Source organism: Streptomyces sp. NPDC048295 (assembly GCF_040652135.1).
Lineage (GTDB): Bacteria > Actinomycetota > Actinomycetes > Streptomycetales > Streptomycetaceae > Streptomyces.
The window spans coordinates 113962-171245 of record NZ_JBEZLL010000002.1 but is presented as its reverse complement, the minus strand read 5'-3'; the positions used below and the strand labels follow the sequence as shown (position 1 = coordinate 171245).

The 57284-nt window shown below is 70.3% G+C and carries 45 protein-coding genes, 1 pseudogene and 1 riboswitch (2 of these 47 only partly in view); of the genes and pseudogenes, 13 read left to right on the top strand and 33 right to left on the bottom strand.

The window, feature by feature from the left end; genetic code table 11:
* Window positions 1-712, top strand: partial view of an MDR family MFS transporter gene (locus tag AB0D53_RS03150; RefSeq protein WP_362439254.1) — the 3' portion only. The gene continues 896 nt to the left of window position 1, outside the view; the window shows 712 of its 1608 coding nt (coding positions 897-1608); its start codon lies off the left edge, out of view; it ends in the stop codon at window positions 710-712.
* Window positions 713-832: 120 nt separating this feature from the next.
* Here AB0D53_RS03150 and AB0D53_RS03145 read toward each other — a convergent pair whose 3' ends face one another.
* Window positions 833-1609, bottom strand: a complete 777-nt coding sequence (locus tag AB0D53_RS03145; RefSeq protein WP_362439251.1) for a hypothetical protein — start codon at window positions 1607-1609, stop codon at window positions 833-835.
* 150 nt (window positions 1610-1759) lie between these two features.
* Complete coding sequence (locus tag AB0D53_RS03140; RefSeq protein ID WP_362439248.1) at window positions 1760-2596, bottom strand: alpha/beta hydrolase; 837 nt, start codon at window positions 2594-2596, stop codon at window positions 1760-1762.
* A 58-nt stretch (window positions 2597-2654) separates the two neighbouring features.
* On the opposite strand from AB0D53_RS03140, the gene AB0D53_RS03135 reads away from it, so the two are divergent.
* On the top strand, window positions 2655-3242 hold the full coding sequence (locus AB0D53_RS03135; protein WP_362439245.1) for a TetR/AcrR family transcriptional regulator: 588 nt from the start codon (window positions 2655-2657) through the stop codon (window positions 3240-3242).
* 34 nt (window positions 3243-3276) lie between these two features.
* On the opposite strand, the gene AB0D53_RS03130 is transcribed toward AB0D53_RS03135, so the two are convergent.
* Both AB0D53_RS03130 and AB0D53_RS03125 read right to left on the bottom strand, forming a co-directional pair.
* Window positions 3277-4143, bottom strand: coding sequence for a bifunctional 5,10-methylenetetrahydrofolate dehydrogenase/5,10-methenyltetrahydrofolate cyclohydrolase (locus AB0D53_RS03130; protein ID WP_362439242.1), 867 nt, complete (start codon window positions 4141-4143; stop codon window positions 3277-3279).
* 21 nt (window positions 4144-4164) lie between these two features.
* Window positions 4165-4250: riboswitch (ZMP/ZTP riboswitch) on the bottom strand.
* Window positions 4251-4452: 202 nt separating this feature from the next.
* Complete coding sequence (locus AB0D53_RS03125) at window positions 4453-5310, bottom strand: class I SAM-dependent methyltransferase (protein ID WP_362439239.1); 858 nt, start codon at window positions 5308-5310, stop codon at window positions 4453-4455.
* Window positions 5311-5680: 370 nt separating this feature from the next.
* Here AB0D53_RS03125 and AB0D53_RS03120 point away from each other — a divergent pair, with 370 nt between their 5' ends.
* Window positions 5681-6181, top strand: a complete 501-nt coding sequence (locus AB0D53_RS03120; RefSeq protein WP_362439236.1) for a DUF1203 domain-containing protein — start codon at window positions 5681-5683, stop codon at window positions 6179-6181.
* 414 nt (window positions 6182-6595) lie between these two features.
* On the opposite strand, the gene AB0D53_RS03115 is transcribed toward AB0D53_RS03120, so the two are convergent.
* From AB0D53_RS03115 to AB0D53_RS03100, 4 genes are all read right to left on the bottom strand, one after another.
* A complete protein-coding gene (locus tag AB0D53_RS03115; RefSeq protein ID WP_362439233.1) occupies window positions 6596-8917 on the bottom strand; it encodes a LuxR C-terminal-related transcriptional regulator in 2322 nt (773 codons plus the stop codon).
* A 295-nt stretch (window positions 8918-9212) separates the two neighbouring features.
* Window positions 9213-9989 carry a VOC family protein gene (locus tag AB0D53_RS03110; RefSeq protein WP_362439230.1) on the bottom strand — a complete coding sequence of 259 codons (777 nt, stop codon included), beginning with the start codon at window positions 9987-9989 and terminating at the stop codon, window positions 9213-9215.
* 426 nt (window positions 9990-10415) lie between these two features.
* Window positions 10416-11225 carry an AAC(3) family N-acetyltransferase gene (locus tag AB0D53_RS03105; protein ID WP_362439227.1) on the bottom strand — a complete coding sequence of 270 codons (810 nt, stop codon included), beginning with the start codon at window positions 11223-11225 and terminating at the stop codon, window positions 10416-10418.
* Window positions 11226-11599: 374 nt separating this feature from the next.
* Window positions 11600-12121, bottom strand: a complete 522-nt coding sequence (locus AB0D53_RS03100) for a CGNR zinc finger domain-containing protein (RefSeq protein WP_362439224.1) — start codon at window positions 12119-12121, stop codon at window positions 11600-11602.
* Window positions 12122-12147: 26 nt separating this feature from the next.
* On the opposite strand from AB0D53_RS03100, the gene AB0D53_RS03095 reads away from it, so the two are divergent.
* From AB0D53_RS03095 to AB0D53_RS03085, 3 genes are read left to right on the top strand one after another with little or no spacing between them, the layout of a single operon-like run.
* Window positions 12148-12639: a GNAT family N-acetyltransferase gene (locus AB0D53_RS03095; RefSeq protein WP_362439221.1), complete on the top strand. Its 492-nt coding sequence runs from the start codon at window positions 12148-12150 to the stop codon at window positions 12637-12639.
* Between the two features lie 52 nt (window positions 12640-12691).
* Entirely contained in the window at window positions 12692-13129 is a 438-nt protein-coding gene (locus AB0D53_RS03090) for a GNAT family N-acetyltransferase (RefSeq protein ID WP_362439218.1), read from the top strand.
* 49 nt (window positions 13130-13178) lie between these two features.
* The gene (locus AB0D53_RS03085) at window positions 13179-13925 is read left to right on the top strand and encodes a hypothetical protein (protein WP_362439215.1); all 747 of its coding nucleotides are present in this window, start codon (window positions 13179-13181) and stop codon (window positions 13923-13925) included.
* A gap of 102 nt (window positions 13926-14027) precedes the next feature.
* On the opposite strand, the gene AB0D53_RS03080 is transcribed toward AB0D53_RS03085, so the two are convergent.
* The 9 genes from AB0D53_RS03080 to AB0D53_RS03040 all read right to left on the bottom strand — a co-directional run bounded on the left by AB0D53_RS03080 (window position 14028) and on the right by AB0D53_RS03040 (window position 25646).
* A complete protein-coding gene (locus AB0D53_RS03080) occupies window positions 14028-16832 on the bottom strand; it encodes a hypothetical protein (RefSeq protein ID WP_362439212.1) in 2805 nt (934 codons plus the stop codon).
* Window positions 16829-17941, bottom strand: coding sequence for an AAA family ATPase (locus AB0D53_RS03075; RefSeq protein WP_362439209.1), 1113 nt, complete (start codon window positions 17939-17941; stop codon window positions 16829-16831). The genes AB0D53_RS03080 and AB0D53_RS03075 overlap by 4 nt, the downstream gene beginning before the upstream one ends.
* Window positions 17942-17976: 35 nt before the next feature.
* Window positions 17977-19422 (bottom strand): VWA domain-containing protein, encoded by a 1446-nt coding sequence (locus tag AB0D53_RS03070; protein WP_362439952.1) that lies wholly within the window; start codon window positions 19420-19422, stop codon window positions 17977-17979.
* A gap of 98 nt (window positions 19423-19520) precedes the next feature.
* Entirely contained in the window at window positions 19521-20939 is a 1419-nt protein-coding gene (locus AB0D53_RS03065) for a hypothetical protein (RefSeq protein ID WP_362439206.1), read from the bottom strand.
* Window positions 20909-21412 carry a hypothetical protein gene (locus tag AB0D53_RS03060; RefSeq protein ID WP_362439203.1) on the bottom strand — a complete coding sequence of 168 codons (504 nt, stop codon included), beginning with the start codon at window positions 21410-21412 and terminating at the stop codon, window positions 20909-20911. Before AB0D53_RS03060 ends, AB0D53_RS03065 begins: the two co-directional genes overlap by 31 nt.
* 184 nt (window positions 21413-21596) lie before the next feature.
* Window positions 21597-21872 carry a hypothetical protein gene (locus AB0D53_RS03055; RefSeq protein WP_362439200.1) on the bottom strand — a complete coding sequence of 92 codons (276 nt, stop codon included), beginning with the start codon at window positions 21870-21872 and terminating at the stop codon, window positions 21597-21599.
* Between the two features lie 75 nt (window positions 21873-21947).
* Window positions 21948-22220 (bottom strand): hypothetical protein, encoded by a 273-nt coding sequence (locus AB0D53_RS03050; RefSeq protein WP_362439197.1) that lies wholly within the window; start codon window positions 22218-22220, stop codon window positions 21948-21950.
* 7 nt (window positions 22221-22227) lie between these two features.
* A complete protein-coding gene (locus tag AB0D53_RS03045) occupies window positions 22228-22905 on the bottom strand; it encodes a TNT domain-containing protein (protein ID WP_362439194.1) in 678 nt (225 codons plus the stop codon).
* 206 nt (window positions 22906-23111) lie between these two features.
* Window positions 23112-25646, bottom strand: a complete 2535-nt coding sequence (locus AB0D53_RS03040; protein ID WP_362439191.1) for an ATP-dependent Clp protease ATP-binding subunit — start codon at window positions 25644-25646, stop codon at window positions 23112-23114.
* Between the two features lie 671 nt (window positions 25647-26317).
* Here AB0D53_RS03040 and AB0D53_RS03035 point away from each other — a divergent pair.
* Window positions 26318-26506, top strand: coding sequence for a hypothetical protein (locus tag AB0D53_RS03035; protein ID WP_362439188.1), 189 nt, complete (start codon window positions 26318-26320; stop codon window positions 26504-26506).
* 57 nt (window positions 26507-26563) lie between these two features.
* Here the strand turns inward: AB0D53_RS03035 and AB0D53_RS03030 are convergent, their stop codons facing one another.
* Window positions 26564-27223, bottom strand: coding sequence for an HAD family hydrolase (locus AB0D53_RS03030; protein WP_362439185.1), 660 nt, complete (start codon window positions 27221-27223; stop codon window positions 26564-26566).
* A 294-nt stretch (window positions 27224-27517) separates the two neighbouring features.
* On the opposite strand from AB0D53_RS03030, the gene AB0D53_RS03025 reads away from it, so the two are divergent.
* Window positions 27518-28231, top strand: a complete 714-nt coding sequence (locus AB0D53_RS03025) for a hypothetical protein (protein WP_362439182.1) — start codon at window positions 27518-27520, stop codon at window positions 28229-28231.
* Window positions 28232-28282: 51 nt separating this feature from the next.
* Here AB0D53_RS03025 and AB0D53_RS03020 read toward each other — a convergent pair whose 3' ends face one another.
* From AB0D53_RS03020 to AB0D53_RS03005, 4 genes are all read right to left on the bottom strand, one after another.
* Window positions 28283-32482 (bottom strand): alpha-L-fucosidase, encoded by a 4200-nt coding sequence (locus AB0D53_RS03020; protein ID WP_362439179.1) that lies wholly within the window; start codon window positions 32480-32482, stop codon window positions 28283-28285.
* Window positions 32483-32961: 479 nt separating this feature from the next.
* Entirely contained in the window at window positions 32962-33477 is a 516-nt protein-coding gene (locus tag AB0D53_RS03015) for a lytic polysaccharide monooxygenase auxiliary activity family 9 protein (RefSeq protein ID WP_362439176.1), read from the bottom strand.
* A gap of 304 nt (window positions 33478-33781) precedes the next feature.
* Entirely contained in the window at window positions 33782-34297 is a 516-nt protein-coding gene (locus tag AB0D53_RS03010) for a DinB family protein (RefSeq protein ID WP_362439173.1), read from the bottom strand.
* Between the two features lie 43 nt (window positions 34298-34340).
* The gene (locus tag AB0D53_RS03005) at window positions 34341-34691 is read right to left on the bottom strand and encodes a hypothetical protein (protein WP_362439170.1); all 351 of its coding nucleotides are present in this window, start codon (window positions 34689-34691) and stop codon (window positions 34341-34343) included.
* Between AB0D53_RS03005 and AB0D53_RS03000 the strand changes: the two are divergent.
* A pseudogene (locus AB0D53_RS03000) lies at window positions 34684-35355 on the top strand (YoaK family protein); the annotation flags it as partial. The gene AB0D53_RS03005 and the pseudogene AB0D53_RS03000 overlap by 8 nt on opposite strands.
* Before the next feature lie 196 nt (window positions 35356-35551).
* Here the strand turns inward: AB0D53_RS03000 and rpmG are convergent.
* Window positions 35552-35716: a 50S ribosomal protein L33 gene (gene rpmG / locus AB0D53_RS02995; protein ID WP_329815137.1), complete on the bottom strand. Its 165-nt coding sequence runs from the start codon at window positions 35714-35716 to the stop codon at window positions 35552-35554.
* A gap of 387 nt (window positions 35717-36103) precedes the next feature.
* On the opposite strand from rpmG, the gene AB0D53_RS02990 reads away from it, so the two are divergent.
* Window positions 36104-37570: a SpoIIE family protein phosphatase gene (locus tag AB0D53_RS02990; protein ID WP_362439165.1), complete on the top strand. Its 1467-nt coding sequence runs from the start codon at window positions 36104-36106 to the stop codon at window positions 37568-37570.
* Between the two features lie 144 nt (window positions 37571-37714).
* Here the strand turns inward: AB0D53_RS02990 and AB0D53_RS02985 are convergent, their stop codons facing one another.
* A complete protein-coding gene (locus tag AB0D53_RS02985; protein WP_362439162.1) occupies window positions 37715-39214 on the bottom strand; it encodes a hypothetical protein in 1500 nt (499 codons plus the stop codon).
* 231 nt (window positions 39215-39445) lie between these two features.
* On the opposite strand from AB0D53_RS02985, the gene AB0D53_RS02980 reads away from it, so the two are divergent.
* Window positions 39446-40582: an aminoglycoside phosphotransferase family protein gene (locus tag AB0D53_RS02980; RefSeq protein WP_362439159.1), complete on the top strand. Its 1137-nt coding sequence runs from the start codon at window positions 39446-39448 to the stop codon at window positions 40580-40582.
* Window positions 40583-40651: 69 nt separating this feature from the next.
* Here the strand turns inward: AB0D53_RS02980 and AB0D53_RS02975 are convergent, their stop codons facing one another.
* The 6 genes from AB0D53_RS02975 to AB0D53_RS02950 form a co-directional block, all read right to left on the bottom strand.
* Complete coding sequence (locus AB0D53_RS02975) at window positions 40652-43747, bottom strand: ThuA domain-containing protein (protein WP_362439156.1); 3096 nt, start codon at window positions 43745-43747, stop codon at window positions 40652-40654.
* Between the two features lie 72 nt (window positions 43748-43819).
* On the bottom strand, window positions 43820-44692 hold the full coding sequence (locus AB0D53_RS02970) for a sugar phosphate isomerase/epimerase (protein ID WP_362439153.1): 873 nt from the start codon (window positions 44690-44692) through the stop codon (window positions 43820-43822).
* Window positions 44689-45903 carry an ABC transporter substrate-binding protein gene (locus AB0D53_RS02965; RefSeq protein ID WP_362439150.1) on the bottom strand — a complete coding sequence of 405 codons (1215 nt, stop codon included), beginning with the start codon at window positions 45901-45903 and terminating at the stop codon, window positions 44689-44691. Before AB0D53_RS02965 ends, AB0D53_RS02970 begins: the two co-directional genes overlap by 4 nt.
* Window positions 45900-46907, bottom strand: coding sequence for an ABC transporter permease (locus AB0D53_RS02960; protein WP_362439147.1), 1008 nt, complete (start codon window positions 46905-46907; stop codon window positions 45900-45902). Before AB0D53_RS02960 ends, AB0D53_RS02965 begins: the two co-directional genes overlap by 4 nt.
* Window positions 46904-47920, bottom strand: coding sequence for an ABC transporter permease (locus AB0D53_RS02955; protein ID WP_362439144.1), 1017 nt, complete (start codon window positions 47918-47920; stop codon window positions 46904-46906). The genes AB0D53_RS02960 and AB0D53_RS02955 overlap by 4 nt, the downstream gene beginning before the upstream one ends.
* The gene (locus tag AB0D53_RS02950) at window positions 47917-49404 is read right to left on the bottom strand and encodes a sugar ABC transporter ATP-binding protein (protein ID WP_362439141.1); all 1488 of its coding nucleotides are present in this window, start codon (window positions 49402-49404) and stop codon (window positions 47917-47919) included. Before AB0D53_RS02950 ends, AB0D53_RS02955 begins: the two co-directional genes overlap by 4 nt.
* Before the next feature lie 165 nt (window positions 49405-49569).
* Here AB0D53_RS02950 and AB0D53_RS02945 point away from each other — a divergent pair, with 165 nt between their 5' ends.
* Window positions 49570-50757, top strand: a complete 1188-nt coding sequence (locus AB0D53_RS02945; protein ID WP_362439138.1) for an ROK family transcriptional regulator — start codon at window positions 49570-49572, stop codon at window positions 50755-50757.
* Window positions 50758-50827: 70 nt separating this feature from the next.
* Here the strand turns inward: AB0D53_RS02945 and AB0D53_RS02940 are convergent, their stop codons facing one another.
* Both AB0D53_RS02940 and AB0D53_RS02935 read right to left on the bottom strand, forming a co-directional pair.
* Complete coding sequence (locus AB0D53_RS02940) at window positions 50828-51097, bottom strand: hypothetical protein (RefSeq protein WP_362439135.1); 270 nt, start codon at window positions 51095-51097, stop codon at window positions 50828-50830.
* Between the two features lie 65 nt (window positions 51098-51162).
* A complete protein-coding gene (locus tag AB0D53_RS02935) occupies window positions 51163-52494 on the bottom strand; it encodes an N-acetylmuramoyl-L-alanine amidase (RefSeq protein WP_362439132.1) in 1332 nt (443 codons plus the stop codon).
* 385 nt (window positions 52495-52879) lie between these two features.
* On the opposite strand from AB0D53_RS02935, the gene AB0D53_RS02930 reads away from it, so the two are divergent.
* A complete protein-coding gene (locus tag AB0D53_RS02930; protein ID WP_362439129.1) occupies window positions 52880-55093 on the top strand; it encodes a terpene synthase family protein in 2214 nt (737 codons plus the stop codon).
* On the opposite strand, the gene AB0D53_RS02925 is transcribed toward AB0D53_RS02930, so the two are convergent.
* Window positions 55069-57284: the 3' portion of a glycoside hydrolase family 95 protein gene (locus AB0D53_RS02925; RefSeq protein WP_362439126.1), read on the bottom strand. Its footprint extends 178 nt past the window's final position; only the last 2216 of its 2394 coding nucleotides appear in the window; the start codon falls outside the window, past its right edge — the gene reads right to left on this strand; its stop codon occupies window positions 55069-55071. The genes AB0D53_RS02930 and AB0D53_RS02925 overlap by 25 nt on opposite strands.

Genomic DNA, 57284 nt, shown 5'->3' with positions numbered 1-57284 from the left:
CATGTTCGGCGGCACGGTGTTCCTCTCCCAGTACTTCCAGATCTCGCTCGGCAAGACGCCGACCGTCGCGGGCCTGATGAGCCTCCCGATGATCCTCGGTCTGATGGTCTCCACGACCGTCGCCGGGCAGATCATCTCCGCCCGGGGCAAGTGGAAGGGCTTCCTGATCGCGGGCGGCATCATCATGACCGCAGGCATGGGCCTGCTGTCCACGATCAGCGCGGACTCCTCGTTCGGCCTGCTCAGCGTCTACATGGTGGTGCTCGGCGTCGGCGTCGGCATGCTGATGCAGAACCTGGTGCTGGCGGCCCAGAACGACGTACCCGCCTCGGAGCTCGGCGCGGCGACCTCGGTGCTGTCGTTCTTCCGCAGCCTCGGCGGCGCGATCGGCACGAGCGCGCTCGGCGCGGTGCTCAGCCACCGGGTGGCGAGCGAGATGGCGAAGGGCTTCGGCGGGGCGGCGGACAACGGAGGCGCCGGCCACGGTGTCCCCGACCTGTCCACCCTGCCCGAACCGGCCCGCCAGGTGGTCGAGCACGCGTACGGGGTCGCGACCGCGGATGTCTTCCTGATCGGAGCCCCCTTCGCGCTGCTCGCCCTGGTCGCGGTGCTGTTCATCAAGGAGAAGCCGCTGAAGACGCAGAGCGGTATGGAACGGCTCGCCCAGGAGAACGCCGCCGCGGCGAAGACTCCGGCCACCCCGGCTCACTGAGCCCGGAGGGGACGAGGAGAAGGACGCAGTCCGCCGTGACCGGCCGGACTCCGCGGACGCGCAGGACCAGGCGTACGCGTGAGGACGTGCCGCGCACGGTGGCCTGCGTCCTTCTTCGGTTCAGCCGACGGGAGAAACCGGCCAGGAGCCCGGCTGCGCCCCGCGCCTGGGTTTCCTCCCGGCGGAACGGTTGCCGATGAGCGCCTGCCGGATCTGCGCGGCGGTCGCTCGTGCGTGCTCCGAGGTGGCGACCGCGTCGGCGGTGGCGGGTACGAAGCGGTGGGCCGGCTGCCGGCAGTACGGGCAGGGCGCGCCGTCGGCGAGGAGGTAGCCGTCCTCGCACGCCCGGTTCGAGCAGGCGCCGGGGCTCACCAGGGCCTCGGCGATCTCCTGGGGTGCCCAGCGGCGGCGGTTCTCCTCGTCGCGTTCGTGGATCGCGTGGGACCAGCGGTTGCTCCAGCGCCTTTCGATTCGGTCGAGGAGCTGGGCGGCCGTCCGGTGCGTGAGCTCCTCGAACAGGATGTCGGGCAGGGTGCGGGGTACCCGGTGTCCCAGGGCCTGGAGCAGTGGCTGCGGGAAGCCCTGCATGATGAAGCGCATCGGGTCGCCGCCCGGACTCTGTTTCCACTGCTGGCAGTGGCAGACGACTCCGTCGGGCAGCGGGTTGTGGCAGCGGGTGCACAGTCCCCGGCAGTCCACACAGATCCCGTCGTTGAGCCCGTCCAGGTGGGGTGCCGGCGCCCTGCCGCATTCACGGCAGCAGGCCGCGCACAGGCCGCAGAGCCGCTCGTTTCCCTGCTGGGTCGTCCAGTTCCGCTGTTGGCAGCGGCAGCACAGACTGGTGTTGCAGTAGTCGCTGTGCTCGCCGTTGTGCCGGCCGAGGGGAGCGAAGGACACGGTGCTGACTCCTTTCGGTCTGGGGCGTACCGGCGAAGCGTTGCGGGGCGGCGGCTCCTCCCCCTCGCGGTGCTCCGTACAGCCTAGTGAATCGGCGCCGGACCGGACGGCACGAGGAGACGGCACCGGCAGGGCCCCGGCCTCCCGCCCTCAGCCGCTCTCCGCGATGAACCTGCGCAGTTCGCGGGCGAGTGCGGCCGGGTTGTCCAGGGGTACCAGCGTTCCGGCCCCGGGGATCTCGGTGTATCGCCCCTGCGGCAGCAGTTCGGCGAGGCGTCGGCCGGTCTCGGGCGGCATCATCCGGTCCTCCGCCCCCCAGGCCACCAGCGCGGGCCGGTCGAAGTGCCGCAGCCGTTCCGCGGCCCGCAGATAGGTGTCCTTCCGCGTGGAGCGCAGGAAGCGGGCGAGGTCCCGGCGGATCGCCCGGTCGGTGAGCAGCGGCCGGTACCAGCGGCGCACCCGCTCGTACGGGATCCCGCACGCCGTCATGCCGCCCAGCGAGCTGCCCATCGCAGCCAGGAAGGGCACCCGGAAGGACTGGAGGAGCAGGAACAGGCCGCCCGGCACTCGGCTCGCGGCCACCAGGGCGCGGCCCTGGACTCCCGGCGGGTAGTTGTCGAGCGCCTCGCAGGAGGTGAGCACCAGGCGGGCGATGCGTTCGTCACGTACGCCGGGCAGGAGCTGGGCCGTGCCCGCGTCGTTCTGCACCAGTGTGACCTCGCGCAGGTCCAGCCGTTCCAGGAACTCGGCCAGCAGGTCCGCCACGCCCTGGGCCGACAGGTCCGCGGACGGCCGCATCGGGCGGCGGTGACTGCCGAGCGGCAGTACGGGGACCACCACGCGGAAGTCCTCGCGCAGTTCCGCCACGAGGGCGTCCCAGACCGATTCGTCGAAGGCGAGCCCGTGGACGAGCACCACGGTCCCGCCCACGCCGTTCCCGGTGTCGGTGTACTCGATGGTTCCGGCGCCCAGTCCGATCTCCGGCATCGCGTGCCCTCCCCGTGACCGCTACTTGATAGACCGATCTAGTGAGAGACTATCCGGTATGAGGACCACCGGCGACACCAGGCAGCGGATCGTCACCGCCGCCACCGAACTCTTCCGGCGCCAGGGTTACGCGGCGACCGGCATGAAGCAGATCGTCTCGGAGGCCGGGGCTCCCTACGGCTCGGCGTACCACTTCTTTCCCGGCGGCAAGGCCCAGCTCGGCGAGGAGGTGATCCGCACCTCCGGGGCCGCCTACCTGGAGCTGATCGGCAGCCTCTTCGACGACCCGGAGGCCGATCCGGCCACCGCGACCGCCGCCGCATTCACGGGCGCCGCGGAGACTCTCCGGGAGCTGGACTTCACCGACCCGTGCCCGATCGCCACCGTGGCCCTGGAGGTCGCCAGTACGCACGAGGGCCTGCGCGGCGCGACGGCGGAGGTCTTCGCCTCGTGGATCGAGGCCCTCACCGGCTTCTACGCCGGTGCGGGCATGGAGGCGGACACCGCCCGGGACACCGCGGGCTCGGTGATCGCCCTGTTGGAAGGGGCCTTCATGCTCGCCCGTGCCGCCCACGACACGGCCCCGGTCCACACCGCCGCCCGCGCCTCCGCCGCCATCGTCCGTGACGCCCTGGGACCCGGCTGAGCGTTGCCGCCGGGGCGGCGGGAACGATCGGTCCCTACGGTCGGCCCGTGCCGAGCCGGCGTGCTGCTGCCTCGACCGTCTGAGCGAGGAGCACAGCGATGGTCATGGGCCCCACACCGCCGGGGACAGGGGTGATCAGGCCGGCCCGCTCCCTGGCGGACTCGAAATCCACGTCGCCGACGTTGCCCGGGTTGTATCCCGCGTCGATCACCACCGCGCCGGGCTTGATGTCCGCCCCCTTGATGAATCGCGGTCGCCCGACGGCTGCGACCAGGACGTCCGCCTGCCGGACGAGGGTGGACAGGCCGACAGTGCGTGAATGGCAGTAGGTCACCGTGGCACTCCGCCCGAGGAGGAGCATGCCCACGGGCTTGCCCAGAATGGGACTGCGTCCCACCACCACCGCGTGCTTGCCGGCGAGTTCCACTCCGTACTCCTCCAGCAGACGCATGATTCCTCCCGGGGTGCAGGAGACGAAGCCCGGAAGGCCGAAGCTCATCGCTGCGAAGGAGTGCATGGTCACCCCGTCGACGTCCTTGTCCGGAGCGATTGCCTCGAAGGCGGCACGTTCATCGATGTGCGGGCCGACGGGATGCTGCAGCAGGATTCCGTGCACACCGGGATCGTCCGAGAGTTCGGTGATCCTCTCGATCAGACCACTGGTGCTGACCGAAGCGGGCAGGGCCACATGCCGTGACCGGATACCCGCCTTCTCGCACCGGGCACGCTTCATCCGGACGTACGTGACCGAGGCCGGGTCCTCTCCGACCAGCACGGTGGCCAGGCACGGGGCTGTCCCGGTGCGGTCCTGGATCTCCGCAGCGGTCGCGGAACTGGATTCGATGATGCGCCGGGCAAGTCCGGTGCCACACATCGGTCGAGCTGCCTGTGTCGGGGCCACGTGCTTCTCCTGAGCCTCGCAGTGAGCTGCCCAGGCGCACGGCATCGACGGAGTGCCGGGCCGCTCCCCGGTGGTACTCCACCTCAGCGCCAGTCACGGCCCAGCCGTCACCTTAGCGGAGCGGGCGCCGGTAGGCGCGCGGCCTCTGCGCCATCCTTGTGCCGCCCGGTGCCGTCGCTCTCTTCAGCCGGGTCGGCCTGTTGTGGTCTTGACGAGGTGTCACGTGAATCTCCCTGACGGCGTTCCCCTGGTGCACGTCGTCCGGCAAGTCGGCTCGTCCCGGGACGGCATGCCGGACCGGAGGGGGTGTCAGGTGGTGGCCATGAGCAGGTCTTCCCCGCTCGACGGGCGGAGTCCGTCGGTCCGGTCGGCGAAGTAGCGCTCTGCCAGCAGCACACCGGGCACGTGCCCGACATCCGCGAACCCGGCTCCGCGGGCCAGCGCCAGTATTTCCTGCGGGGTGTAGAAGCTGACGAACGGTGTTCCGGATGCCCGGGCGCCCTTTGCCGAGGTCTGGAGCCCGGAGCGGTCGGCGTCGGCCAGGAGTTCGGCCGGCAGCAGGAACGTCATGGCGAGTGTCGAGCCGGGGGCGAACGACGCGACCTTGCGCAGGGTGGCGGCGGTGGTGTCCTTGGTGAGGTACATCGTCACACCGGTGGAGACGATGACGGCCGGCCGGCCCGGGTCGAAACCGGCCGCGGTCAGCTGCTCCGTCCAGGACTCGCTCGCCTCGAAATCGACCGGCACCAGGCGCAGCCCGTCGGGGATGCCGCAGCCGAGTTCGATCAGGCGGCGGCGCTTCCAGGCCTGGGGGCCCGGCTGGTCGACCTCGAAGATCCTTAGCCGGGAGGCGAGTTCAGGCCTGCGCTGGGCGAAGGTGTCCAGACCGGCACCCAGGATCACGTACTGGTCCACGCCGTGGCCGGCCTGTTCCGTGACCAGGTCCTCGATGAACCGGGCACGGGCCACGACGGCCGCCCGGAATCCGCTGGTGGCGCGCGGGTCCATGTCCGGGCGGCGGCGCCAGTCGTCGTCGGGGGCCGCCAGCCGCAGGCCGGTCTCGTCCTCGAACACATGGGGCGGCGGATCGGCCTGGACGTGCATGGCCCGCCACAGTGCGACCCGTACGGCGGTGCTGTCCGGCACCTCGGTTCTCCGGTCTGCCACGGCGCGCTCTCCCTGCTTTCCTCGTGGTCGGTTCTCGGTAGCGGCCCGGGTTCCGGAACCGCTGGTCGCCGGTGACGCTCCGCGGCCCCGACCGGCTCCCCACCCTCTTCACCGTCCGGCCACAGGCAGGCTGGGGCCAGGACCACCGGCTCCGGCTCGTCCGAATCTCGCAGATCCGACAGATACCGAATCTCGCAGATCCGGCAGATCCGGCCAAGCGTGGCCCGTCCAGACCACTCCGATGATCCACGAGTGGAGCCCGGACCGCAGGAGCCGATCGCTTGCGGCATGCCACAACAGGCGCCTGCACCCTCAGGGCGATGTCCGATTTCCGCCAGCCCCGGAGCGCGCGCCCGCGGATGCTGGAGCCATGACCACGACATACGAGGCTCGGGCCATCGACCGGGCCGTGCTGAAACAACTGCGGGAACAGGACGACGCCGGCCGCACCCGGACACCCTTCACCGATCCGGAGGGCGGTGCCCCGCTGCGCTGCTGTCTGCGGCACAGCGAGGCAGGTGAGCGGATTGCCCTCGTCTCCTACGCGCCGTTGCGCCGCTGGGCATTGGAGACCGGTGCCGAGCCGGGCCCGTACGACGAGTGCGGTCCGGTGTTCGTTCATGCCGAGGAGTGCGGCGGGCCGGCTTCCGGCCCCGGCTATCCGGTCGAACTGCACGGCGCCCGCCGGGTGCTGCGCGCCTACAACGCTCAGGGGCACATCCTCGGTGGGCGGCTGATCGAGATCCCCAGGGAACGGGCCACCGAGGTGGACCACGCGTTGCACGAGGTATTCGCCGATCCGGCAGTGGCCCTGGTGCACGTCCGCGCAGTGGAATTCGGCTGCTTCATGGTCGAGATCCGCCGCCAGTAGGTGCGGCGCGAGGCCGGTCCGCCGGGTTGCCGCCCGAAGGCGAACGGCCGGCCCTCACGCCTCCGTCGGGCCCCTGCGGCCCTCCCGCCCGGGCACAGGTCGCAGTGGCCGGAATCATGCGCCTGCACTGCCGACAGCGCGGGCACATGGTTCCGGCGCCGCTGGGGTCGGGAGCACTCGGGCCTGCGACAGCCGCACCCACCCGTGCTGTGCAGATACTCCATGCCCCCAGCGGCACGTCCAGCCTGCCGCACGGCGAGGTCCCCCGACGGGCGTTGAATCGCAGGTCGGTACACGTATCTGTGCGATCGGCCCCCGTCACCCGCCCGGCGTCGGCATACGTACCGGAGGCCCGACCGGCATACGTACGGCCGTGCCGGCGTCTCGTGCTCCGGGCGGCTCCGAAGCGGGGAGTCACTCGCCGCGGCGCGGCTGAGGCGAAGCCGTGGCCCAGGCTTTCAGCACCGGTGAGATCTCCGTGCGCGAATCGATGTCGAGCTTGGTGAGAATGCGTTCGACGTGTGTGTCCGCGGTCCGCTTGGAGATCACGAGATGCTCGGCGACCTCCCGGTTGGACAGTCCTTGCGCGACCAGTGTGGCGACCTCCCGTTCTCGCGGGGTGAGCGTCTCGGTCGCCATGGGCTCCTGAGGGCTGCGGGGCAGGCGCGGCGCGGCCGGCGGTCTGTCGCTGTCCGCCCGCACCGCCTCCAGGATCTCGGTCCCCGACAACCGCGCCCCCACACCGTGCCAGCGTTCGTACTCCACGTTTCCCAGTGCCTCCCGCACGGCGTCACGGGTTGCCTCCTGCTGTTCCAGCACGGACGTCAGCATGGCCACCGGGTCGCCGCTCAACCGCCGCGCGCCTTCCGCGTACCCCAGCAGCCACGCCGCCCTCGCGTGGCGTTCCTGCTGTGCGGCATGCCAGGCCAGGCCAAGGCAGCAGAGCGCCGCGACGAGCACGTCACCGATCTCGCTCATGGCGTCCAGGGCCTGCCGCAGCGCGTCGGCACCCTCCTCATGGCGTCCGGCGAGCCAGAGAATGAGGCCTTGCGCCATGAGCGTGGATCCGTAGAACTGACGGTCACCCGTGCCGTTCAGATGGGCCAGCCCCAACTCGCACAGTTCCAGGGCCCCGTCGGTGTCCCCGAGCACCGCCCTCAGCAGCGCGCCTTCGTAATGGACCATGCTGATGCCCAGCAAGTCGCCCACGGCCACGATCCGGCGACGCCCCTGTTCCAGCTCGGCCAGTCCCTCGTCGATCTCGCCGCACAGCGCCCGCATCGCACCGATGTACGGTTCCGTGAACAGCGCCACTCGCTGTTCGTCGCAGTTCAGCGCCGACTCCCGCGCCCGTTGGAAGAAGGTCGGCGCCTCTGCGAGATCGGCGGTCCAGGTCGCGAAAACTCCGGTCATGAACAGGCCCCAGGCCCGCTCCGGGCAGTCCTCGGGCACCAGACGGAGCCCTTTGCCGATCCAGTACCGCCCCTCCGACAGGGTGCCGGTCGCCCTCCAGTGCGGGGCGAGCCGCACGGCGAGGCTCAGCCCCTCCGCAGCACTGCCCCCAGCAGTGAAGGCGTACTTCATCGCAGCCCGGATGTCGGCGATCTGACTGCGCACCACCTGGTGCAGCTCGGCCTGGGCGGGGGTGATCAGCTGGTTCCACAGGCGCCCGGCCGTGTCGCGATGGTGTTCGAAGTGCCGTCCGCGTACGCAGGCCGCGCTGCTGTCCTCGTCGAGGCGCTCGGCACCGTATTCACGGATCGTGTCCAGGAGCCGGTAACGCGCTCCGTCCTCGCCGACGCGCTGCACGACCGACTTGTCCACCAGGCCGAACAGCGCCTCCAGGACCGCGTCCGACGGGAGTCCGTCGCCCCCGCCGACCCGTTCCGCGGCCGACAGCTCGAAGGGCCCGGCGAAGACGGACAGGCGCGCCCACAGCAGTCGCTCCGCCGGGGTGCAGAGCTCGTAGGACCAGCCGATGGTGGTGCGCAGTGTCTGATGCCGGGCGCAGGCGGCACGCTGCCCGCCGGTGAACACCTCGAACCGACGGTCCAGCCGGGCCACCAACTCGCCCAGCGGTGCGACGCGCAGACGCACGGCGGCCAGTTCGAGCGCGAGCGGAATCCTGTCGAGCCGTTCCACCAGCGCCAGCGTCTGCGCCCGGTTGGACTCGGTCACGGTCCAGCCCGGCAGTACGCGGGCGGCCCGCTGTGCGAACAGCTCCAGGGCGTCACCCACCCCGAGGGGGGTGATCGGCATCGTCTGCTCGTCGGCCAGATCGAGCGGCTGCCGGCTGGTGGCCAGGACACATACCTCGGCGGCCTCGCGCAGGAGGACGTCGCAGAGTACGGCGCATGCGTCGACCATGTGCTCGCAGGTGTCGAGCACGATGAGCAGCTGCTGCCCCTGGAGGTGGGCGACGACCGCGTCCAGGGGTTCCATCCCGGCGTGTTCCGGGACCCCCAGCACGGCGGCCAGGGTCGCGGGGACCAGCTCCGGGTCGGACAGGGCCGACAGCTCCGCCAGCCACACCCCGTCCGGAAAACGATCCCGCAGACCCTCCGCCGCGCGCAGCGCGGTGCGGCTCTTGCCGACGCCGCCGGGGCCCACCAGGGTGACGAGCCGCGCCTCGCGGAAAGCCGCCCGAATCAGCGCGATCTCCTCGGCACGTCCGACGAAACTGGTCCGCTCGGCAGGGGGTTGCCCACTGCGCCGCTGCCCGAAGCCGAATCCCATGGGGCCCCCGTGATGCTCAAGCACCTCGCCGCTCCGCGAGGTGTCAGCCGAGATTTCAGCACAGTGTAGATGTGCAGCTCCGGAGCGTGGTCACGATATAGGTGGTTATGTAGACATTGTGAGGATTCGGGACGGGAGACGTGTGCAGGGGCTGATGGGAAGGACCGCCGGCGCCCCGTAGCAGCCCACCCGCGTCCGCGTACTCGATCGGCGACCTCGGGCGACCTCGGGTTCGACGACCGGGACCCCCTCCCCGGCCTCATGCCGTACGGGATCAGTCGCATGACAGTCGGTGTCATGGGCCGGATACGGTGAAGAGCGCGCCGTCCGGGTCACGGATGATGAAGGCGTCCTTCGAAGGACCGTCGCGTGCGGGAACCAATGACGATTCGCCCCCGGCGTCGACGGCGGCGGCCGCGGCGCGTCCGCTGTCCTCGACGCGGAAGTCGACGACCCAACGGGGCCGGATTCTGGGGTCCGCGGCGGTTTCGATGCCTCCGCCGCGCAGGGTGGCGACGGTGCGTCCTTCGGCCTGCACGCGTACGTGGTCCTGTGCGTAGTCGACCGTACAGATGCCGGGAGGTTCGGCCCAGCCGAAGATCTCCGCGTAGAAGATAGCGGCCTCGAAGGCATGCCGGGTCTGGAGGTCCAGCCGCGCGGGGGCGCTGCCCTGCCCCACCGACCAGGCAAGGGTCGTGCCTTCCCAGAAGCCGAAGACGGCCCCGTCACGGTCGGCGGCGATCGCCGCACGGCCCACGCCCAATTTCACGGGCCCGACGGCGAGCGTGGCACCGCGCTCCCTGATCCGGTCCGCGGTCTCATCGGCGTCGTCCACCGCGAAGTACGGCGTCCAGACCGCGGGCGGGCTGGCGTCGGGAGAGCAGCAGCCGATCCCGGCGACGGGCCGGCCGTGCTCCATGGCCACGCAGAAATTGCTGCCGAGGGCACTGGCGACGAACTCCCAGCCCATGACGTCGGCATAGAAGGTCCGGGCGGCACGCAGATCGCCCGTCGGCAGGCTGACCCAGCAGGGAGCTCCGCTTACGGGCCTGATCCTTCCGAGGGCCGCCATTCGATGCTCCTTCGGGTTTCCCGCCGCCGACGGCTCACGCGCTCCGCCTCCACCTGCGCGAACAGTCCCCCACGTCGCCACGGTCCGCCGTGAGTTCCGCGATCCCCTGATCCTCGGGCCGAGTATCGCCTCCGGTTCTTCGGGCTCGGCCCGCTCCGTGAAGAGCAGCACATCGGGGTCGGAACGGGCCGGACCAATGGACTCGCCTCTGTGTCCGTGACCGAGCGTCGTACGGTGTCCCCGGTCGGTGACCCGCATGCACGGCGCTCGGCAGGGTCGAGTTCGTGATCCAACGGTGTACCCCGGGCTGCTCCCCCGCATCTCAGCACCCGATCCCCCGCGCCCGATCCCGCGCCACGACCGGCCGCAGCCCTCCTCACCAGCGACGGAAGGACTTGCGGACGTCCGGAAACGGCACCGTTGTGATCAGGGCGTGGCGGTGTGCGGCCGGTGCTCGGGCAGCCAGCCCTCGGCGTGGGCGACGGCGTCCGCCAGGTCGAACAGCCGGGCCTCCGCACCGCCCACCGCGCCGCGTACCACCGGATGTTCCTTCTCGAAGGCCGCACCCAGCTCGTCGAAACGGTCCGAAGAGATCGAGACATCGCGTACGGTCGCCCATTCGCGGCCCTGCGGGGTCATGACGGCGAAGGAGTTGTCCTCCTGCGGCGACGAGATGCGGTATTCGGCCAGGTGGAACGCCGTACAGGAGTCGAAGCCCGCGCCCAGCAGAAGCACCCGCGCCCCGGCTGCCTCCAGCCGGGCGAGCGGACTGTGCTCGCCGAGCCGGCAGTCGAGTGCGTGTCCGTCGACGATCGCGGCGGCCCGTGGGCCCACGGCCGCGAAGGAAGTCTGCGGATGGCAACTGCGGACGGCGCCCGGCCAGTTGCGGACGGTCTCCGGGATCACGCCGACGCCGAGGGTGGGAGTGATCCGGACGTCGAAGGGAGGCATCGAGGCCCGGATGTCCGCCCACCACGCCTCGGGCACGGGTGGATTCCCCCAGTCCGCCGGATCGGAATTGCCACCGGAGTGGGTCGGTACCACGAGCGTCCCGGCGTCGCCGAGAACGTCGAGCAGCGCCGAGACGACGACGGCGGGACCGCCGCAGACCCAGCCGAGCGAGCTGAGCGAGGAGTGAACCAGGAGGGTCTCACCGGGGCGCAGGCCCAGCGCGCGGAGGTCGGAGGCGAGCGAATCACCGGTACACATTGGGCCGGCTGCGGGCATGGTGGGCATGACCAGTCAGTGTCCGTGCGCCGACGCACCCGCGCCACCGGATTTCGGCAGCCCGTACAGCGGGCGGCAGTGGCCCGGTATGACGAGTGGTAGGTGAGCGGACCGGCCGTGGTCGGCAGGGAAGGCGCCCGGAACAGCTCCTCGTCGCCCGGGTGGACATCGGGGCGGTCCCGGGGCGGCCCCACGATTCCGTGCGGGCCGAACAGCAGGGCGACCAGGTGGCCGGTCGCCACCGCGGCGCCTCCCATGGCGCTGAACCGCCGCGTTTTCGGCAGGGCAGGCTGGAATGCACGAGGTGCGGCAGGCTCCGCTTCTCGAACCGGGCCCGTCACCCGACGGGGTCGGGGGTGCCCCGTCGCTCGGCCCGGATACGGTCAGGGGGCGGCTCGCGCGCGGTGTCGACGTACCGCGTCACGGTTGGCACACCGCTGGGAGCAGTAGCGCTGCCGCCCGGTGCGCGAGGTGTCGGCGAAAATCGTGGTGCACTCGGTCACGGCGCACCGCCGCAGCCGGTGCATGCCCCGCCCCGCCAGGTGCAGTGCGGTGCCGACGGAGATCAGCGAGAACAGCAGGGAGCCGAGCGGCTGCCGGTCGTCGCGGAAGTGCAGGTGCCAGCCGTCTCCGGCGTGGTCGGTCAGCCGCGGGTACGCGGCGGCCGCCGCCAGCATCCGGTTGAGCAGTTCGGCGCGCTCGTGCTCGTCGTCGGCGTCGACGGCCTTCTCCCACGCGTCCAGCACTTCCCGGGTGCGCGCGAGGTCCTGCGGCGTGACCGGGAGTTCCACCACCAGGCCTGCCGCGCGGCAGCGGTCCGCGAGTTCCCCGGCGTCGGCCGGGCGCCGGTTGGCCAGGTCCGCGGCAAGGTTCACCACATCCTCGCCGTAAGGGTTGAGGTGCATAAGATCATTACATCAGTGTGGTCGGCATGAGACAACGCACTGGAGATCACACCGCTGTACGGCAGGCGGTGGAGAGTGACATTCCGGAGCTCGTTCGGCTGCGGGCGATGCTCTTCGAGAACCTCGGCGGCGAGTTCTTCAGCCCCGCGTCGGGCGACGACGACTGGCTGGACGCCCTGGCCGTGGTGCTGAAGGAGCAGCTGACCGCGGACGCCGTACACATCCTGGTCGTGGACAGTGAGAGCGGCCTCGCCGCCTGTGGCATCGGCACGATCGAGCAACGGCTGCCCGGCCCCCATCTGCGCAATGGCCGGATCGGGCAGGTGATCGGTGTGATCACCGATCCGGAGTACCGGCGGCTCGGTCACAGCCGCTCCGTCATGCGGGGCCTGCTCGGCTGGTTCCGGGAGAGCGATGTCGCCCGGGTCGACCTCTACGCCTCCTCCGAAGGGGAACCGCTCTACCGCGAGCTCGGCTTCACCGACCACCCCGACCCGTCGCTGTACTGGCGCCCGTGACCGATGGGCCGCCGTCCCTCGCCCTGCGGGGCTCGTCGGTAGGGTCACGTCCATGAGTGTCGAAGTGGAGGTCGTCCGCGAGGCGACCGACGAAGTGGTCGAAGCAGTCTCCATGCTCCTGCCCCAGCTCTCGGGGTCGGCCTGCGCGCCCGACCGGGAGTCGGTGACCCGGTTGTTGCGCAGCGACGCCAACACACTGCTCCTGGCCAGGGTCGATGGCCGAGCGGTCGGCATGCTGACTCTGATCGTGTTTCCGTTGCCGTCCGGACTGCGGGGCCGCATCGAGGATGTCGTGGTCGACGAGACGGCCCGGGGACACGGCGTGGGAGCGGTGTTGACGGAGGAGGCACTGCGCCTGGCCGAGGCGGCCGGGGTCCGGACCGTCGACCTCACCTCGCGTCCTTCCCGGCAGGCGGCGAATCGACTGTACGAGCGGCTGGGATTCCGGGCCCGCGAATCCACGGGCCACCGGTTCGTGGTACGGCCGTAGGAGGAGGCCACTACCGGCACCGAGGGCGCGTGGGTGCGACCATGTGGGCATGCTCCTCGACGAGTTGGATTCGGTGGACTGGCGCTCGATCCCGACACCGGGATTGCGCATGACGCGGGCGGACCGGGGTCGTTCCGAGTGGCGTGACCTTCCGAGCCCGCGCGACGGGCTCTTCGCCCTGGCCGCTGCCGGAAGTCTGCCGCAGGTCGCGGCCGCCACATCTTCCCTGGCCAACAGCGCTGTGCTGTGGGGCCATATGGGAGCCGTGTTTCCGGCAGCCGTGGTGGCGGCGCCGTTCCTGCTCGACATTGCCGAGCGACACGACTTCGCCCCGGCACGTGGGGCGGCGCTGACCCTGCTCGGCGACATGATGGAATCGCTGCCGATCGCGGGCTTCGACCGCACCACCGCTGTCGACGGTCGTCCCACCCCACTGTGCTGTGCCGTCGCCGTACTCGTTCGACAGCGGCGTGAACCTGTCTCGGAGTTGGGCAGGCCCGGACTGTCCCTGATCGGGAACAGCGACGAGCACTGGCGCTTCGAGGTCCGCGAAGCAGTCGCGGCCGGGAACGACACGCTCGCTCTCGGCGTACTCGGCGGCCGGATCCCCACGCCCCCGCCAGGTGGAGAGATCCATCGTTCGGGTGGAACGGCACGGTTGGCGTCGGTCGCTCTCGAATACCCCGTGGACCACGAGACCGGCGAAGCATGTCTGCGGCTGGCGGGAACGTCCCCCTCGGGTCCCTGTGCGGCGGGTGCCGTCATCCACCCGGCTCGGTGCGGCGAGGTGCACTGAGCCGGCCCGAGGGCAGCCGTCCGCCGTACAGCCGGCTGTCCTTGGGCGTCGCGGACCGATGCCACCGTCGGCGGGGCCGTCGCGTGGGCTCGGTGCCCCGGGTCATATACCGGCCAGCAGCGCCTCCAGCGCGGCCGCCGTCTCCGGATGGCGGCCGGTCAGTGCCACACCTGCCGGGCCGGAATCCGCCGCCTCCCACTTCCCTTCGCAACCCAGCAGACTCGCCGCCGCATCGCACGTCGCAGGATGTGCGGCAAGCAGCGCGCAACCGTGGCCGCCTTCCACCCGGCGTGCCGAACCCACCGTCTCCGAGTCCGGCTGTGCCCGCCACGGTGGCACCCATGAGTCCAGCGCCGCGAGCCGGCCGGGAAAGGTCCGCCCGGCCTCTCGGATCAGCAGCGGGGCCAGCTCCGAACCGCTCGATCGCAGAGTGGTGATCAGGGTCGGCAGCCACGGCAGGAGCACCGGATCCGGCAGCCGTCCGAACGCGTTCGACACCGTCTCCACCACGAAGTCGGTGAGGCCCGGGACGGGATCCAGCGCTTGTACGAATCCGCTGAGGTAGCGCGGATAGGCGGGCACCACCAAGGGGTTGCCCAGCAGTTCGTCGCACCTCGCGCGGAGGTCCGCACGGGAGAGGTGCCCGAGCTGCACCTGGGCCGCCCACAGCAGAGCCGTCTTCGCCGGCTCCTGAGGATGCGACTGGCCCACCGCCAGTTCCAGTTGGGTCCGGTCGCATCCCAGCGACAGCGCGAGGCTCTCCATGCTGAACAGGAAGCCCAGCATGGCCGCCACTTGGCGGACGGTGGCGTCCTCGTCGGTGAACGCCTTCGGCAGCAGGGTGCAGTAGTGGGCGTACCCGGCCTTGACGAAGGACTCGATCCATGGCGGCAGCACCGGCTCACCGGTGCGGTAGTACGCCAGCAGCCTCCGCACACGGCGCAACACCTCCGGCGCGCCGTCGACGCTGCGCTCGGCCGACAGCACCTCCAGGGCGTGGGTGCCCAGTTCGTCGGCGAGACGGCGGCTGCGCAGGTACAGCGTCGCGTCCTCGACGGTCTCCAGGACGGTCGCCGCGGTGGCGCGCCGGTCGTACGCCGTACGGCGCAGGCGCTGCTCCAGCACCTGCTCGATGCTCACGCCCTCGTAACCGAGCTCGATGAGCGCCCGCTGGTGGGTGCCGAGCGCGAGGTCCCACGACTCCTGGATCGGCCGCTCCCCCAGCTTCCGCTCGCCCATGATCGGGCGTGCGGCGCCTTGCGGCATCAGCTGGCGCAGCATCCACAACACGTCGGAGCAGCGCTGCAGTTCCGGTTGGGAGGCGATGTCCAGCAGTGCTCGCTTGACGCCGCTCTGCTGGAGCTTCAGACCGAGCGGCGCGAGGCGGTCGTGCACATCGCGGGCCAGGGGCGGCAGCGCGTCGTAGCCGACCTGGCCGACCCGGTCGCCGCCCATCATGATCTCCACGAGGCGCCGCACATCGCGCCACCCGGGCACGGTGTCCTTCTCGATGCAGGTGACGGCGGCGTCCTGGAAGTCGTACGGCGTGGGCCTGGCCCGGTCGCGCATTCCGGCCAGCAGGATCGACGTCTCGAACACCGCGATGGCGTCGGCGGTGGAGGCGAGGTAGCCGTTGCGGCGCGCGGCGCGCACGATCTCCACCGACCAGCCGAGCAGTTCGGCCTCGTCCAGCCGGTCCAGGGCGGGTGGTTGCTGCAGGAAGCCGGTCAGCTTGTCCGAGGGCGGGAGATCCGGCACGGGATCCACCGCGGCCACGGCCTTCCTGGCCCTCGATTTCTTCGCGCCCGTCTGTCCCACCAGACGGTACGGCTTCACCCGTGTGCGTCTGACGTTCTTCGCCCACACGGTCGCGGCGATCGAGACCGAACCCGCGGCGAGGCCGAATTGCGCCTCGATCGCCGCGTGGCTGGACGGAATCAGACCGTGCTGCCAGGTGGTGGCGGAGGGCGGGCTGATCTCGAAGGTGTCGGTGCCGTGGACGCCGAACTCGGCGACGCGGCTGGCCGCGTGGAACGCGCCGCAGATGTAGAGGCAGTCCGCGGGGTCGGCTCCGGTGGCGGCCAGGTGTTCGCGCATCCTGGTCCACATGTAGCGTTCGCGGTCCTCGTCCACGCGGACCCGCTGGGGGTCGCCGGGCGCCAGTCGCCGGAAGAGGCTTCCGATCAGGAGCATGACCTGGCGGTAGGTGTCGTGGTCACTGTCGCCGAGCGGCAGCTCGACGTACTGGTGCCACCATTCCGACCAGTGCCGCACCTTGCCGTGGCGCAGCAGGTGCTCCTCCAGTTCGGCGAAGCGCGGTCTCAGGTCGCCGATCTCCACGCCGACGGCATCGCCGTGCAGCGCGGCCTCCTCCTCGACGGGCGAGGCGTCCGGGTCGGCCGGCTCGGCCGTCGCCGTTCCTCGCGTGTCCCACTGGAAGACGTGGTCCGAGGAGCGGTCGACAAGGACCAGTTCGACGCCCGGTGTGTCCAGTGCGTAGGCGATCGCCTGGTATTCGGCGGAGGCTTCGGTGATCGGTGCGACCACCGACAGCGGGGACCACTCGGCCGGGAAGCCGTCGACGTCGGTCGCGAACGACTGGACCGCCACCGGGAGCTTGCAGTTGCGCAGTTCGGTCAGCAGCGGTGCCATGTCCTCGCACAGCTCCAGGTACACGACCTTGGGCTGTTTCTCCCGCAGCCGGCGGGCCATGGCGATCGCCGATGCGGGCGAGTGATGGCAGACCGGGAAGATTTCGAGCGGCTCGCGGACCGCGTGGTCCACGTCGTCGACGATGCCGAGGAGGATGCCCTCCAGGGCGTCGGGCCCGTCGGCGAATGTCGCGGCGGCCTCCTGGAGCTGGGCACGCAGTCCCTCGAAGGTTCCCTCGTGGGCGCCGCCGCTCATGACAGGGTGGCGATCGCGTCGCGGCCGCCCTCCAGGAACTCCGGCCAGGACCCGCCCTCTTCCTTGCTGCGCGGCTCGACGACGCCGTGCAGGTACTTGTTGAGGATGGCCAGGTCCTCGGGCTCGCGCCGGGCCAGCGACCCGACGAGCGAAGAGGCCAGTGTGCGGGCGGTCAGGGCGCGCTCGCCGAAGAAGTTGCTGTGCAGCACCGCGTCCTCGAGCACACCGATCTGTTCCGCGGTGGACAGCGCGGACTCCAGCTTCTCGTCGTCGCTGCCGGCTGCGGCGGCCGAGGCCCGCAGGTCGGCGAAGCTCTGCAGCAGTACGTCGAGGAGTGTCGGCGGCACTTCCAGTTCGATCTGGTGACGGCGCAGCAGTTCCTCGGTGCGGAAGCGGACGATCTCCACCTCGCTCTTCTTGTTCGTCACTACCGGGATCCGGACGAAGTTGAAGCGGCGCTTGAGCGCCGAGGACAGGTCGTTGACGCCGCGGTCGCGGCTGTTCGCGGTGGCGATGATCGAGAAGCCGGGCTTGGCGAAGACGATGCTGTCGCTGTCCAGCTCGGGAACCGAGATGTACTTCTCGGACAGGATCGAGATCAGCGCGTCCTGCACGTCGCTGGTGGAACGGGTGAGTTCCTCGAAGCGGCCGACGGCACCGGACTCCATCGCGGTCATGATCGGCGAGGGAATCATCGATTCCCTCGACTGGCCCTTGGCGATGACCATCGACACGTTCCACGAGTACTTGATGTGGTCCTCGGTGGTGCCGGCCGTGCCCTGCACGACCAGCGTGGAGTTCCGGCAGATCGCGGCGGACAGCAGCTCGGCCAGCCAGCTCTTGCCCGTGCCGGGGTCACCTATGAGCAGCAGACCGCGGTCCGAGGCGAGCGTGACGATGGAGCGCTCGACGAAGCTGCGGTCGCCGTACCACTTCTGCGAGATCTCCCGGTCCAGGCCGTCGGAGCGCTCGGAGCCCAGGATGAACAGACGGACCATCTTCGGGGACAGCCGCCAGGAGAAGGGCTTGGGGTTGTCGTCGATGGACTCGAGCCACTCCAGTTCCTCGGCGTACTTGATCTCGGCGGGGGCGCGCAACAGGTCGGACATGACAGGGCCTTTCAGAGCGTATGAGCGTGGAACGTCTAAGCGAGGAAGGTCTTGAGCTCGTGGACGAGCTTGCGGATGTGACCGGAGAGCACCGGCGTACCGAGGTCCTTGAAGCGTTCGCGGAACCACGGATTGACACTGCCGCGGCCGGAGCTGGTGACGGAGCCGACCGGGATGAACTTGGCTCCCGAGCGGTGGATGGCGGCCATGCTCTCGAACAGCGGCTCGGTCTGCCATTCGTAGAAGTCTGAGATCCACACCACGACGGTGTTGCGGGGCTCGGCGATCTTCGGCTGGGCCAGTGCCATGGCCACCGTGCCGTCGGTGCCTCCTCCGAGGTTGGTGCGCAACAGGGTCTCGAAGGGGTCGTGCACCCACGGTGTGAGGTCGAGGGCCTGCGTGTCGTAGGCGATGAGGTGGACATCCACCTTCGGCAGCCCGGCGAAGATCGACGCCAGGATGGTGCAGTTCACCATCGAGTCGACCATCGAGCCCGACTGGTCCACGACGACGATCAGCCGCTGGGGTGTCGTCTTGCGGGCCGTGTGCCGGTAGTAGAGGCGGTCGACATACAGCCGCTCCTCCTCCGGGCTCCAGTTGGTGAGGTTCTTCCAGATCGTGCGGTCGAGGTCGAGGTTCCGGAAGACCCGCTTGGGCGGGACGGAGCGGTCCAGGGCGCCCACCGTGGCCTTCTCCACCTGCGTGCGCAGTACTTCGGCGACCTCGTCGACGAAGCGGCGGATGAGGTCCTTGGCGTTGGCGAGGGCCACGCCCGAGAGGTTGTTCTTGTCGCGCAGCAGCTGCTCGATCAGTGACATGCTCGGGGTCAGCTGCGCGGCGAGTGCGGGGTCGGCCAGCACTTCGCGCAGGCGCATCCGCTTGACGAGCTCGGCCTCGATGCTGCCGAGTTCCGGGCCGATCGCCGGAATCAGCCGGCTCAGGTCGGGGTTCGTGCGGGCACCGCCGGTCCCCGTCGGGCTGGCACCCGGCCCTGCGGCCCTTCCCCCGGCACGGCCGCCGCGCAGCTCGCCGGGCTTGCAGCCCAGCGCGCGTTCCAGCCAGCCCGCGTCGGACTGCCAGCGTGCCAGCTGTCCGGCGGTGACCGTGCCCGGACCGGAGGCGAAGACATTGAGCAGCACCTTCGACACCAGCGCCGCCCGTCGTACCTCGGCGGCCCGGTCGCGTGTTCCGTCCCCGTCGGGATCCGGGGCGGCTGTCATCAGACCGTCGAACTCGGCTGCCAGCTCCGGGTGGCGCTGAACGACCGAGTCGACGGAGGCCTGTGGGTCCAGCAGCGCGGAGGGCAGGCCGATGTCCTCGACGACGGCGAGGCTCGCGGATTCCAGCGTGCCCTGTTCCTCCTGGTCGAAGAGGCGGGCGAGGAGCCGCCAGTACAGGACCTGACGGCGGTTCTCGTCGGGATCCGGCTCCGGGGCCCGGGGAGTCTCCCGGTTCAGCGTGAGCTCCGGGCTCTGCGGCATCACCTGGCTCTGCTGGATCTCCGGGTTCTGCGGGATCTCCTGGATGTCCGGGTTCTGTGGGCCGGTGTTCCCGCCGGTTCGTTCCGTCGTGTGCTCCGTCATTTACGCAGCAGCCTTCCCGCACGCTCCCGGAGCACGGCCACGGCGTCGGTGGCGGCCTTCTCTGCCTTCGCACCGGCCTTGTCGGTCGTGCCCCCGGCCCATCCTCCGGCGTGGATCGCGACGGCCTTCTTCCGTACGGTCGTCTCGACGGCCAGGGGCTGGAGGAGATACGTCCCGGCGTCCCAGCGGAGCAGTCCGATGCACGCGCCGGATGCCGCGACGGCCTCGGGAGTGAGGGGTCCGGCGGTCGGTATGCGGTCGGTGTCGACGACGAGCGGGCCTCCGGCGAGGGTGAACGTCAGTGCGTCGTCCTCCTTGTGGGAGGTGTAGCCCTCCAGGAACACAGGGACGGCGATGCGTGCCGGATGCCGGTCCAGCGGTGCGGTCGCCGCGGCGGCGGCGGTGGGCAGGGCGACGCGGGCCGTGACGAAGGCGTCGGCAGGCTCGCCCCGGCGTGCGTGCTCGTCGTCCCAGACGAGGTCGCCCTCGGCGGTGACCGGCATGTCGGTGAGGTCCATCGAGCGGCCTTCGCCGACAGCGGCCAGCAGCGACAAGTGTGGGCGGAGCAGCTGCCACAGCCCCGCTCCGACGACCGTGTCCGGCTTCGGTACCGCGGCCCCGGCCCGCACCAGGCGGGGCGTGCCGCCGTCCGCGGGTTCGAGAACGGCGTGGACCTGGGCCTGTACGGCCGTCGCGTGTTCTTGGACATCGACGCCGAGGGGCAGGAGGCGGCCGCTGACCGTACCCACCACGGGCACATCGGCCGCGCCGGGCAGGGTGAGCAGCAGCGCACGGGACCACAGGTCGGCCCAGCGGCGTACCGGGATTCTCTCCAGTGAAGCGCCGGGGCAGGACGCGGCCAGTTCGGCGGCGAAGCCGTCGAGGAGCGTCGCCAGGCGGCGCAGCGCGGGGTCGGGGAGCATCGCGGAGACGACCGACGACGCCCCCGAGACCACATCGTGGTCGATGCCCCGCCATCCGGAGCGCGCCAGGTCGGACAGCCAGGAGCGGGCGGCGACGAGCAGGTTCACCGCTTCTTGTCCGCCGGGCCGCGGGACGGTCTCCTCGTCGCGGGGCCGGCCGGTCGCCTCCTCGATCCGGACCATCAGCGCGTCGTGGGCGGAGCCGAGGAGTGCGGCGCGGGCCGCCGCGAGCGCGACGAAGTGGTCCTCGCTCGCGGCTCCGCCCGCCGCCTTCTCCGCCGCCTCGGCGACCCTGGCGGCGAGCGGTGTCCCGGCGACCGCGTCGGCGAGTCCCGTCAGCCCGGTGGTCCGGGCGGGTTGTGGACGGAGCAGACCGGCGACGAGAACCTGGTCGAAGGCGTCGACGGCCGTCAGGGCCTCGTCGAGCCCGGCGATGGTCTCCGAGAGCAGGCCGGCGCGCATCAGGCCACCGCCCTGGTCGTCGGGAACCACTGCATCTCCGGCAGCGGCGAGGTGGTCGGGGTGAGTTCCAGGTAGGCGAGGTGGCGCAGGAACCGGCTGAAGACGGGCGCGGCGGCCTTGGTGTCGCCCTGCGGCGGACGTGTGTCGCTCATGCCCGCGGTGATGCCGTGCGCGTTCGCCTCCCCGTCCGCGGTCTCGACTCCCAGATAGCGGGCGACGCGCTCGGCGCCGTACTGCAGCACCGCCTCGTTGATCAGCGCCCGTATGTGGTTGCAGAACGACCCCCGCGCGCCACCGCAGGGCCGGTTGTTGTTGGTGCTGCAGGCGAACGTGTACGTACCGGCCGCGACCGACGACACATAGACCCGTCCGATGTCCGAGCCGCTGGACACCACACCCTGCAGGCGTCCGTCGGCCAGTTCGACGAACGGGACTTTGGCCAGCTTGCGCGGTTGTGCGGGTGCTGTCACCCGTGCCGTGCTCGACCTCTCCCAGTCTGACAACGCACCACTCCTCTGTGCACCATGGCGACTTCCGCGCCACAACGGCAGGACACGATCGAACTTACCTGCGGGCACTGACAACGCCCGGCCACGGACGGACGACGGGTCCTGCCACTGGTCACACATGGATGCACGGGGCTCGGCTCTTCGGTCCCGGGCCGTACTCCTCATGCCACCGCCGGTGTCAGGGAGTGCCCGCTGCTCCTCGGGAGTGCACGACTCCTCCGTCCGAGGGCGGCTGATAGAACGGGATGGCGACGAGGTCGTACTGGGGGCACGGTGTCGTGAAGCACTGCTTCGGCGACGGCACACAGACACGTCCGGCAGGTGCCACGACGGCGGCGCACGGGCTCGCCCGGGGTGAGAGGGGGCGTTGCCCGGCGAACGCCGGGCTCGCCGGGGTGAGGGGCAGGGCGGTGAGGGCGACCGCCGTGGCGGCGCGCAGCAAGTTCTCGATCACAAGCAGCAGAGTCGGCCGGGCTCCGACACGGCGTCGCCCCATGGGAGGGTCAATCACCCGTACGGGGAGCGATGTTCACCCTCGGACCGCATGCCCGCCCCCGCCTCCGCCTCCTCGGAGGAGGAGGCGGAGGAGATGTTCGCAGGCGGCCTGTTCGCTCGGGTGCCGGGCGATGACCTCGTACATGCCGCGTTCGTACGCGCCGGTCTCCCACCCCCCGTCGGACGCCTGTCGCAGAAACAGGAAGTCCGTGGGGGTGGGGACCGGTTCGTGAACGCCCTCGATGCGGTAATAGCCGTCGGCGACGCCTGCCCGGCCCAGCGCCGCGCGCAGCTCACGACGGTCCACGGCGGACCTACGCGCCGGCGGGTGCGAGGTAGTCGTGGTCCAGCAGCCACTTGACGTTCAGCCGCTGCCCCTCGCCCGGGTCGAGGAAGACCGCGTCCAGCTTGATCTGCTGACCGCCTCCCGGCTGCTCGAACCAGGGTGCGATGCTGCCCTGCCACACCCAGAAGGGCTTGGCCACCTTGTAGACGCGGTAGTCACAGGCGACATCCCCCTCGCGGGTGTTGAGGTTCTGCGGCGGCAGCGCGCGTTCCGCGTAAGCGTCACCGGCGGGCGCCAGGTAGCCGCCGTACTCGGAGCCGAAGCGGTCCAGGCGCTGGCCCGGACGCAGCTTGGTCGGCTCCTTGTCGATCTGCCCGTTGACCTGGCCGAATCCGTCGTTGGGCGGGTACTTCCAGCCGCCGGAGTCGGCAGGGCCCTCCCAGTACTTCTTGAGGAAGGCCTGCGGGGACAGCGGCCCGGTGCGCTTGTACCCCTTGAGGAGCGGGCCCACGGGGGCCAGCCGGTTGTTCGGAAGCCACTTGGGGCCGAGTCGGGCATCGCCGCGGAACTCGCCGGTGCAGGGCTCATGACGGGCCGGGAACGCGGGCGACCGCTCCTCCGGCTTCGCCGAGGCGCTCGCGGCGGGAGCCGCGACGAGCCCGGCGGTGAGGCCGAGCACGGCAAGTACGTTGCGCATGCGGTTCATTCAGATGTCCCCTCGGATGCTGCGGATCATTCACCGGTAACTGACGAACAGTAGCCGTTCATTCACCCACAGCATCCGCACCGTGCCGCCCGGAACCGGCCAACCTGTCGTGCTCGGCAGTGACGCGCGGAGCCCGCACGACGCGCGGGGCCTGCCGTGCAGTTCGCGGAACTGCACGGCAGGCCCTGCGGTAGGGGCGGCGGGGACTATTCGGTTGCGGCCGTCTCGCTCCCGGCCTCGGCGGCTGCCCCGGCAGAGGTCTCCGGGCGTCCGATCGAGCAGACCAGAGCGTTGTCCTTGACGTCGGCCACGATGGTGTCGCCCGGTTCCGCCTCATCGCTCAGCAGCAGGGCGGCGATGCGGTTGTCGAGTTCGGTCTGGATCGTGCGGCGCAGCGGGCGGGCTCCGAACTCCGGCTGGTGGCCGTGCGCGACAAGGAGTTTCTTCGCCGCCTCGGTGACCTCCAGCTCCATGTCCTGGGCCCGCACCCGGCGTTTGCTGCCATCCAGCATGAGGTCGACGATGCGGCCGAGGTCGTCCTTGTCGAGGCCGTGGAAGATGATCGTCTCGTCGACGCGGTTGAGGAACTCCGGCGGGAAGTGTCGGCGCAGATCGCCCATGAGGTCCTCGCGGATCTCGGAGACATCGCCCTTGTGGGCGAGGATGCGCTGGGCACCGATGTTGGACGTCATGATGACGACGGTGTGACGGAAATCCACCGTCCGCCCCTGTGCGTCGGTCAGACGTCCGTCGTCGAGGACCTGCAGCAGCGTGTTGAAGACGTCGGGGTGGGCCTTCTCCACCTCGTCGAACAGGAGCACGCTGTAGGGCTGGCGGCGTACCTTCTCCGTCAGCTGGCCGGCCTCCTCGTGGCCGACGTATCCGGGAGGTGCGCCGACGAGCCGCGAGACGGTGTGCTTCTCCTGGAACTCGCTCATGTCGAAGCGGGCCATACGGTGCTCGTCGCCGAACAGCAACTCGGCCAGAGCTTTGGCGAGTTCGGTCTTTCCCACTCCGGTGGGCCCGAGGAAGAGGAAGGAGCCGACGGGCCGGTCGGGGTCACCCATTCCGGCCCGGTTGCGACGTACCGCCTGCGCGATCGCGGTGACCGCCTCGTCCTGGCCGACCACCCGGGAGTGCAGGGCGTCCTCCAGCTTGAGGAGCTTCTCCTTCTCGCTGGCGGTGAGCTGCGTGACCGGGATGCCGGTGCGGCGGGAGACGACATCGGCGATGTCGGCGGTGGTGACGTCCATGACACCCTCGCGGCGTTCCTCGATACCTGCGAGTTCGGCCTCGGTCCCGGCGATCTGCGCCTTCAGCCCGGAGGCCTTCTCGAAGTCCTCGGAAGCGACCGCCTCGTCCTTCTCCCGCCTCAGCTTGGCGAGTCTGTCCTCGCGGGAGACGACTTCGGTGGACCTGCCGAGCGAGCGCAGCCGTACCCTGGCGCCCGCCTGGTCCATGAGGTCGATGGCCTTGTCCGGCAGGAAGCGGTCGCTGATGTAACGGTCGGACAGCTCGGCGGCCGCCACCAGGGCCTCGTCGGCGAAGCGGACCTGGTGGTGGGCCTCGTAGGAGTCGCGCAGGCCCTCCAGGATCTGGATGGTCTCCTCGACCGTCGGCTCGGGCACCATGACGGGCTGGAAGCGGCGTTCGAGTGCGGCGTCCTTCTCGATGTGTTTGCGGTACTCGTCGATGGTGGTGGCTCCGACGACATGCAACTCACCACGTGCCAGAGCGGGTTTGAGCATGTTGCCCGCGTCCATCGCGCCCTCGCCGGACGCCCCGGCGCCGACCACGGTGTGCAGCTCGTCGATGAACAGGATCGTCGAGTCCGCGGCGGCACTCACCTCTTCGATGACGTTCTTGAGCCGTTCCTCGAACTGGCCCCGGTACTGGGAGCCCGCCACCAGGCCGGAGAGGTCCAGGGCGATCACCCGTTTGTCCTTGAGGGTACGGGGGACGTCGCCGGCCACGATGCGCTGGGCGATTCCCTCCACGATCGCGGTCTTGCCGACGCCGGGCTCACCGATCAGTACCGGGTTGTTCTTGGAACGCCGCGAGAGGACCTCCACGGTCTGCTCGATCTCCTCGGCCCGGCCGACGACGGGGTCGAGCTTCCCTGCCTTCGCCTCCTCGGTCAGATCGCGGCCGTACTGGTCGAGGGTGGGGGTGTCGCTCGTTCCGGCCGCCGGGGTGCCGTCGGCCCGTGCCGCGTTGTCGGCCTCACGCCGCAGCCTGCCGGTGTCCGTGCCGTACGCACCGAGCAGTTTGGCCGCACCGGAGTCCTGGGCGTCCAGCAGCGCGCCGAGGATGTGCTCCGGCCCGATGTAGGAGACCCCGGCCGCCTGGGAACGTTCGTAGGCCTGGAGCAGTACGCGTTTGGCGGCGGGCGTCAGGCTCGGCTCCGCGGACGGGGTGGCGCTCTCCCCCGGCAGGATCCCGGCGATCCGTTTGCCCAGCTCGTCGGGGTCGGCCCCGGCCTGTGCGAGCAGTGTGCGGGCCGGATCCACCTGGGTGGCGGCCCACAGCAGGTGCTCGGTGTCCAGGTCCCGGCTGCCGTCGTCGGTCGCGCGTGTGGTCGCCCGGCCGATCAGCTCGCGGGCCGATTCGGTCAGCAGCCGCCCGATGGGGACCCGCTGCACCTGTGGCGGGGAGGATGCCGGGGACATCCCGAAGAACCGGTTGAGCATTTCCGAGAACGGGTCCGGGCCGCCGAAGGAACCGAAGGAGGACATGGTCATGGTCACCGTCCAGTGAGTGCGGGTGGGGGGCGCGTGGGCCGGCCGGCCGGGGTCGCCCTGCGCCGGACGCGGACGTGGGGTGCCCGGGGGCCCACGGATCAGCGGGATCGCCTCGTGGCCCCATGGGCAGGTGGTTTCACTAGACCAACGCGCCACCCGTCACGCAACGGCGCGGGCGCTCACTCAGCGCCCACGATCAGCACGCACCACGGCTTCACTGACCTCCCGCCCCGGTGACCGACCGGCCGAAAGTACGCCGATCGGGTGACGTGCCGGCCGTCCACCGCCTGACCGTGCGCCCGGACCGCGCCAGGACCCGGGCCGTGGGCGACCACGAAAAGCGCGAGGACCTCATGGGCGGGACCGGCCACATCGCGCTGTTCGGCGATCGTCCTCGCCGTGCCCGTCCTCGATCCGGTCCGGACGCCAGGCGGCGATGGCGCGGCAGGCGAGGCGCTCGCCGCCATGGAGCCGTCGACCCGGTCCGACGTCCTGATCGGCAAGCTCCTCGACGACACGCTGCTCTCCTCGGTGCTCGCCGTCGTGGTCCCGCACACCTCGTACGCGCACTTCGCCGCCGGAGGAAGCACCCGGGTCCGCACCCGCACCCCCGCCGCTCACGTGTTGCCTCGGGCCGCCGTCGCGCCGGTCGCCTTCGCGCCGATCGGGCGGTGGACGGCCACTCCTGGACGAGCGTCGTCGCCTGTGACGTCGACACCGGGCAGGGCGACGAACACGCACGTCACGTCGGATCGGGCCGCAAGGGCGACGGTGTCGTCGCCTGGGACATCGAAGGCGACGAGACCGTCGACTTCGTCAACTACGGGGTTCCGGGGGCGACATCGTGCGTGCCGTGGTGACGCTCCCGAGGACCGCACATCGTGGGCTCGGCACCGCTGGTCGATCCCCTGCCGGCCTCAGATGCCGACGGCCGCCAGCAGCCGGGGCAGTTCTCGCATGTCGTCGAAGACGGTGGTGCGCGGTCCTTCGAGCCGCGATGCCGGGGTGAGACCGCCGCAGTATCCGAAGGCACGCATCCCGGCGGCGCGGGCCGCCTGGACTCCGTACGCGCTGTCCTCGATCACCGCGCACCGTCCGGGTTCCACACCCATGGAACCGGCCGCATGGAGAAAGAGATCGGGGGCGGGCTTGCCGGTCGCGACGTCTTCGGCGCTGAAGATGTTCCCCGAGAAGTGCTCGCTCAGGGCGGTGATCTCCAGATTGCGCCGGATGCCGTCGCGATCGCCGTTCGATGCCACGCAGACGGGTGTGACGAGCGTGTTCAGAACCTCCGCGATGCCGTCGACAGGCGTCAGCCCGGCATCGAAGGCCGTCCGGTACAGATGCGCGTACTTCTGCTGCCAGCCCTTCTCCAGCCGCCGTCCGAGCCGTTGCTCCACGGCGGCCGTGTAGACCTCGTCGGACGAGCCCACGAACTGCTCGATGATCTCTGCCTCGGTGAACGCGCACCCCAGGTCCGCCATGATCATCGCGTCCACCTCGATGCATATCCGCTCGCTGTCGACGAGGACACCGTCGCAGTCGAAGATCACCAGTTCGACAGGGCTCCGAGTCATGGGCGGCAGCCTAGTACCTTTCCCGCACGTTGCGCGGCGTACAGTTTCGGACATGCGAGGGGTGCCCCTGCCCCCGCCCTGAGCTGCGTGTTCATGGCTACGCGTTCGGCAGTCGCGGCGCAGCCGGCGTGCGTACACCGCCCTGACGGGCTTCCTGCTGACGCACTGTCACATCTGAACCCACCGGTCGTGCCGTTCACCACTGGTGCGTTCTATTTCCGGATTTCTACGTGCTTGTCAGTGTCATACGCCACGCTGGACGCATACCGCCCAACACCGGCTTGGAGGCCAGTAGTGGACGCCCAGGACCTCGCGCAGCTCGCCGACAAGGAGTTCGAGCAGATGCTCACCTCGAACATCCACCCGCCCACCCGCGACGCCAGAACGTGGGCGGCGATCACCCACCCCGACAACCTTCCGCGGGCCCGGCGGATCCTCACGCATGTCCACGAACGGACCGCGAGCGTCCTGCGGCGCCGCAAGACCGAGCGCGAGGAGTTCCGCGTCCAGTGCTTCGCCCGGGGAGAGGCGGGCAAGCGTGAATGGTTCACCACCCGGGCCGACTTCGAGTCGCTGCGCCGCCGCACGGCCAACTTCCACCAGCGGGTCCAGCGGGCCATCACCGAGCTGGGCCAGGAGCAGCGGAACGTGAACCGCGCGCAGAGCCACAACGCCGGGCAGCAGAGCCGGGAGACGCTCCGCGAGCTGGCCGTGGCCGTCCAGCGCCACCAGGCGGTCCACGCCCGCAACGGCGGCGGTGCCGAGCAGGTGGACCACGAGCTGTGGCAGCATCTCGACCGGCTGACCGTGCCCACCGGCCCCGGCCAGCATCCGACGACCCTCCGCACGATGCTCAGCATCTACTGGACCGACACCCAGCCGCTCGACGACGATCCGGGGCGCCGTACACAGACCGAGCACATCACGGCTGCACCGGCGCCCGCCGCGGCCCGTCCCGGCGTTCCGCAGGCCCGGCGCGTCGACGACCGGGAGGACCTCACGGCGTAGAAGCGTCCGGCCCGATGCCGGGGCGCCGGCTCCGGCATCGGGCGGGACGGGTCAGGAGGCCTTGTAGAGACCCAGTTCCGCCACGTGCGGGTTGGCGCGCGAACCGAGGACGCGCAGCCGGACCTTGGACGCGGTGACGGGTGCGCTCAGGTACTCGATGCGCTTGTACCCGATGGTGCCCGCCCGCACAGCGGTCTTCCACGTGGTGCCGTCCCAGACGTCCACGGCGAAGGACTCGACACGTTGCCCGCGGGTGATGTCCTCCTGGAGCACGACCCGGTCGAACGTGACCGGCTGAGGGGACTCCAGGACCACCTCCCCCGAGTGCGCGTCGCCGGCCGGACTCCACGCGGAGGTCAGCTCCTCGTCCGTGAGCGGGGAGCCGCCGGGCGGGGCCAGCAGATTGGTGCCGTAGGTGGCGCGTACGGTCTGTCCGAAGGACTCCAGTGCGGCGGCATCCGGATCGCTGATCCGGCCGGCCCGGTCGGGCGGCACGTTCAGCAGCAGTACGGAGTTGCGGCCGACCGATGTGCGGTAGAGGTCGAGCAGCTTGGCCGGCGTCTTCACCTGGCTGTCCTGGGAGGCGTGCCAGAACCAGCCGGGCCGGATGGAGACGTCCGACTCCGCCGGGTACCAGGCCAGGTAGTCCGGGTGGTGGGCGGTCAGGACGTCCCGGGAGGCGAGGTCGCCTCCCTCGGGCGCGACCACCATGTCGTCGTCACGGTTGCGGGACGCGAGGTCGCCCGTGAACGGGATGACGCTCCATTCGTCGTCGCGTCCCGAGGCGGTCTCGGTGCCGACCCACCGGATGTCGGGGCCGTTGATCGCGACGTTGGCCTGCGGGGCGATCTTCCCGATCAGGTCGTACCAGTCCGTGGTCTGGTACGGCTGGTCGTACTGTCCGGCCCACGGGTTGGCGCCGTCGAGCCAGACCTCGTCGATCGGCCCGTACTGGGTGAGCAGCTCGTACAACTGGTTCATGAAGTACGCGTTGTAGTCGTCGGCCTCGTAGGTGTACGTGGTGGCCGGGGTGCGGTCGTCGCCGTTGACGAGTGTCGGGACGGTGACCGTCTTCTTGGCGCTGTTGTTGCCGAAGCGGCCCTTGCCCCGGTGTCCCGCGGCCGGGATCTCCGCACCGTCGGCGGGTGAGAGGTAGACACCGACGCCGAGTCCGGCGGAACGGGCCGCCCTGACGAAGGCTCCGAAGACGTCACCCTGCGGATTGGCACCGCCCTGCCACCAAGGGCTGTTCTTCACCGAGTGGTCGCTGTAACGGGAGGGGTAGAGCAGGAATCCGTCATGGTGCTTGACCGTGAGGATGACCTGCTTGAAACCGCCGGCCTTGAGGGAGGACATCCACTGGTCCGGGTCGAGACCGGTGGGGTTGTACACCGACTCGGCCTCGGTGCCGTCGCCCCACTCCTTGTCGGTGAAGGTGTTCATGCCGTAGTGCACGAAGGCCGTGAGCTCCTTCTGCTGCCAGGCGAGCTGTTTGGCGTCGGGCACCACGTTGGCGGCCTTCTCCACGATCCGGTCCGGCCGGTCGCATTCGGCGACGGTGATGACGGACGAAGGGGTGACCGGACCGGAGCTGCCCGGGTCGGTGTCGCAGCCCGGCGGCAGCGGCGGGGTTTTGCCACCGCAGCCGGATCCGGGGGCGGTGAGCTGGAAGTCGTCGGGGGTGACGGTACCGGTGTAGGTGGCGACGGCGACGCCGTCCAGACTCCCGTGCAGGCCGCGGTTCCGTGTGCCCGCGTCGTTGCCGAAGGCGAGGACGCCCTTGGCCGCGTCGGCGGCGGCGACCTGGTTCACCAGGGCCGTGCCGCTCAGGCAACCGTTGATGTACGCGGCGAGCCGGGCGACACCGGGTCCTGTGGTACCGGTCGTGGAGTAGGCGAGTGCCACATGTGTGTAGGTGTCGGACGAGAGGTCGGGGCCGTCCTGCTTCTGTTCGTACCAGGGTGCCTCGGGGCCGTACATGCCGAACTGGGTGACGTTCTGGGAACCCGACCTGTAGCGGTAGTAGCCACCGCCGGCGAGGCTCAGGACGGTGTCGAAATCCAGTTTCGCGCCCGGGGTCCGGCGGACCAGGGCCTCGCTGAGGATGTTCTTGGTGAGGTACTTGCCGTCACCGAGCGCCTCACGCGGGCTGTAGGTGATGCCCTGCCCGCCGCCGGCGAGGGTCACGGCACCGCCGTCCAGTTCTTCGCTGCCGGCCATCCGGCCGAGCGTGCCGTCGACGCGCTCCCCGGTCGAGGGCGTGTATCCGGTGGCGCTGGTGAAGGAGCCGCCGAAGCCGACCTTCACCTTGGAGTCGAGCACGGCCTCGGGGCCCGACCCGGTCAGTTCCAGGTCGTCGCAGGAGGCCTGGCCGGGCTTCTCCCGGTAGCAGTAGACGGTCGCGGTGGTGCTGTGCGCACCGGTGGTGAACTGCAGTGCGGTACGGGTCCAGGCGGTGGCGGAGACCTGGTTGTCCTTGCTGCCGCCGTAGCCCTTGGCGCCCAGGGCCGTGGGGGTGCCGTCGCTGCGGATCCAGCCGCTGAGTTCGTACACGGTGGCGGGCTCGAGTCCGGTGACGATCTGCTCGGCGGTGGCGAAGCCGCCCTCGGGGGCGTCCAGCCGGAGGGCGCCGGAACCGGTGCGGGCGTCGGTGGACGCCGTGGCGTTGCGGGTGGACCAGTCGGCGAGTCCCTTCTCGAAGCCTCCGTTGGCCAGTCCGGCCGGGGCGGCCTCGATGGGGTCGGGGGCGGTGCCGTCCACGCCGGGCCCCTGGTACGCGCCGGTGTTCGGCGGGGCGGCAACGGGGTTGCCGTACAGGTCCTTGTCCACGTCGCCGGCCACGGCCGTACCGGCTCCGAGTGCCGGTGATCCGGTGTGCAGTCTCAGGCCGTCGGGCAGCGCGCCGGTGCGGTCGGTGAACCGGGGGTCGGTGGTGGACCCACCCGGGTCGGCCGGGGCGCCGCGGACGTTGACGAGGGTGTTGTGGGACAGGGTGACGGCGCCGCTCTTCAGGCTGAAGGAGGCCGTTCCCTCCCCTTCCTTGACGACGATGTTGTTGGTCAGGGTCAGGCCGTGCTTCTGGGTCGTGTTCTCGTTGACGACGGTCTGGCTGATCCCGTCGCCCACGTAGACCGTGTTGTTGTGGACGCGTACGCCGTCGAAGGAACCCGAGCAGGTCTCGATGGAGCGGAAGCGGTCGTTGCGGCTGACGTTGTACCGGATGACCGCGTCGCCGAGCTTGCCGGTGGCGGTGCAGACGAGGAAGAAGCCGCCCGCGTTGTCGTGGCTGACGTTGTACTGGAAGACGGTGCCGAAGGTGCCCTCGTCGATGTCGTACGCCATGCCGTCGCGGGTGGTCTCGCCGCCGGACACCTCGTTGTACTGGAAGACGGTGTTGTCCGCGTTCCACGGCCACATGCCCGCGTTGTAGCCGGCCGAGCGGCGCTGAAAACCGTCGAGGCGGTTGTGCTCGACGAGAGCACCGTCGGTGGCGGTCATGACGATGCCGTCACCGCCCAGGTCCTTGAGGGTGTTGCCGCGGACCACGACCCGGGTGGACGGGAGGTACTCGGGGCCGTCGGGGTCGTAATCGCCGTGCACGGGGCGGTTGTTCCAGGTGGATCCGAAGTAGATGCCCTCCCGGTCGACACCGGTGACGGTGTTCCCGGCGACCTCCACGTCGTCGAACCTGGTCGGTTTCTTCGATCCGGTGACCGAGAAGAGGATGCCCGCCGAGCCCTCGGTTCCCTTGGTGTCGTCGCCGCGGATGTCATGGATGTCCAGGCCGGTCAGACGGTAATGGGTGCCGGTCCCGAAGTCGTCCAACTGGACACGTACACCACGCTTGTTGTGGCCCGGGGCACCCGAGTTGGTGATCTCCAGATCGCGTGCCTCGACCCACTGGGTGTTCTTCAGCAGCAGCGTCTCGGCATTGCCGCCGCCGTCGATCACGGGCTTGGCTCCGGTGCCGTAGGCCCCGATGACCATGGGCTTGCCCCGGCGGCCCGATCCGTTCGGGGCGAGAGTGCCGGTGCAGCGGGTGCCGCGCCTGAGCAGGATCCGCGAACCGGTCTTGAGGGAGAGGCGGTTGACCTCGTCCAGGTTCTGCCAGGGGAAGGCCGGCGATCCGGTCCGGGTGGACGCGTCCGCCGAGCAGTCGACGTACTGGGTCTCGCGGTTGCTCGTCCGGGTGCCGTCGGCGGCGGCCGTCGGTACGGCGGCTGCGAGCAGGGACAGGACCGTGGCGGCCACGGCCACGGGGATCGGACGGTTACGTATGCGCCATCGATGCATTCGTTTCGGCTCCCTCTGTGCACGCTCCGTGCAGTGCTGAGAGCACTATGGTGCGAAGTGAGGCCGCCGCGAAAGACTTTGATCGGATGTCTTGCTCTTCTTGCAACATCGAGCAGTCGGAAGCACGGATATGCACCGGTGGAATTTACGCAGTTGACCTCTGCCGACCGGATGCCCCGTGACAAGGATCGGATGACTCATCCGGGAACTCCCCGGCACCGGGCGGCGCTCACGACCGTTGCCGATCGGCGCCTGCGCCGTCTGCGGATGGGAAGCAGCCGATACGAGCACGCGGCGGAGCGGGTTTTCGCGGAGGTGCTCCATATGATCGGCAGCCGGCCGCGGGAGCTGTCCGCCCGCTGATGCGCCGGTGGCGGTGCGCCGGGGCCCGCACGGGCGAGTGAGGGCTCCGGCGCACCGCCGGCCAGGATCGCCGGTCAGCCGACGTTCACATCGATGCAGACGTAGAAGGCGTTGGCGGTGTCCGCGATGTTCCACACGGCGAGGACCTTCTGCCTGCCCGTCAGGCCGCCGAAGTCGACCTGGTGGGTGACGGTGGCGCCGGGCTGCGCGCCGTGGTCGTCGAACTCGGCGATCTTCCGCCCGCCGGCGAAGTACTGCCAGGTACTCGTGGCATGACGGGCGGTCAGCGTCCACTGGAAGGACGTGCTGCGACCGACCGGGGTGACCGCCCACCCCTTGGAGTCGTCGTCGAGTTCGGCGAACCGGCTGTTGCCGCCGCTGCAACTGGTCAGCCCTTTGGGACCTTCCACGCTCTGCGGCTCGTACTTGATCTCTCCGCAGCTCACGGTCCCGGCGGCGCACTGGGCCTGGCGGCTCGGCGGCGACGAGATGTATCCGTGGGCACTGGCCGAACCTGCCGGAAGGCTCAGGGCCAGTACGGGTGCGAGTAAGGCACCGATGACTGCGGCCGTCTTCCTTTTCGTGTGCATGCTTCTCCTTCACCTGAGGCGTCGCCGCACACGAGCGGGCTGTGGGGGCCCGGCAGTGACGGACCGGCCTCTCCAGTGTGGGGGCCAAGAGGTGCGAAGGGCACGGCAGGAACCACTGCCGCGTACGCCCGGAACCCCGGGACGTCCGGCAGGGCACTGCACTTGGACCAGACCATACCCAACGACGCGTCCACGTCAAGGTGTCGGTGCCGTACAGTGCCGCCGTCGTACGGTGCCCGTGCCGCCCGTCGTCACCCGTGCGCCCGGCCGCTCCGGGTCGCGCCGGGTCGCATTCAGCGCTGCGTCATCCGCCCGTCACACCGTCCACGCGCTCGCGCACCAGATCGGCGTGGCCGGTGTGGCGCGCGTACTCCGAGATCATGTGCAGATGGATCAATCGCAGCGAGTACTCCTCGCCGCCATGGACGAAGGTGTCGTCCAGGGAGGCACCGGCCACGATCTCGTCGGCGAGCCGGCTCTCCTCGACGAGGCGGGCGTAGTCCTCGGCCGCGCGGGCCGGGTCCAGATCCTCGAAGTCCGCGTCCTTGCCCTTCTCCGGGTCGTACATCGGGTCGTGCTCCTGGCCGGCGAACCGCTCCCTGAACCAGACGCGTTCGACCTTCGCCATGTGGCGGATCAGTCCGAGAAGGGTGAGGTTCGACGGCGGCACGGTCTGTTCGGCGAGCTGTTCCCCGGTCAGCCCGGCGCACTTGTGCAGCAGGGAGCTGCGGAACCATGCGAGATAGCCGGTGAGCATCTCGCGCTCGTCGGCCACGAGTGAACCGGGGGTGCGCGTCACGTCGGGTGCTTTCCATGTCATGGCGTGATCATGCCTCGTCCGCGGTGGCACCGGACAGGGTTTTTCACCGGCCGTCGGCGGGCTCGTCCGACCAGGTGGCAGTGGTGGACGTGGGGACGGAGGCGGCCGCCCCGGGCACCAGGAACGCGACGAGCAGCCCCTTGCCCACACCGCCGACGAGGAAGGCGAGGGGTGACGGAGCGTGTCCGCCGCCACGGCACGGAGAGATCGTCGTCGCCGGAGAAGGCCTCGGGCCGGACGTGCACCCCGGCCCGCCGCCGGGGCGGTGCGGCGGGATGGAGCGGCGCCCCGGTGCCGATCCGTCCCGTACGGCGCCCCGGCGCCCCGGCGCGCCGTACGGGCCGCCGATGGCTGCCGCCGGCAGGGCCTGAACCGAGAATGCAGGCGTGTCCACTCCCACGCGCCCCTCCGCTCCCGCCCGCGGTGCCGGTCCCGATCCGCGGGGCGAATGGTCACTGCTGCTCCTGTCCGCCGCTTCCGGGGCGGCCGACGCGTTCGTCTTCATCTGTGTCGGCCAGGTCTTCGCCGGCGTCATGACCGGAAATCTGGTGTTGCTCGGCGCCGCCGCCGCCGGCAGCGGGGAGGACGGGGTGGCGCTACGGGTGATCACCTCGCTGGTCGCCTACGGCATCGGTGTCGTCTGCGGCGCGTGGATGAACGAGCGTCTGCGGTGGTCGCTTCCGGTGATGCTGCTGACCGAGGTGGCCCTGCTGACGGCGGGGGCGGTGCTCTGGGCGCTGGACCTGATCACCTCCGACGGGGACCGGCTGGGGCTGCTGGTGCTCATCGCCGTGGCCATGGGCATCCAGGGCCGGATCCGCGCGACGCCCACCAACTACTTCACCGGCACGCTCACGGCCCTGGTCGGGCGGGCGGCTCTGCGGTCGTGGGAGAAGGGGGACCACTGGGTGGCCGGGAGGCTGATCGCGGTCGTGGCGGGCGCCGCAGTGACCGCGCTGACCGTACGCCTGTGGCCGGACGCGGCGGCCTCGGTGGCCGCCCTGCCCGCGGCGGGCACACTGCTGATCGAGATCTTGCGCCGACGGCCGTCCCGGGGCTGACCGGACCGGAGCCCGGGGCAAGAGGAAAGCCCCGGCCGGATCGGGGGAATCCAGCCGGGGCGGTCTGCAGCGCGGGCGCGGTGCGCGTCATCCGCATATAGGTGAACGATAAACCACTGCTTCCCGTTCCCGGAAACGCACACCCCGCACTGTGATCCATGGCACGGAACCGGACCTTCCGGCGGCTCCCCGGTCAGCGCTCCTCACGGAAGAGCACATGCTGACCCACCACGGGATCGAACTTGCGCAGCACCAGCCGGTCGGGGTTGTTCCGACGACTCTTTCGGGTGACATAGCTCTGCCCCGTTCCGGCCGTCGACCGGAGCGTCACCACGGGACGGGCCTCACTGCGGGCCATGGGCGCCTCCACACTTCCGCACGATCCCATTCCCCTTCTGGGAATGGGTTTCGTTTTCGTTCTGCTGATGCAACGCGGCGAGCCATGGCCGCATTCCCGCCGCACGCCCCCCACGTCTCGCACACGCCCTGACCGAGCCGGGCGCACGACGCAAGGGCGATACGCGCGGGCGCACAACCGTCCGCACGCGCCGGATGACTTGCGTCAACGTCCGCAGACAGCAAGGCTGTTCGACGGATCAGGGCCCAGAGCAGCCTGTGGCACATGCCAGAAGCAACAACGCATCGAGTGTTGCCAAATCCCTTACGGGCTCCTGTCGGCTGTGCGACAGTCGTCCTCGGTCCACCTCTCAGACCTGGTCGTGCCGCGCCTGTATCGGAGTACGAGATGCCGTCCCCTCTGTTCGCGGACCGCCCCGCCCCACAGCCGTCCGAGCGCGAGGCCGTCGATTCGCTGATCAACCAGGCCCATCGGCTCCGTGGCGATGTGGATGCCGTGCGCCGGGACACCGTGCTGATCGACGAGGAAGACGCGCAGCTGCGCTGGCGACGGGCGCTCTGCGATCTGGCGGTCCACCATCTCGACGATCTCGGCGCACACCTGGGACAGCTCAGGGAGGGCCTGGCGCCCCGGACGATCCATGCCGAAGACACCTCGGCACCGGAGGCGACGCCGGACGCGGCGGAAGCAGGCGCGCAGCAGCGTCACGACGAGCCGCAGCCGGGATCGCTGATCGGCCGCGTGGGCAGCGCGGAGTGGAATCTGCTCACCGACGGCGTCAGCTGGTCCGAGGAGCTGTTCCAGATCTTCGGCAGGTCGCCCGAGGCCGGACCGCTCTCCCTGGACGAGCTCCCGTCCATGCTGCTTCCCGAGGACCAGCCCCTGCTCACCGCTCTGGTGACGGACTGCCTGGTGGACGGGAAGCCGATAGACGGAGAATTCCGCATCCTGCGGACCGACGGCCGGATGCGCACACTCCACATGATGGGCGAGCCCGTCCTCGACCCGGACGGCTGCACCGCCTCCATGTGGGCCGTCCTGCGCGACGTCAGCGAGTTGCGGCGCAGCCAGCAGGCGGTGCACCGCAGTCATGACTCGCTGCGCCACAGGGAACACCGGGCCCGGTCCGAGCACCGTCTGGCCGTCGAGCTCCAGGAAGCCGTCCTCCCCCCGTGGCGGGGCTCGCTCCGGCTTTCCTCGCAGGGACAGGGCGCGCTGGACATCGCCGCCCACTACCTTCCCTCGGAGTCGAGCTCCCACATCGGCGGTGACTGGTACGACGCGCTGGAGATGCCGGACGGCAGGACCGTCCTCACGGTCGGTGACCTGACCGGCCACGGCATCCAGGCCACCTCCGCCATGGCGATGCTGCTGGGTGCGCTCCGTGGCATGGCCGTGGCCGGCATCGAGCCCGGTGTCCTGATGGGGCACCTCAATCAGTTACTCGAAACCTCCGTCCAACCCGCTCTCGGCAGCGCGGTGTGCTGCCGTGTCGATCCGGCCACCGGCACCCTCGCCTGGGCCCAGGCGGGACACCCCGCTCCGCTGCTGTTCCGCGACGGGGAGGGGCGGCCGCTGCCCGCGCCGGACGGGGTCCTGCTCGGCGCGGCCTCCGGGGTCGCGTACGAGCAGGACGAAGTGCATCTGCTGCCCGGCGACGTGCTGGTACTGCACACCGACGGGCTGAACCGTCACAGCGACCGGGGTGCGGGCCCGGACGCACTGCTTGCTCTGGCACCGCGGTTCGCGCAGGCCCGTTCGGCACAGGAGTGCCTGCGAACCGTCGTCGCGGAGTTCGGCGACACCGAGCGGCCGGACGACGCCTGCGTGCTGATCGCCCGCATCGGGGCGTAGCGGCACGGTGGCACCCGTACAGAACCACTCGGGCACACGGAACACCGGACACGGCACGACGACGCAGGAGGGCAGGCCCGCCTACGGGTGGGTGCGGTGCTCGGACGGCCTGTGTCGGCGCCCCTTCATCGCGGCGCCCTCGTCTCAGATCTGAGAAGACCGCCTGGGCTGCTTGATGATGGAGCTCTGCGGCAGGGAGAGCTTGATCTCCTCACGCAGGTCCTCGATCTTCGCGTACCCCGCGAACTGACCCGTGAGCCGGTACATTTCGCGCAGCCGGTCCCAGGTACGGTGCGAGGAGGTCTCTCCCATGGTCACCAGGGCGAGCCGCGCGTACCGGTCGGCCTGCTCGGGGTCATCGGCGATGAAGCACGCCGAGGCCAGCGAGATGTAGTCGAAGATCTTGGACCGCTGGCGTCCGTTGGCCCGTAGCTCCAGAGCCCGCTTGGCATGGCGCTGAGCCACGATCGCCACCGACGGATCGTGTTCGGCGAGCGTACGGAACGCCAGGGCCTGCATGCCGTGCAGATCGGCCTCGTCGAACATCTGCATCCAACTGGGCGGCGGTACTTCGCTCTTGTCCGAGGTGAAGAGCTCCTCGGCCTTCCCGAGCGTGCGCCGCATCGCCTGGCCGCGGCCCATGGACGCCTGGGCCCATGCCTCGATGGTGTGCAGCATCGCCTGGGTACGTGGCAGAACCATGTCCCCGGAGCCGGACTTGGCAAGCTTCATCAGGTCCAGGGCGTCGTCGGGACGGCCGAGGTGCACCATCTGGCGGGCCGCCCTGGAGAGTGCCTCACCCGCCCGGGGACGGTCGCCGCCCTCGCGCGCCGCGTGTGCCGCGATGACGAAGTACTTCTGGGCGGTCGGTTCGAGGCCGATGTCGTGGGACATCCATCCGGCGAGCACCGCGAGGTTGGCCGCGACGCCCCAGAGCCGGCGCTGGAGATGGTCGGGGTGGCGGTAGGCGAGCATGCCGCCCACCTCGTTGAGCTGGCCCACCACGGCCTTGCGCTGGAGTCCGCCGCCCCGCGAGGCGTCCCAGGCGCGGAACACCTCGACGGAGCGTTCGAGCGCCTCGATCTCGTCCGACCCGATGGGCGCGGCCTCGTACCGGTCGAAACCGGCCTGGTCCGCGTACAGCGGGTCGTCGATACGTGGCGCGTCGGCCGCCAGCACGGGGTCGGAGTGCAGCCAGTCGTGCATGGGGCCGGTGATGGTCGATCCTGCGGCGAGCGCGGCGCCCGCGCTCACCAAGCCGCGTCGGTTGAGCATGAGGTCCATTCCCGTGAATTCGGTGAGGACCGCTGCCGTCCGCTCGGGCGCCCACGGCAGTCCGTCGGGATTGTCCTGCGTCCCGGCCTCTCGCCGCTTCCCCACACGCCCGCGTCGGCCGAACCCGAGGTCCTCGATGGTCACGACACGACCGAGTCGCTCGGTGAACAGGGCAGCCAGCACCTTGGGCACGGGATCGCGGGGGGACTCCCCCATGTCGATCCAACGCCTCACCCGCGAGGTGTCGGTGGCCAGTTGCGGGTGGCCCATGGCCGCCGCCTGCCTGTTCACCATTCTCGCGAGTTCGCCCTTGGACCAGCCGGCGAGGCCGAACAGGTCGGACAGGCGGGTGTTGGGTTCTCCGGTCACGTCAAGCCCCCAGGTTCTCGGCTGTTTTGACAGTAACCCCCTGTCAGACGCCTTGCGACTATTCGCCAGGGTTCGCCAGGGTGCGCCACGTGGTCTGCCACCTGCCGATCGGTGTCAGGTAGGAAAGCGCCACCCCGCCCGGCAGCCCTAGGTACTCCCCAGGGTGCCGAACGGCCGCCGGCCGGGGCGGTGTACGCAACTTGTCGGCGCGCGAAGGGATCTGTCTCGCCCATGTACACAGCATCGTCCTCCGTGACCGCCCCGCCCCGGCCGCTCCGTCCCCTGGGCGCGGGCGGCGGACCGTACCTCGCTCCGCATGCCGCCGCACCAGCGCCCGGCGCGGTCCGGCCGCGACGGCCCGTGGGCGGTCCGGCCGGTCCCCCGCTCAGCGGCCGGCTGGACCTGTCGGGAGCGCAGGGCGCGCAGCTGAGAATGGCGATCGCCTCGGTGCACCGGATCTGCCCCGAGTTCAACCCGGTTCAGGTGCTGCGCCGCAGCGGCCGTTCAGTGCTGCTCGTCGGCTCCACCGGCCGCGCGACCGCGGTCGCCAAGTGTTTACTGGACCACTCCCCCGCGTGGTCGGAGCGGTTCCGGCACGAAATAGCTGCATATCGTGCGTTCGTCCGGCACCGTCCGCCGGTGCGTGTGCCGCGGCTCATCGCGGCCGATCCGGAGAACTGCACACTGGTGATCGAGCGGATGCCCGGCCGGGTGGCCGCGTTGACCCGGCATCCCTCCGAGGCTCCGCCCCGTGCCGATGTACGGGCCGCGCTGGGCGCGATCAGCCGGGTCAACGCCTGGCGGCCGGCACCGGGGCTCTTCGACGCTCCGCTCGACTACGCCTCGCGGATCGCCCGCTATCACGAGCTGGGGCTCTTCACCGACCGGGATCTGGGTGATCTGCAGAAGCTGCTGCACGGTCTGGCCCACGCGGGCGGCCGGCAGGGCATGGGACAGTTCTGTCACGGTGACGCGCTGCTCTCCAACATCCTGCTGTCGCCCACGGGCCCGGTGCTGGTGGACTGGGAGCACGCGGGCTGGTACCTGCCCGGCTACGACCTGGCGACGCTCTGGACGGTGCTCGGTGACGCACCGGCGGCGCGGCGTCAGATCAGCCAGCTCGCGCAGGCCGCCGGTCCCGCGGCGCGGGATGCGTTCCTGGTGAACCTGATGCTGGTGCTGACCCGCGAGATCCGTACGTACGAGACGGCCGTTCAGCGGGCCATGCGCGATTCGGCGTCGGGCGCCGGTCAGGACCGACCGGGTGCGCTGTCGTCGAGCGAGGAGCAGCGGCTGCTGCTGCGCCGGCTGCACGACGACTGCGCGATGGCCCGCAGGGCCGTACGTGCCGCGGTCGGCACTCGCTGACCCTGCCAGGGGGGTGCGCGCTGCGGGTCCGGTGCCGACACACCGGACCCGCAGCGCGCCGATGCGTTGTCAGGGGCTCCTGAAGTCGACCGCGTCCACGTCGAAGGAATTGTCCTGCGGGGACGTGAAGACGAGGTAGAGCTTGTGGGTTCCTTTCAGTTCCTGGACGGGCACGGGCGGCGTCGTCCGGTAGTTGTCCCAGCCGCCCGTGTCGGGGACCGGGGTGGTGGCGAGGAGCGGGCCGTCGGGGGCGTCGGCCCGCAGTTCGATCGCGCCGACCCCGTTGGGTGAGGACAGCCGGTAGGCGACCGTACCGATCCCTTCGACGCTCATCGGGTCGAAGGCGACCCAGTCGCCGTCGGAGACGTCTCCGATCCGCTTGCCGTTCTCGGCTCCTTCCTGGGCGACGATCCGGGTGCCGGACTGTGCGTCGTAGTACTCCGCCTGCTTGTGCGCGGGCTGGAGCACGGCGCGGCCGTAGCCGGTCAGGGCGGAGACGCCGTCGCCGCCCTTGTCGGTGTACTTGGCGTTGAGTACGTAGGTGAGGTCCGCGCCCTCGGGGTGGCCGCCGAGGTCACCGGTGTCCACGGTGCCCTCGCAGCCGGGGATGTCGGTGGTGGGGTGCTCGTGGTCGTCGTGGCCCAGGGCCGGGTTGACGGTGACCTTGGAGCAGTCGACCGGGCCGTCCTCGGGATCGGTGACCGTGACCTTGTACGGGATCTTGTCACCGAACTCGATGAGTTTGCCGCTGACCGGGAATTCGATGGTCACCTTCGGTGCCGTGTTGCCCGCCGTGACGGGGATGTTGGCGTATCCGGACCTGCCGGAGGAGTCGGTCACCTTCAGCTGGGCGGAGAAATCGCCCTTGACCGTGTAGGTGTGGCTGGGGTCGGCCTCGGTGGAGTCGTAGGTGCCGTCGCCGTCGAAGTCCCAGGCGTAGCTGAGGGTGTCGCCGTCCGGGTCGTTGCTGCCCTGGCTGGAGAAGTCGACCTTCAGAGGGACGGGGCCGTCGGTGGCGGAGGCGGCGGCCTTGGCGACCGGTGCGCGCTGGCCCTGTGCGTAGTCGATGCGGTAGAGCCCGGAGTCGTTGTTCCCGCCGCCGAAGGAGCTGCCCCATTCGAGGACGTAGAGCGAGCCGTCGGGCCCGAACGTCATGTCCATGGGCTTGTTGAATTTCTGGGTGGAGAGGAAGTCGTTGATCTTCAGGAGCTTCTGGTCCTTGTCGAAGCGGATCTCCTTGACGAAGTCGCGCGACCACTCGTAGAAGAAGCTCGCGCCCTCGAAGTAGGCGGGGAACTTCGTGGTGGACGGGTTCTTCCTGTCGTAGTGGTAGACGGGGCCGCTCATCGGGGCCGAGCCGCCGCTGCCGACCTCGGGGAATTCCTCGGACGCGCCGTAGCCGTACCAGATCTCCGGCTGCTGGATCGTCGGGAGCCTGGTCAGACCGGTGTTGTTGGGCGAGGGGTTGACCGGGTCGGAGCAGTCGAACTTGGGGCCGACCTCCTTGGTGTCCGGGTTGTACGGCGCGTATGCCTGGTTGTTGCCGTGGCAGAACGGCCAGCCGAAGTTGCCGGCCTTCTTGATGACGTTGTACTCGACGAGTCCCTCGGGCCCCCGGTCGGTGGTGGGCAGTCCGCGGTCGGGGCCGTAGTCGGAGGCGTGGACGTAGCCGGTCTTCGGATCGACGGTGAAGCGGAAGGGGTTGCGGAAGCCCATGGCGTAGATCTCGGGGCGGGTTTTGGCGGTTCCAGGGGCGAAGAGGTTGCCCTTGGGGATGGTGTAGCCGCCGGAGTCCTTGGGCTTGATGCGCAGGATCTTGCCACGCAGGTCATTGGTGTTGCCCGCGGTGCGGGCGGCGTCCAGCATCTGCTTGCCCTCGCGCCAGTCGAGCGGGGCGTATCCCTGCCAGTTCGGGTCGAGGTTGGGCGGGGTGTCGTCGCCGACGCCGAGGTAGAGGGTGCGGTCGGGACCGAACTCGACGGCGCCTCCGGTGTGTCCGGGCTCGGGGAAGGTGCGGTCGCGGTAGGCGGGGACGTCGAGGAGCTTCTTCTCGCTGGCGCGGTCGAGGGTGTTGCCCTTGACCGTGAAGCGGGAGAGCCGGTTGACGTCCTCGGTGGCGGCCGCGGGGGCGTAGTAGAGGTAGATCCAGTGGTTCTTCATGAAGTCCGGGTCGAGCTCCATGCCGACCAGGCCGTCCTCGCCGCCGGTGTAGACGTCGAGCTTCCCGGCGGTGGTGGTGGCGTGGGTCGCCGGGTCGTAGATGTTGACCTCGCCGCTGCGCTGGACGTAGAAGACCCGTCCGTCCTTGGCGACGTCGAGTTCCATCGGGTCGGCGGTGTTGTCGTCGAGAGCGACCTTCTCGTAGCCGCTCCAGACGGTGCCGCCGCAGTCGCCGGCCTTGTTGCCCGCCGCCCACCTGACGCCACCCATCACATGGGTGCGGAAGGCGGCCTCGCCGTACGAGGCGGTGTCGTGGCCCATGGCGGTCGCCCAGACCCGGCCGCCTTCGGTGTTGCGGCACCAGGAGATCGGGTGGTCGGCGCCCATGGCGGAGCCGCCGGGGTTGTACGTGGTCTCGTCGGCGGTGACCAGGACGTGGACGTCGCCGCGGGGGTTCCGGTCGAAGTTGTACCACTCCTCGGGGCGCTCCCAGCGTTCGGGGAGTCCCGCGGTGGAGGGGTGGACGCGGTCGGCGACCTTGGCGGTGCCCTGGAGGACGCCGGGTGAGTGGGCGGGCATGTGGACGCCGCCGTTGATGGCCTCGTCCCACCAGGGGAAGGTGTCCTCGATGCCCATGTCGAGGGTGTTGTGGATGGCGACGACGCCGCCGCCTCCGCGTACGTAGGCCTGCATCGCCTCGCGCTGGGCGTCGGTGTCCCAGACCATGCCGGAGTTCTGCAGCATGACGACGACGTCGAAGTCCTTGAGCTTCGTGGTGTCGAAGACCGCGGGGTCGGCGGTCTCGACGAGTTCGAAGCCGCCCGCGGCGGCCTCCTCCTTGAACATCTGCACGCCGGCCGGGATGGAGGCGTGCACATAGCCGACGGCGCGGGTGAAGAGCAGGGCACGGAAGGCGGGGGCCTTCCCGGTGGTGGCTGCGGATGCGGGCAGTGCGGTCAGCGCGAGGAGCAGTGCGCCCACCAGCGCGATGAACGTACGCTGCATGTCAAGGACATGACAGCGCAATCGGTGACGGCTCACGAGCGGGTCCTCTCTGCGGGTTGCGGACGGGTGGGGTCAGGGGGCGGTTCTCAGGGCCCGGCGCAGAAAGGCCAGACCGTCGGTCGCGATGCTGTCCTGGGTACCGGCGAGCGGCCGCCACACCGAGGCGGCGACTGCGATGGCGTCGTTGTGCGCGGTGAACGACTCGATGCAGAGCGGGCCCCAGTAGCCGCTCGCGGTGAGCGCGGCGAGGAAGCCGGGCCAGTCGAGACTGTCGGCGCCGGGGGTGCCCCGGTCGTTGGCACACACCTGGACATGGACGATGCTGCCGGCCGCGCGGCGCACGGCGTCGGGCAGCGAGCGCTCCTCGATGTTCTGGTGGTACACGTCGAGCGCGAGGCCGATGGTGGTCCCGGGGAGGCCGGCCAGCGCCTCGAGGGTCTGGTCGACGGTGTTGAGCAGGCACGTCTCGTACCGGTTGAGGGGTTCCACGGCCAGGCGCACCCCGGCCGCGCGGGCGTGCGCGACGACCGGGGCGAGGTTCTCCCGCAACTCCTCGTACGCGGCGGCGCGTTCGGCCCGGTCCATCCGCCAGGTGCGGCCCACCGCCGCGTACATGGGTCCGGCGACGGTGGGGGCGCCGAGGGCCGCGGCGGCATCGACACAGCGGCACAGGTAGTCCTGGGTGACCCGGACGGCCCGCGGATCGGCGCGGACGAGGTCGCGGCCGGGCGGCATGACGGCGATCACCGCGGCGGGGGCGAGCCCCGAGGCGTCGAGGAGCTTGGCGACGGACCCGGGTGCCCAGTCCCGTTCGTTCTCCAGCGGGATCTCGACGCAGTCGAAGCCCCATGCGGACAGCCGGGGCAGGACGTCACCCAGTGTTCCGTACGTCACCGGCGAGTGCCAGATCCACGGATTGGCGCCGAGCGGGTAGGCGGCGGTCACTTCTTGCCTCCCCACTTCTCCGGGAATCCGGGCAGGTTCTCGCAGCCGCACATCGCGTAGTGCAGGGGCGGCATGCCCGGCCTGTAGTACTGGTCGAGGGTGTCCTGGGTGACGGTGGGCTGCGGGAGCTTCCACTCCTTCGGGACCTGTTCGCCCTTGAGGATCCGCAGCGCGGCGATGACCGGGGTGCGCCACTGGAAGGTGGGGTACGAGGGGGCGATGGCGGTGAGCTTCTTCTCCTTCCAGACCTGGAGGAAGTCCTGCTGGTCCTCGCCGGTGATGGGCGGTACGTCCTTGCCGGCGTCCTCGAAGGCCTCGACGGCGGCGACGGAGGTCGCTCCGGAGTCCATCCAGACGCCGTCGATGTCGCCGTTGCGGGTGAGGGCGTCGGTGACGATCGCCTTCGTCTTCGCCGGGTCGCCGTCGGTGAACTTCACGTCGACGACGTCGAGTCCGCTCCGGTCGAACGCGAGCTTCGCCGCCGACCAGCGGGTCTCCAGCACATCGACGCCCGGGGAGATCCGCAGGGCGAGGATCTTCCCCCTGGGCTTGACCTTCCCGACGAGGAAGTCGGCGGCGACCGCACCGTATCCATAGCCGCCGACCGGGTTGATGAAGGTGACGGCGCAGTCGGTCTCGACACCGCGGTCGAAGACGATCACGGGCACCTTTCCGCAGGCCTGCTCGACGGCGGGTGTGAGGGTGGCCGTGGTGTTCGGCGAGACGATCAGGGCGTCGCAGTCCTGGCCGGCGAGTTCCTGGATGTCGGAGATCTGCTTGTCGTCCTTGCCCTGCGCGTCGAGCACGGTGAACTCGGTGATCTCCTTGTGGAGCGCGGCCTCGGCCCGCATGTTCTTCAGGCCGACCTGGCGCCAGGGGTTGAAGACCCCTGCGTTGGAGAAGCAGAGCCGGATCCCGGCGCCGCCCTTCTTCCGGTACTGGGTGGTGTCGACCGGCTCCGGGCGGAGCATCTGCTCCCACGGTTTCCCGGCGGGTCCCTGCGGGGTGACCTCGGCGAGGGCGATCTGGCGCTCGTATTCGGCCCGGTCGAAGAACTTCGACTGCGCGCCGGTTCCCGGCTCGCCCGTGCTGCCGCTCGCTCCGGCGGCGGGTGTGGCGGGCGGTGTGTCGCTCGTGCAGCCGGCCAGCAGCGCAGCGCCCAGCAGTGCGGCGACCGGCGCGAGGACGTGTCCGATCTTTCGCGTACTCATGAGGTTTTCGCTCCCGGGGATTGGGGGCCGCGGCGGCGCAGCCGGGACCAGTCGGCTGCGCCGAGGGCGACGGCGGCGATGACGATGACGCCTTGCACGGTCGATTCCAGGGCTCCGGAGACGCCCTGGAGGTTGAGCAGGGTGAACAGTGCCTGGAGTGAGAACGCCCCGGCCATCGCCGCGACGACGGAGCCCCGGCCACCGCCGAGCACCACGCCGCCCAGCACGACGGCCGTGATCGCCTCGAACTCGTAACCCCGGCCCGCCTGCGCCGAGACCCCGGAGAAGCCGCCGACGAGTACGGCCGCGAGTGCGGCCGCGCCGCCGGAGAGCATGAAGGCGATGGTCCGGGCGCGCGCGACCCGGACCCCGGCCAGGGCCGCGGCGCGTTCGCTGTCGCCGGTGGCGAGGAGTGTGCGGCCGAAGTCGGAACGCATCAGGCGTACGGCCAGGAGCCCCGCGACGACGCAGGCGAGCACGGCCCACGGCAGCCAGCCGAAGGCGGTGCCCCGTCCGAGCCCGCGGAACTCCGGGGGCAGCGCGCCGTGCGGGGAGCCTCCGGTCCAGAAGAAGACGGCGCCTTCGAGGATCAGCATCATGCCGAGCGTGGTGATGAACGACGGCACGCGCAGCAGGGTGGTGATCAGTCCGCTGACGAGACCGGCGAGGGCTCCGGCGAGCAGCAGGGCCGCGGTGACCAGCGGCCAGGGCGCGGCCGGGAACGAACCGTAGAGTTCTGCGGCGACGACCACCCCGGCGGTGACGATCGCTCCGACGGAGAGGTCGAACTCGCCGCAGACGATGACCAGGTACTGGCCGGCCGCGAGGATCACGAGGGGTGCGGCGCGCTTGACGAAGGAGAGGAGGCGGTCGGGTTCGTAGAAGCCCGGGTCGGTGAGGGCGAGTGCGGCCAGGAGCACCGCGAGCAGGAGGTAGACGGGGGTGCCGGTGGTGAGGGCACGCAGGACACGGCGGCCGGCGGGCGCCTGGGCGGCGGTGGTCATGCGGTCCTCCCCTGCGGGGTGCGGCGGCCCCGCGCGTACAGGGCGACGGCCGCGATGATGACGACGCCGCGGACCACGTTCTTGAAGAACGGGTCCACGGACAGCTGGTTGAAGACGCTGTCGAGCACGGCGAGCACGAGGACTCCGCCGAGGGTGCCCGCCACTCCGCCGCGCCCGCCGGCGAGCGCGGTGCCGCCGAGGACGACGGCGGCGATGGATTCCAGGTCGTAGCGGGCCTCCGTGCCCGCCCAGGGGGCCCCGGCGCCGAGCCGTGCGGCGAGGAAGAGGGCCGCGGCGCCGACGCAGAGCGAGCACAGGAGATGTGCGGTGACGACGGTGCGCCGGGTGCGTACACCGGAGAGCCGGGCGGCGTGCTCGTCGCCGCCGGTCGCATACATGTGGTGGCCGAGCCGGGTGCGGCGGGTGATCAGCCACAGGACGGCGGCGAGGGCGAGAAGGAGGAAGAGGGAGACGGGGACCGGTCCGATCCGGTCGTATCCGAGGTGCTGGAAGGAGGCGGGGACCTTGCCGGCCGGGCCGGTGTAGTTGTCCTCGATCCAGCCGCGCAGGATGAAGGCCGCGCCGAGGGTGGCGATGAAGGCGTTGACCTTGAGTCCGGTGACGATCAGCCCGTTGGCCAGACCGACGGCGGCGCACAGGGCGAGGACGGTGACGACCGCGACGAGCACGCCGCCGCTCTCCATCGTCTCCGCGGCGACGAGGGTGCCCAGGCTGATGAGATAGGCGACGGAGAGGTCGAGCGATCCGCTGAGGATGACCACGGACTGGCCGAGGGCCACGAGACCGAGGGCCACACAGTTCTGGAGGATCGTGACCACATTGGTCACGGTCAGGAACTCCCCGCCGCGGGCCGCGACGACGGTCCAGCCGAGCACGGTGACGGCGAGGGCGGCGAGCCAGACCCCGGCCGCGGGGCCGGGGGTACTCGTCCGGGCTGCCCTCGGCGTGCCGGCGCGGAGCCGGGTGCCCGGGTCGGGCCGGAGTGCGGTCATGCTGCTCCCTCCCGTGTGCGGTCGCCGCCGGTGGCGACCCGCATGACGGCTTCCTCCGTGGCACCGGCGGGCAGTTCACCGGCGAGCCGGCCTTCGGACATGACGAGGACGCGGTCGCTCATGCCGATCAGCTCGGGCAGTTCGGAGGAGATGATCAGTACGGCGAGGCCCTCGCGCGCCAGTTCCCGCACGAGGGTGTGGATGGCCGCCTTGGCGCCGACATCGACACCCCGGGTCGGCTCGTCGAAGAGGAGCACCCGTGGGCGGGCGGCGAGCCACTTGGCGATGACGACCTTCTGCTGATTGCCGCCGGACAAGTACTGGACCTGCTGGTCGGCGCCGTGGGCGTGCAGGCGTACGCGTTCCAGCAGGGCGGTCACCTCGCGGCGGACGGCCGGCCTGCCACGTGCGGGGACGGCCCGGGTCACGAGCAGCGCGTTGTCGGTGACCGACTGGTGCAGTGCGAGGCCCTCCCCCTTGCGGTCCTCGCTGACCAGGGCGATCCCGGCCCGGACGGCCTCCCGGGGCCGGGCCGGGCGCAGTTCTTCCCCGCCGACGGTCATGGTGCCCGTGGTGAAGGGGTCGGCGCCGAAGAGGGCGCGGGCGAGGGAGGTCCGGCCGGAGCCCTGGAGGCCGGCGACGCCGACGACCTCGCCGGCCCGCAGGGTCAGATCGATGCCGAAGATCCGGGAGTTGCCGCCGCCGCGCACCGTGAGCCGTATCCCGCCCGGTTCCTGCGGCCCGGCCCTGGGCGGGTAGTAGGCGCCGAGTTCCCGTCCCACCATGGCGCGTACGACCGTGTCGACGTCGGTGTCGCGGGTGGTGAGGGTCGTGACGCGGCGGCCGTCCTTGAGAACGGTGATGCGCCGGGAGAGCTCGAAGACCTCGCGGAGCCGGTGCGAGACGTAGAGGATGCCCAGTCCACGGGCGGTGAGACGACGGACCAGGGCACAGAGCCGCTCGACCTCGTGGTCGGCGAGTGCGGCGGTGGGTTCGTCCATCACCAGGATGCGGACCTCGGATGCGAGGGCCTTGACGATCTCCACGGTCTGCCGGCGTGCGACGGAGAGTTCGTGCACGGGGGTCCTCGGGGTGATGCCGGTCTCGTCGAGTTCGGCGAGGAGTTCGGCGGTCCGCCGCTCCATGGTGCGCCGGTCGACGAGTCCGTACCGGGTCGGTTCGCGGCCGAGGAAGACGTTCTCGGCGACCGTACGGTGCTCCAGGAGCGCGAACTCCTGGTGGATGATGCCGATCCCGGCGGCCTGGGCCTCGGCCGGGTGGCTGAAGGAGTGGGCGGTGCCGTCGATGGTGAGGGTTCCCGCGTCGGGTAAGTGCTCGCCCGCGAGAATCTTCATCAGTGTCGACTTCCCCGCGCCGTTCTCCCCCACCAGGGCATGCACTTCTCCGGCTTCGAGGTCGAGCCCCACCCCGTCGAGCACACGCACCCCGAGAAAGCTCTTGGACACACCCTGCATCGTCAGCATCGAACTGCTCCTCGCTCAGTGGTCTGCAGAGCAGAGTCGTGACAGGCATTGGGAGTGTCAAGGTCTCAAGCACCTTTGTTTTCCGGTGACTTGGCCGCCACTTATGCCGATGAACGAACAGTGGATGCCTTGTGAGCAGCGAAAGTCGTCCCTAGGGTGACTGCCATGTCTTCGCCGTCGGATCGCAATTCCGCTGCCGCATCGCACTCGCCGGGCGAGGTGCTCGCACTGATCGGTTCCGGGGCGGTGACGACCCGGGCCGATATCGCCCGGGTCACCAAAATGGCGCGTTCGACGGTCTCCCAGCGTGTGGACGCCCTGATCGCGCACGGTCTCGTGGACGAGGACGCCGACGGCGGTTCGACCGGCGGCCGACCGCCGCGACGGCTGGCGCTGCGCACCCGTGAGCACGCGGTGGCCGGGGTGGATCTGGGGGCCTCGCACTGCCGGGTGGCTCTGATGGACATCGGCGGGACCACGCTCGCCACGCACGAGCAGCCGCTGTCGATCGGGGACGGACCGGATTCCGTGCTGCGGCACGTGGAGCGCACCGTGCGCGCCCTGCTGGCGGAGACCCACCGGGAGCCGGGGACGCTGCGGTCCATCGGCGTCGGGGTGCCGGGTCCGGTGGAGTTCTCCACCGGCCGTCCCGTCGATCCGCCGATCATGCCGGGCTGGCACCGGTACCCGATCCCGGAGTTCTTCGCCTCCCGGTTCGGGGTGCGGGCGCTCGTCGACAACGATGTGAACGTGATGGCACTGGGCGAGCAGCGGCGCGCCTTCCCGGACTGCCGCTATCTGCTGTACATCAAGGTCGGTACGGGGATCGGCTGCGGGATCGTCGCCGACGGCAAGCTGCACCGGGGCGCGCAGGGGTGTGCGGGCGACATCGGCCACATCCGGGTCGCCGATCTCGACGATCCGTGCCGGTGCGGCAATTCGGGCTGCCTGGAGGCGGTCGCGGGTGGCGCGTCACTGGCGGCGAAGCTGGTCGCCCTGGGGCTGGACGCGGCGTCGGGCAGCGATGTGGTGCGGCTGGTGCGGTCCGGCAACCGGGACGCGGTACGGATGGTGCGGGAGGCCGGACGGGCGGTCGGCGAGGTCCTGGCGGGGCTGGTGAACTTCTTCAACCCGGACACAGTGGTGATGGGCGGCGCGCTGGCCGCCGTACACGACCAGTTGCTCGCGGGGGTACGGGAGGCGGTGTACCGGCGCTCGCACCCGCTGGCCACCCAGCTGCTGCGGATCGAGCCGAGCCGTACGGGTGAGAACGCGGCGGCGGTGGGTGCGGGGATCCTCGCCATCGAGCACGCGCTGTCTCCCGAGCAGGTGAACCGGCTGGTCGGGGGCTGAGCGCGGATGCCCCCGCGCGCACGGACGGTGTGCGCGGGGGCGCCGGCCACGACGGCACTCGGCCGTGCGGTCACGCGGGAGTCATCAGGTCCCACCGGGCCTCGAACAGTACGCACCGGTACTGTGCCCAGCTCCCGTCGGCGACACCCGCGTCCCCGGCGGCCACGCACTCCTGCTGGGTGCCGTACGAGCCGGAGACGTCCCAGCCCTGCGCCCCGGTCTCGGACGCGGCGGCGGCCGAGGCCGTTGCGACGGTGACGACGGCTCCGGCGCCGGTGAGTGCGAGCGCCATGGCAAGGCCCGCGACCGCGGTGGCGGCGTTCTTGATCGGCTTGGGCATGAAGGCCTCCTTCTGGTGGTGCGGACACCCGGCGTGTCCGCCGCTGCGAGGGGTGCGGCGTGGTCTCAGCGCGTGCGCGCGATGTCCACGTCGGACGCCTTCACGAAGGCGATCCGGTGGCCGATCTGGACCGTCACGTACTTCTCCTTGCCCCGGAAGTACGCGTGGTCGAGCGGGTACGAGGAGTCGATCGTCGGCGCGTAGAAGAAGCCGGTCGGCGCCTCGCCGCCGCCGGGGTAGGACTGGCCGGCCTTGATCGTGTACTGGAGCGGCGCGCCCACCCGCTTGTCCGCGAAGTCCGCGGGGTACTCGGACTTCTCCGGGTAGGCGACCCCGTACACCGGCACATCCGTGCGGCCCGCCTTCGGCCTGACGACATAGCCGGAGGTGGGCGTGGTGTTGCGGCTGTGGGCCGGGGTCTGGAACCAGGCCTTCTGGCCGTACCACCAGATCGCCGTCCAGCCGGGGGCGTGGTCCGCGACGACGGCCTGCTGGGTGGCACTGATCTTGCTGCCCCAGTCGGCGGCGCAGTTCGTGCCGGGCGAGCCGTCGGTGTGCAGGCCGGGGTCGGAGAAGAGGGGCGCGTCGGTGGACGGCGCGGTGTGCAGCGGGACGGCGCTGGAGCCCTGGACCGGCAGGTCGACGGCCTTCTCGCAGTCGCGGAACGCCTGCTGGTTCTTCTTGAAGTCCGGGCTGACGGTGATGAGTTCGCTGCTCTTGGAGGCGCTCGGCACCGTGGGCTTGCCGAGCAGCGCCATGAAGCGGTTCCAGTCCCAGTAGGTGCCCGGGTCCCAGTGCATGTTCTTGGTGCCGGACGCGCTGGTGGGCGGCACTCCGTCGTGGCCGATGATGTGCTGGCGGTCGAGCGGTATGTCGTACTTGGCCGCGAGGTAGCGCACCAGCCTGGCGGTCGAGCGGTACATCTCGGGGGTGTACCACTTGGCGCCCTCGACGGCGACGCCCTCCTGCTCGATGCCGATGGAGTGGCTGTTGACGTACCAGTTGCCCGCCTGCCAGGCAACGTCCTTGCCCTTGACCATCTGGGTGACATGGCCGTCGGACGAACGCACCACGTAGTGGGCGGAGGTCTGCTTCAGCGGGTTCTGGAAGATCTTCAGGGTGGTGTCGAAGTCTTCCTCGGTGTCGTGCAGAACAATGAACCTGATCTTGTTGGTGTGCGGCCGGTCCGCGGTGTCGTAGTTCCCGTACGTCTCCTTGTCGGCCGGGTCACCCGTCTGCTGGTAGGCCGCCGGCACCCAGTCGCATGCCAGGCTGCGCGGGCATTCCGGTCGCACCCCGTCCGCGCCGGCCTGCGCCGCGGGACTGAGCAGCGCCATGCTCAGTGCGCCGACACCTGTCAGCGCGAGTGCGAGTCCGGTCCTCTGCTTGGAGGTCATGACAACCCTTCCTGGAGCCGTGCGTGATGGAGCCGTGCGTGATCCGATCCCACTGTTCCGCTGTGCGCGCACACTCTCCGACCTGAGATGACAGCACGTCAAGGGATCAGCGGAGGTCACGGTTCGAGCCAGTGGACCAGACCACTGGCAGGGTGTCTGACCTGCGAAGGAAAGAATCAACCGGTCTTCCACGACGCCTCGTTGCCGGGGTTCTGCTCAGCGGCCGGGAGCGCACCGGGGCGCGCCGGGACACCTCCCATGAATGAGCTTTTTATGTGACTAATCCTGGATGTGCGTGCCCCGGACGGCCGAAGGGTAGTGCTCGCGCCGACACGATCACGTCCGTGCGACATCCGCGCGGCGATCCAGGAAAGGCCGGACGCACATGGCTCAGCCCTTCGCCTTGCCGGACTTCTACGTTCCGTATCCGGCAAGGCTCAATCCTCATGTCGAGGAGGCCCGAGTGCACACCAAGCAGTGGGCGCGCAGCATAGGGATGGTGGAGGGTTCGGGCATCTGGGAGGAGAAGGACATCGACTCCCACGACTACGCGCTGCTGTGCGCATACACCCACCCCGACTGCTCGGCCGAGGCGCTCTCCCTGGTCACCGACTGGTACGTGTGGGTCTTCTTCTTCGACGACCACTTCCTGGAGCTCTTCAAGCGCAACCCCGACCGTGCGGGCGCCAAGCGGTATCTGGACCGGCTGCCGGCGTTCATGCCGATGGACCGCGGGGCCGCGATGCCGGAGCCGACGAACCCGGTCGAGGCGGGGCTGGCCGATCTGTGGACGCGTACGGTGCCGAGCATGTCCGACGCCTGGCGGGCCAGGTTCGCCGTGTCGACGGAGAACCTGCTCAACGAGTCGATGTGGGAGCTCTCCAACATCAACGAGGGGCGTATCGCCAACCCCGTCGAGTACATCGAGATGCGCCGCAAGGTGGGCGGCGCCCCGTGGTCGGCGGGTCTCGTGGAGTACGCGGCGGACGCCGAGGTCCCCGAGGCGGTGGCCGACGAGCGTGCGCTGCGGGTGCTGCGGGACGCCTTCTCCGACGGTGTGCATCTGCGCAACGACCTGTTCTCGTACCAGCGCGAGGTCGAGGACGAGGGCGAGAACAGCAACGGAGTGCTGGTGCTGGAGCACTTCCTCGGCTGCAGCACCCAGGAGGCCGCCGACGCGGTGAACGACCTGCTGACGTCCCGGCTGCAGCAGTTCGAGAACACCGCGCTCACCGAACTCGGGCCGCTCTGCGCGGAGAAGGGGCTCGACCCCGCCCAGGCGGCGGCGGTTCTCGCGTACGTCAAGGGCTTGCAGGACTGGCAGTCCGGCGGCCACGAGTGGCACATGCGCTCCAGCCGCTACATGAACGACGGCGCGGTCGAAGCGGCCACGACCGGCTTCGGCATGGCCGCGGCCTCGATCCGCTTCACCTCGCGCTCGGAGGCGGCCCGGCTGCGCAGCCACACCCATGTGCCGTACCGGCGGGTCGGCCCGTCGCTGCTGCCCGACATCGAGCTGCCCTTCGGCACGACGCTCAGCCCGCATCTGGACGGGGCCCGGGCGCGGATCGTGGACTGGTCGCGCCGGATGGGCATTCTGGAGGCGCAGCCGGGGGTGCCCGGTTCACACATCTGGGACGAGGAACGGCTCCTCGCGACCGATCTGCCGCTGTGCGCGGCGGGCCTGCACCCGGACGCGACACCGGAGGAGCTGGACCTCTCCTCGCAGTGGCTGACCTGGGGGACGTACGGTGACGACTGGTTCCCGGTGGTGCACGGCCGGGCCCGCGACCTGACGGGGGCCAAGCTCGCCAACGAGCGGCTGTCGCTGTTCATGCCACTGGACGGGTCCGGGACGCCCGAACCGGTCAACGCCCTGGAGCGCGGGCTCGCCGATCTCTGGGCACGGACCTCGGCACCGATGGACGCGAGCGGGCGCGGCGCGTTCCGCAAGGCGGTCGAGGACATGACCGCGAGCTGGGTGTGGGAGCTGGCCAACCAGGTGCAGAACCGTATCCCCGACCCGGTGGACTACGTCGAGATGCGGCGCATGACCTTCGGCTCCGATCTGACGATGAGCCTGTGCCGACTCGGTCATGGCAAGAAGGTTCCGCCGGAGATCTACCGCAGCGGGCCACTGCGCTCCCTGGAGAACGCGGCGGCGGACTACGCCTGCCTGCTCAACGATCTGTTCTCCTACCAGAAGGAGATCGAGTTCGAGGGCGAGGTGCACAACGGAGTCCTGGTCGTGCAGAACTTCTTCGGGGTGGACTATCCGACCGGGGTGGCGATCGTGTATGACCTGATGAAGTCGCGGCTGAGGCAGTTCATGCATGTCGCCGAGCAGGAACTGCCGGTGCTCTACGACGACTTCGGGCTGGACGCGGAGGCGAGAGAGGTCCTGGCCGGGTACGTGCAGGAGCTCAGGCACTGGCTCGCGGGCATCCTGATCTGGCACCGGGACTGCCGGCGCTACCGCGAGCAGGACCTGGTGCGCGGCACCGGAACCCCGTGGCACATCAGCGGTCCCACGGGGCTCGGTGTCTCGGCGGCGCGGGTGACCGCGCTGTTCGCTCAGCCCTCGGCGGTCAGCGTGTAGCGGCCCCCGGCACGCGCCTTGAACACCTTCTCGCCACTCGCGAACAGCGAGCTGCGGACGGTCACTTCGCGGCTGCGGCTCGCCGTGATCACCACACGGCGGGCCTGCCCGGCGGCCCATTCGATGTCGACGGTGAAGCCTCCCCGGGCACGCAGTCCGCGCACCGATCCGTCCGGCCAGCCCGACGGGAGGGCGGGGAGGATGTCGACGGTGCCGTGCTGGCTCTGCAGCAGCATCTCGGCGATGCCGGAGGTGGCGCCGAAGTTCCCGTCGATCTGGAAGGGCGGGTGGGTGTCCCAGAGGTTGGGCAGGGTGGAGTTCTTCAGCTGTTCGGCGAGCATCCGGTGGGCGTGGTCTCCGTCGCGCAGCCGCGCCCAGAAGTTGATCTTCCACGCCTTGGACCAGCCGGTACCGCCGTCGCCGCGTGCGCGGAGGGAGACCTTGGCCGCCTCGGCCCACTCACTGCCGGGTTCGATCTGCCGCCCGGGGTGCAGGGCGAAGAGGTGCGAGACATGGCGGTGGTCGTCGGCCGGGTCGTCGCGATCGGTCTTCCACTCCTGGAGCTGGCCCCAGGAGCCGATCCGCAGCCCGGGGTCGAGCCGGTCGAGGGCGTTCTCCAGCCGGCTGCGGAAGGCGGGTGCGTCACCGAGGGTGCGGGCGGCCTCCAGGGTGTTGGTGAGGAGGTCGTGCACGATCTGCTGGGACATCGCCGCCCCGGCGGTGAAGTCGCCGTGCTCCGGAGAGTAACTGGGGGTGACGACGAGCAGTCCGTCGCGCGGGTCCGTGCGCAGATTGGCCAGCCAGAACTCGGCCGCCTCCTTCATCGCCGGGTAGGCGGTGGAGCGCAGGTAGTCGGTGGAGCCGCCGAACCGGTAGTGCTCGTACATCTGCTGGGTGAGCCAGCCGGCGGCCTCCGGGAACCAGAAGGCGGTGGACCAGTCGTGGACGCCGGTGAAGCCGTACGGGTTGGTCTCGTTGTGCACCACCCAGCCGGCGGTCCCGAACATCTCCTTCGCCGTTCTGCGGCCGGGGGCGCGCATCGCTTCGATGTACCGGTCGTACGGTGCGGTGGTCTCGGCGAGGTTGGTGACCTCCGCGAGCCAGTAGTTCATCTGCAGATTGATGTTGCTGTGGTAGTCGGCGGACCAGGGCGGGGTGGTGGAGTTGTTCCACACGCCCTGGAGGTTGGCGGGCAGCGAGCCGGCCCGCGAGGAGGCGATCAGCAGATAGCGGCCGTACTGGAAGAACAGCGCCTCCAGCGCCCGGTCGGCGGGGCTCGTACCGCCCGTGTAGGCGGCGAGCAGCCGGTCGGTGGGCAGGTCGGGCAGTTCCTGGCCGATGTCGAGGACGACCCGGTCGAAGAGGGCGCGGTGGTCGCGTACGTGGGTGTCGCGGACCTTCTCGTAGGAGCTCCGGGCGGCGGCGTCCACCGCGGCGGTGACCGCGGAGTGCGGGTCGTCGCCGCGGTAGGAGGGGTGGCTGTCGGCATAGTCGGTGCCCGCGGCGAGGGCGAACCAGGCACTGTCGGCGCCGGTGACGGTGAGTGTGCCGCCCGCGCCAGCGGTGACGGTGCCGCCGCTGGTCAGGACGCGGATCTGGGCCTCGAAACGCAGTCCGTTGTCCTTCAGCGCGCCGCGCACGGTGAGCCGGTCCCGGTCGGCGGTGACGGTGCAGTCGCTGCGGGGTGAGGTGTAGCGCAGGGTGAAGGACACCTGCCCGGGGCGGTCGGCGCCGAGACGGCCGGCGATGACCCGGCCCGGGTGGGAGACGAAGAACTCCCTTGTGTGGCCGACTCCTTGATGGGTGTAGGCCACGGAGGCGAGGGCGCTGCGCAGATCGAGGGTACGGCGGTAGGAGCTGTCGGGGGCCGCCGGTGCGTTCGGCAGGTCCAGCCGCAGGTCGCCGAAGACCTGGTAGGCGCCGTAGCCGCGCCGGGCCTGCCCGAGTTCGGCGGCGACGGCGTCCGGACCGAGCACACCCTCGTTGTCGAGCCGTTGCTGTACACCGGCGAGGGCGCCGGGTCTGGGTGTGGTCCAGTTCCCGAAGTCGTAGCCCTGGACGGAGCCGGGACCGCCGGTCCACAGCGTCTTCTCGTTGAAGGTGAGCTGTTCGGAGGCGAGCGTCCCGTACACGCTCGCGCCGAGGGCACCGCCACCGATCGGCAGCGACTCGCGTTCCCAGTTCGCGGCAG

Excerpts from the sequence above, each read along its gene's own strand:
- AB0D53_RS03140 (WP_362439248.1), bottom strand. The coding sequence starts at position 2,596 with ATGCCGGAGATCGGACTGGGCGCCGGAACCATCGAGTACACCGACACC.
- AB0D53_RS03135 (WP_362439245.1), top strand. The coding sequence starts at position 2,655 with ATGAGGACCACCGGCGACACCAGGCAGCGGATCGTCACCGCCGCCACC.
- AB0D53_RS03120 (WP_362439236.1), top strand. The coding sequence starts at position 5,681 with ATGACCACGACATACGAGGCTCGGGCCATCGACCGGGCCGTGCTGAAA.
- AB0D53_RS03115 (WP_362439233.1), bottom strand. The coding sequence starts at position 8,917 with ATGGGATTCGGCTTCGGGCAGCGGCGCAGTGGGCAACCCCCTGCCGAG.
- AB0D53_RS03110 (WP_362439230.1), bottom strand. The coding sequence starts at position 9,989 with ATGGCGGCCCTCGGAAGGATCAGGCCCGTAAGCGGAGCTCCCTGCTGG.
- AB0D53_RS03105 (WP_362439227.1), bottom strand. The coding sequence starts at position 11,225 with ATGCCCACCATGCCCGCAGCCGGCCCAATGTGTACCGGTGATTCGCTC.
- AB0D53_RS03100 (WP_362439224.1), bottom strand. The coding sequence starts at position 12,121 with ATGCACCTCAACCCTTACGGCGAGGATGTGGTGAACCTTGCCGCGGAC.
- AB0D53_RS03095 (WP_362439221.1), top strand. The coding sequence starts at position 12,148 with ATGAGACAACGCACTGGAGATCACACCGCTGTACGGCAGGCGGTGGAG.
- AB0D53_RS03090 (WP_362439218.1), top strand. The coding sequence starts at position 12,692 with ATGAGTGTCGAAGTGGAGGTCGTCCGCGAGGCGACCGACGAAGTGGTC.
- AB0D53_RS03085 (WP_362439215.1), top strand. The coding sequence starts at position 13,179 with ATGCTCCTCGACGAGTTGGATTCGGTGGACTGGCGCTCGATCCCGACA.
- AB0D53_RS03080 (WP_362439212.1), bottom strand. The coding sequence starts at position 16,832 with ATGAGCGGCGGCGCCCACGAGGGAACCTTCGAGGGACTGCGTGCCCAG.
- AB0D53_RS03075 (WP_362439209.1), bottom strand. The coding sequence starts at position 17,941 with ATGTCCGACCTGTTGCGCGCCCCCGCCGAGATCAAGTACGCCGAGGAA.
- AB0D53_RS03070 (WP_362439952.1), bottom strand. The coding sequence starts at position 19,422 with ATGCCGCAGAGCCCGGAGCTCACGCTGAACCGGGAGACTCCCCGGGCC.
- AB0D53_RS03045 (WP_362439194.1), bottom strand. The coding sequence starts at position 22,905 with ATGAACCGCATGCGCAACGTACTTGCCGTGCTCGGCCTCACCGCCGGG.
- AB0D53_RS03040 (WP_362439191.1), bottom strand. The coding sequence starts at position 25,646 with ATGACCATGTCCTCCTTCGGTTCCTTCGGCGGCCCGGACCCGTTCTCG.
- AB0D53_RS03030 (WP_362439185.1), bottom strand. The coding sequence starts at position 27,223 with ATGACTCGGAGCCCTGTCGAACTGGTGATCTTCGACTGCGACGGTGTC.
- AB0D53_RS03015 (WP_362439176.1), bottom strand. The coding sequence starts at position 33,477 with ATGCACACGAAAAGGAAGACGGCCGCAGTCATCGGTGCCTTACTCGCA.
- AB0D53_RS03010 (WP_362439173.1), bottom strand. The coding sequence starts at position 34,297 with ATGACATGGAAAGCACCCGACGTGACGCGCACCCCCGGTTCACTCGTG.
- rpmG (WP_329815137.1), bottom strand. The coding sequence starts at position 35,716 with ATGGCCCGCAGTGAGGCCCGTCCCGTGGTGACGCTCCGGTCGACGGCC.
- AB0D53_RS02990 (WP_362439165.1), top strand. The coding sequence starts at position 36,104 with ATGCCGTCCCCTCTGTTCGCGGACCGCCCCGCCCCACAGCCGTCCGAG.
- AB0D53_RS02980 (WP_362439159.1), top strand. The coding sequence starts at position 39,446 with ATGTACACAGCATCGTCCTCCGTGACCGCCCCGCCCCGGCCGCTCCGT.
- AB0D53_RS02975 (WP_362439156.1), bottom strand. The coding sequence starts at position 43,747 with ATGCAGCGTACGTTCATCGCGCTGGTGGGCGCACTGCTCCTCGCGCTG.
- AB0D53_RS02965 (WP_362439150.1), bottom strand. The coding sequence starts at position 45,903 with ATGAGTACGCGAAAGATCGGACACGTCCTCGCGCCGGTCGCCGCACTG.
- AB0D53_RS02960 (WP_362439147.1), bottom strand. The coding sequence starts at position 46,907 with ATGACCACCGCCGCCCAGGCGCCCGCCGGCCGCCGTGTCCTGCGTGCC.
- AB0D53_RS02955 (WP_362439144.1), bottom strand. The coding sequence starts at position 47,920 with ATGACCGCACTCCGGCCCGACCCGGGCACCCGGCTCCGCGCCGGCACG.
- AB0D53_RS02950 (WP_362439141.1), bottom strand. The coding sequence starts at position 49,404 with ATGCTGACGATGCAGGGTGTGTCCAAGAGCTTTCTCGGGGTGCGTGTG.
- AB0D53_RS02945 (WP_362439138.1), top strand. The coding sequence starts at position 49,570 with ATGTCTTCGCCGTCGGATCGCAATTCCGCTGCCGCATCGCACTCGCCG.
- AB0D53_RS02940 (WP_362439135.1), bottom strand. The coding sequence starts at position 51,097 with ATGCCCAAGCCGATCAAGAACGCCGCCACCGCGGTCGCGGGCCTTGCC.
- AB0D53_RS02935 (WP_362439132.1), bottom strand. The coding sequence starts at position 52,494 with ATGACCTCCAAGCAGAGGACCGGACTCGCACTCGCGCTGACAGGTGTC.
- AB0D53_RS02930 (WP_362439129.1), top strand. The coding sequence starts at position 52,880 with ATGGCTCAGCCCTTCGCCTTGCCGGACTTCTACGTTCCGTATCCGGCA.